Annotated in this window: 48 protein-coding genes (2 of these 48 cut by a window edge); 18 read left to right on the top strand and 30 right to left on the bottom strand. The window is 73.4% G+C overall.

From position 1 onward, the window contains the following. Nucleotides 1-751: the end of a TerD family protein gene (locus tag AB0C73_RS16490; protein WP_362529942.1), read on the top strand. Its footprint begins 1,097 nt before the window's first position; only the last 751 of its 1,848 coding nucleotides appear in the window; the start codon falls outside the window, past its left edge; it ends in the stop codon at nt 749-751. A 268-nt stretch (nt 752-1,019) separates the two neighbouring features. Here the strand turns inward: AB0C73_RS16490 and AB0C73_RS16485 are convergent, their stop codons facing one another. Further along, nucleotides 1,020-2,399, bottom strand: a complete 1,380-nt coding sequence (locus AB0C73_RS16485; RefSeq protein WP_362529939.1) for an FAD-dependent oxidoreductase — start codon at nt 2,397-2,399, stop codon at nt 1,020-1,022. Nucleotides 2,400-2,577: 178 nt separating this feature from the next. On the opposite strand from AB0C73_RS16485, the gene AB0C73_RS16480 reads away from it, so the two are divergent. Further along, nucleotides 2,578-2,940 carry a metalloregulator ArsR/SmtB family transcription factor gene (locus AB0C73_RS16480; RefSeq protein ID WP_362529936.1) on the top strand — a complete coding sequence of 121 codons (363 nt, stop codon included), beginning with the start codon at nt 2,578-2,580 and terminating at the stop codon, nt 2,938-2,940. Between the two features lie 5 nt (nt 2,941-2,945). Further along, entirely contained in the window at nt 2,946-3,437 is a 492-nt protein-coding gene (locus AB0C73_RS16475; protein WP_362530004.1) for an N-acetyltransferase family protein, read from the top strand. An 84-nt stretch (nt 3,438-3,521) separates the two neighbouring features. Here the strand turns inward: AB0C73_RS16475 and AB0C73_RS16470 are convergent, their stop codons facing one another. The 3 genes from AB0C73_RS16470 to AB0C73_RS16460 form a co-directional block, all read right to left on the bottom strand. Next, nucleotides 3,522-4,577 (bottom strand): ArsO family NAD(P)H-dependent flavin-containing monooxygenase, encoded by a 1,056-nt coding sequence (locus tag AB0C73_RS16470; protein ID WP_362529934.1) that lies wholly within the window; start codon nt 4,575-4,577, stop codon nt 3,522-3,524. Beyond that, nucleotides 4,574-5,386, bottom strand: coding sequence for an MIP/aquaporin family protein (locus AB0C73_RS16465; protein WP_362529931.1), 813 nt, complete (start codon nt 5,384-5,386; stop codon nt 4,574-4,576). Before AB0C73_RS16465 ends, AB0C73_RS16470 begins: the two co-directional genes overlap by 4 nt. Before the next feature lie 82 nt (nt 5,387-5,468). Continuing rightward, nucleotides 5,469-5,783, bottom strand: coding sequence for a metalloregulator ArsR/SmtB family transcription factor (locus AB0C73_RS16460; protein WP_030842180.1), 315 nt, complete (start codon nt 5,781-5,783; stop codon nt 5,469-5,471). A gap of 176 nt (nt 5,784-5,959) precedes the next feature. Between AB0C73_RS16460 and AB0C73_RS16455 the strand changes: the two genes are divergently transcribed. Continuing rightward, nucleotides 5,960-6,388 carry an arsenate reductase ArsC gene (locus AB0C73_RS16455; protein WP_362529928.1) on the top strand — a complete coding sequence of 143 codons (429 nt, stop codon included), beginning with the start codon at nt 5,960-5,962 and terminating at the stop codon, nt 6,386-6,388. Nucleotides 6,389-6,416: 28 nt separating this feature from the next. Here AB0C73_RS16455 and AB0C73_RS16450 read toward each other — a convergent pair whose 3' ends face one another. Next, a complete protein-coding gene (locus AB0C73_RS16450) occupies nt 6,417-7,127 on the bottom strand; it encodes a GNAT family N-acetyltransferase (RefSeq protein ID WP_362529925.1) in 711 nt (236 codons plus the stop codon). Between the two features lie 355 nt (nt 7,128-7,482). Here AB0C73_RS16450 and AB0C73_RS16445 point away from each other — a divergent pair, with 355 nt between their 5' ends. The 5 genes from AB0C73_RS16445 (at nt 7,483) to AB0C73_RS16425 (ending at nt 13,550) form a co-directional block, all read left to right on the top strand. Beyond that, entirely contained in the window at nt 7,483-7,959 is a 477-nt protein-coding gene (locus tag AB0C73_RS16445) for an Hsp20/alpha crystallin family protein (RefSeq protein ID WP_362529922.1), read from the top strand. A gap of 75 nt (nt 7,960-8,034) precedes the next feature. Next, on the top strand, nt 8,035-8,388 hold the full coding sequence (locus AB0C73_RS16440; RefSeq protein WP_362529920.1) for a PRC-barrel domain-containing protein: 354 nt from the start codon (nt 8,035-8,037) through the stop codon (nt 8,386-8,388). Between the two features lie 288 nt (nt 8,389-8,676). Then, nucleotides 8,677-10,662 (top strand): hypothetical protein, encoded by a 1,986-nt coding sequence (locus AB0C73_RS16435; protein WP_362529918.1) that lies wholly within the window; start codon nt 8,677-8,679, stop codon nt 10,660-10,662. A 139-nt stretch (nt 10,663-10,801) separates the two neighbouring features. Next, on the top strand, nt 10,802-12,643 hold the full coding sequence (locus tag AB0C73_RS16430; protein ID WP_362529917.1) for a choice-of-anchor A family protein: 1,842 nt from the start codon (nt 10,802-10,804) through the stop codon (nt 12,641-12,643). Between the two features lie 220 nt (nt 12,644-12,863). Beyond that, nucleotides 12,864-13,550 carry a L,D-transpeptidase family protein gene (locus tag AB0C73_RS16425; RefSeq protein WP_362530003.1) on the top strand — a complete coding sequence of 229 codons (687 nt, stop codon included), beginning with the start codon at nt 12,864-12,866 and terminating at the stop codon, nt 13,548-13,550. 22 nt (nt 13,551-13,572) lie between these two features. Here the strand turns inward: AB0C73_RS16425 and AB0C73_RS16420 are convergent, their stop codons facing one another. Both AB0C73_RS16420 and AB0C73_RS16415 read right to left on the bottom strand, forming a co-directional pair. Then, nucleotides 13,573-14,562, bottom strand: coding sequence for an MBL fold metallo-hydrolase (locus AB0C73_RS16420; protein ID WP_362529915.1), 990 nt, complete (start codon nt 14,560-14,562; stop codon nt 13,573-13,575). Between the two features lie 216 nt (nt 14,563-14,778). After that, on the bottom strand, nt 14,779-15,174 hold the full coding sequence (locus AB0C73_RS16415; RefSeq protein WP_362529913.1) for a metalloregulator ArsR/SmtB family transcription factor: 396 nt from the start codon (nt 15,172-15,174) through the stop codon (nt 14,779-14,781). A 295-nt stretch (nt 15,175-15,469) separates the two neighbouring features. On the opposite strand from AB0C73_RS16415, the gene AB0C73_RS16410 reads away from it, so the two are divergent. Both AB0C73_RS16410 and AB0C73_RS16405 read left to right on the top strand, forming a co-directional pair. After that, nucleotides 15,470-16,519 carry a serine hydrolase domain-containing protein gene (locus AB0C73_RS16410; protein WP_362529910.1) on the top strand — a complete coding sequence of 350 codons (1,050 nt, stop codon included), beginning with the start codon at nt 15,470-15,472 and terminating at the stop codon, nt 16,517-16,519. A gap of 112 nt (nt 16,520-16,631) precedes the next feature. Continuing rightward, complete coding sequence (locus AB0C73_RS16405; protein ID WP_362529908.1) at nt 16,632-17,441, top strand: hypothetical protein; 810 nt, start codon at nt 16,632-16,634, stop codon at nt 17,439-17,441. Here the strand turns inward: AB0C73_RS16405 and AB0C73_RS16400 are convergent. Further along, the gene (locus AB0C73_RS16400; protein ID WP_362529905.1) at nt 17,417-18,112 is read right to left on the bottom strand and encodes a TetR/AcrR family transcriptional regulator C-terminal domain-containing protein; all 696 of its coding nucleotides are present in this window, start codon (nt 18,110-18,112) and stop codon (nt 17,417-17,419) included. The two genes, AB0C73_RS16405 and AB0C73_RS16400, sit on opposite strands and share 25 nt — an antisense overlap. 127 nt (nt 18,113-18,239) lie before the next feature. Here AB0C73_RS16400 and AB0C73_RS16395 point away from each other — a divergent pair, with 127 nt between their 5' ends. Together AB0C73_RS16395 and AB0C73_RS16390 are read left to right on the top strand one after the other, a co-directional pair. Continuing rightward, nucleotides 18,240-18,881 (top strand): NAD(P)H-dependent oxidoreductase, encoded by a 642-nt coding sequence (locus AB0C73_RS16395; protein WP_362529903.1) that lies wholly within the window; start codon nt 18,240-18,242, stop codon nt 18,879-18,881. Nucleotides 18,882-18,895: 14 nt separating this feature from the next. Beyond that, nucleotides 18,896-20,761 carry a DHA2 family efflux MFS transporter permease subunit gene (locus tag AB0C73_RS16390; RefSeq protein WP_362529901.1) on the top strand — a complete coding sequence of 622 codons (1,866 nt, stop codon included), beginning with the start codon at nt 18,896-18,898 and terminating at the stop codon, nt 20,759-20,761. Here the strand turns inward: AB0C73_RS16390 and AB0C73_RS16385 are convergent. The 7 genes from AB0C73_RS16385 to AB0C73_RS16355 all read right to left on the bottom strand — a co-directional run bounded on the left by AB0C73_RS16385 (nt 20,700) and on the right by AB0C73_RS16355 (nt 30,668). After that, entirely contained in the window at nt 20,700-23,297 is a 2,598-nt protein-coding gene (locus AB0C73_RS16385) for a sensor histidine kinase KdpD (protein ID WP_362529898.1), read from the bottom strand. The genes AB0C73_RS16390 and AB0C73_RS16385 overlap by 62 nt on opposite strands. After that, nucleotides 23,290-24,000 carry a response regulator gene (locus tag AB0C73_RS16380; RefSeq protein WP_362529897.1) on the bottom strand — a complete coding sequence of 237 codons (711 nt, stop codon included), beginning with the start codon at nt 23,998-24,000 and terminating at the stop codon, nt 23,290-23,292. The genes AB0C73_RS16385 and AB0C73_RS16380 overlap by 8 nt, the downstream gene beginning before the upstream one ends. Nucleotides 24,001-24,089: 89 nt before the next feature. Further along, a complete protein-coding gene (gene kdpC, locus AB0C73_RS16375; protein WP_362529894.1) occupies nt 24,090-24,782 on the bottom strand; it encodes a K(+)-transporting ATPase subunit C in 693 nt (230 codons plus the stop codon). A gap of 1 nt (nt 24,783) precedes the next feature. Continuing rightward, nucleotides 24,784-26,973: a potassium-transporting ATPase subunit KdpB gene (kdpB, locus tag AB0C73_RS16370; protein WP_362529892.1), complete on the bottom strand. Its 2,190-nt coding sequence runs from the start codon at nt 26,971-26,973 to the stop codon at nt 24,784-24,786. Continuing rightward, nucleotides 26,970-28,634: a potassium-transporting ATPase subunit KdpA gene (gene kdpA, locus AB0C73_RS16365; RefSeq protein ID WP_362529889.1), complete on the bottom strand. Its 1,665-nt coding sequence runs from the start codon at nt 28,632-28,634 to the stop codon at nt 26,970-26,972. The genes kdpB (AB0C73_RS16370) and kdpA overlap by 4 nt, the downstream gene beginning before the upstream one ends. A gap of 8 nt (nt 28,635-28,642) precedes the next feature. Next, a complete protein-coding gene (gene kdpF / locus AB0C73_RS16360) occupies nt 28,643-28,732 on the bottom strand; it encodes a K(+)-transporting ATPase subunit F (RefSeq protein WP_018845955.1) in 90 nt (29 codons plus the stop codon). 280 nt (nt 28,733-29,012) lie between these two features. Beyond that, nucleotides 29,013-30,668 carry a hypothetical protein gene (locus AB0C73_RS16355; protein ID WP_362529886.1) on the bottom strand — a complete coding sequence of 552 codons (1,656 nt, stop codon included), beginning with the start codon at nt 30,666-30,668 and terminating at the stop codon, nt 29,013-29,015. A 435-nt stretch (nt 30,669-31,103) separates the two neighbouring features. Between AB0C73_RS16355 and kdpB (AB0C73_RS16350) the strand changes: the two genes are divergently transcribed. Next, complete coding sequence (gene kdpB / locus AB0C73_RS16350; protein ID WP_362529883.1) at nt 31,104-33,215, top strand: potassium-transporting ATPase subunit KdpB; 2,112 nt, start codon at nt 31,104-31,106, stop codon at nt 33,213-33,215. Nucleotides 33,216-33,555: 340 nt separating this feature from the next. On the opposite strand, the gene AB0C73_RS16345 is transcribed toward kdpB (AB0C73_RS16350), so the two are convergent. The 4 genes from AB0C73_RS16345 to crcB (AB0C73_RS16330) form a co-directional block, all read right to left on the bottom strand. Continuing rightward, nucleotides 33,556-35,268 (bottom strand): APC family permease, encoded by a 1,713-nt coding sequence (locus tag AB0C73_RS16345; RefSeq protein WP_362529880.1) that lies wholly within the window; start codon nt 35,266-35,268, stop codon nt 33,556-33,558. Between the two features lie 554 nt (nt 35,269-35,822). Next, a complete protein-coding gene (gene crcB / locus AB0C73_RS16340) occupies nt 35,823-36,176 on the bottom strand; it encodes a fluoride efflux transporter CrcB (RefSeq protein WP_362529878.1) in 354 nt (117 codons plus the stop codon). Continuing rightward, the gene (locus AB0C73_RS16335; protein ID WP_362529876.1) at nt 36,173-36,553 is read right to left on the bottom strand and encodes a DUF190 domain-containing protein; all 381 of its coding nucleotides are present in this window, start codon (nt 36,551-36,553) and stop codon (nt 36,173-36,175) included. Before AB0C73_RS16335 ends, crcB (AB0C73_RS16340) begins: the two co-directional genes overlap by 4 nt. Further along, nucleotides 36,550-36,963 carry a fluoride efflux transporter CrcB gene (crcB, locus tag AB0C73_RS16330; RefSeq protein ID WP_362529874.1) on the bottom strand — a complete coding sequence of 138 codons (414 nt, stop codon included), beginning with the start codon at nt 36,961-36,963 and terminating at the stop codon, nt 36,550-36,552. Before crcB (AB0C73_RS16330) ends, AB0C73_RS16335 begins: the two co-directional genes overlap by 4 nt. Nucleotides 36,964-37,301: 338 nt before the next feature. On the opposite strand from crcB (AB0C73_RS16330), the gene AB0C73_RS16325 reads away from it, so the two are divergent. Beyond that, a complete protein-coding gene (locus tag AB0C73_RS16325; protein WP_362529872.1) occupies nt 37,302-38,543 on the top strand; it encodes a transposase in 1,242 nt (413 codons plus the stop codon). Between the two features lie 176 nt (nt 38,544-38,719). Here the strand turns inward: AB0C73_RS16325 and AB0C73_RS16320 are convergent, their stop codons facing one another. The 5 genes from AB0C73_RS16320 to AB0C73_RS16300 all read right to left on the bottom strand — a co-directional run bounded on the left by AB0C73_RS16320 (nt 38,720) and on the right by AB0C73_RS16300 (nt 45,736). Beyond that, a complete protein-coding gene (locus AB0C73_RS16320) occupies nt 38,720-41,020 on the bottom strand; it encodes a helix-turn-helix domain-containing protein (protein WP_362529870.1) in 2,301 nt (766 codons plus the stop codon). Nucleotides 41,021-41,309: 289 nt separating this feature from the next. Further along, nucleotides 41,310-42,233 (bottom strand): AfsR/SARP family transcriptional regulator, encoded by a 924-nt coding sequence (locus AB0C73_RS16315; protein WP_362529867.1) that lies wholly within the window; start codon nt 42,231-42,233, stop codon nt 41,310-41,312. Between the two features lie 471 nt (nt 42,234-42,704). Next, complete coding sequence (locus tag AB0C73_RS16310) at nt 42,705-43,352, bottom strand: ScbR family autoregulator-binding transcription factor (RefSeq protein WP_362529865.1); 648 nt, start codon at nt 43,350-43,352, stop codon at nt 42,705-42,707. Nucleotides 43,353-43,687: 335 nt separating this feature from the next. Then, nucleotides 43,688-44,161 (bottom strand): anthrone oxygenase family protein, encoded by a 474-nt coding sequence (locus AB0C73_RS16305; protein WP_362529862.1) that lies wholly within the window; start codon nt 44,159-44,161, stop codon nt 43,688-43,690. An 18-nt stretch (nt 44,162-44,179) separates the two neighbouring features. Beyond that, complete coding sequence (locus AB0C73_RS16300) at nt 44,180-45,736, bottom strand: von Willebrand factor type A domain-containing protein (protein ID WP_362529859.1); 1,557 nt, start codon at nt 45,734-45,736, stop codon at nt 44,180-44,182. Between the two features lie 330 nt (nt 45,737-46,066). On the opposite strand from AB0C73_RS16300, the gene AB0C73_RS16295 reads away from it, so the two are divergent. Then, nucleotides 46,067-46,777, top strand: coding sequence for a DNA-binding response regulator (locus tag AB0C73_RS16295; protein WP_362529856.1), 711 nt, complete (start codon nt 46,067-46,069; stop codon nt 46,775-46,777). A gap of 67 nt (nt 46,778-46,844) precedes the next feature. On the opposite strand, the gene AB0C73_RS16290 is transcribed toward AB0C73_RS16295, so the two are convergent. Then, the gene (locus tag AB0C73_RS16290; protein ID WP_362529854.1) at nt 46,845-47,762 is read right to left on the bottom strand and encodes an ABC transporter permease; all 918 of its coding nucleotides are present in this window, start codon (nt 47,760-47,762) and stop codon (nt 46,845-46,847) included. Continuing rightward, nucleotides 47,759-50,659, bottom strand: coding sequence for an alpha/beta fold hydrolase (locus tag AB0C73_RS16285; RefSeq protein WP_362529851.1), 2,901 nt, complete (start codon nt 50,657-50,659; stop codon nt 47,759-47,761). Before AB0C73_RS16285 ends, AB0C73_RS16290 begins: the two co-directional genes overlap by 4 nt. Before the next feature lie 132 nt (nt 50,660-50,791). Here AB0C73_RS16285 and AB0C73_RS16280 point away from each other — a divergent pair, with 132 nt between their 5' ends. Next, nucleotides 50,792-51,211, top strand: a complete 420-nt coding sequence (locus tag AB0C73_RS16280) for a GNAT family N-acetyltransferase (RefSeq protein WP_362529849.1) — start codon at nt 50,792-50,794, stop codon at nt 51,209-51,211. Here AB0C73_RS16280 and AB0C73_RS16275 read toward each other — a convergent pair. Continuing rightward, the gene (locus tag AB0C73_RS16275) at nt 51,177-51,839 is read right to left on the bottom strand and encodes a DUF4291 domain-containing protein (protein WP_362529847.1); all 663 of its coding nucleotides are present in this window, start codon (nt 51,837-51,839) and stop codon (nt 51,177-51,179) included. The two genes, AB0C73_RS16280 and AB0C73_RS16275, sit on opposite strands and share 35 nt — an antisense overlap. Before the next feature lie 265 nt (nt 51,840-52,104). On the opposite strand from AB0C73_RS16275, the gene AB0C73_RS16270 reads away from it, so the two are divergent. Beyond that, on the top strand, nt 52,105-53,025 hold the full coding sequence (locus AB0C73_RS16270) for an NADP-dependent oxidoreductase (protein WP_362529844.1): 921 nt from the start codon (nt 52,105-52,107) through the stop codon (nt 53,023-53,025). 102 nt (nt 53,026-53,127) lie between these two features. Here AB0C73_RS16270 and mmsA read toward each other — a convergent pair whose 3' ends face one another. The 3 genes in view from mmsA to iolB are tightly spaced (at most 14 nt apart) and all read right to left on the bottom strand, a layout consistent with a single transcriptional unit that may run on beyond the window. Further along, on the bottom strand, nt 53,128-54,636 hold the full coding sequence (gene mmsA / locus AB0C73_RS16265; RefSeq protein ID WP_362529841.1) for a CoA-acylating methylmalonate-semialdehyde dehydrogenase: 1,509 nt from the start codon (nt 54,634-54,636) through the stop codon (nt 53,128-53,130). A gap of 14 nt (nt 54,637-54,650) precedes the next feature. Further along, the gene (iolD, locus tag AB0C73_RS16260) at nt 54,651-56,519 is read right to left on the bottom strand and encodes a 3D-(3,5/4)-trihydroxycyclohexane-1,2-dione acylhydrolase (decyclizing) (RefSeq protein WP_362529839.1); all 1,869 of its coding nucleotides are present in this window, start codon (nt 56,517-56,519) and stop codon (nt 54,651-54,653) included. Next, nucleotides 56,516-56,582: the 3' end of a 5-deoxy-glucuronate isomerase gene (iolB, locus tag AB0C73_RS16255; RefSeq protein WP_362529836.1), read on the bottom strand. 752 nt of this gene lie beyond the right edge of the window; only the last 67 of its 819 coding nucleotides appear in the window; the start codon falls outside the window, past its right edge; it ends in the stop codon at nt 56,516-56,518. Before iolB ends, iolD begins: the two co-directional genes overlap by 4 nt.

Below are 56,582 nucleotides of genomic sequence, written 5' to 3'. Positions count from 1 at the left end.
CCACGAGGAGGCGTCCGCTGCCCGGGCCAGGGTCGTCGAACTGGGCGGGGCCGCCGCGATCAACCTCTCGGCGAGCGTCACCGACGTCGTCCTCTTCCCCGGGGGCGAACTCGACCGCCGGATGACCCGCATCACCGCGTTGGGGCTTGCGGTCCACGCCCACGCCTGGCTCGGAGCCCCCGCCCCCGAGCCGGCCGGCGTCCCCGCCCAGGACGATGCGATGACCGACGTCCTGCCGCGCGGCGGAGTCATCGACCTTCCCCCACTTCCCACCCCCGGCCACTGGCATGTGAGTGCCTCCTGGGCGCAGCAGACGAACTGCGAGATCGACGTCGTCGCCTTCGTCCTCGACGAGGACGAGCAGGTCTCCTGCGACGGGGACTTCGTCTTCTACGGCGCGCCGGAAAGTCCCGACGGAGCCACCCGTCTCCTCTGCGACGGCCCGACCGAGCAGACCATCGCCGTCGACCTCGCGGCACTGCCTCCCGCCGCCCACAGGATCGCGATCGCCGCCGCCATCGACGGTGCCGCCACCTTCGGGGACATCGGAGCGGTCCAGATGACCCTCGCACCGGGTGTCGACGCGCCGGCCACGGCCCAGGCCACGCTGGACGCCGCCACCAGCGAACGCACCCTGCTCCTCGCCGAGATCTACCGCCGGGGCCCACGGTGGCGCTTCCGCGCCGTCGGCCAGGGCTACGACCACGGCCTGGAGACCCTCGTACGTGGATACGGCGTCGACGTGGAGTAACCCCCGTCGCCTGCCAGATGACGAGGGGTGCCCCGGTACATCGGGTCCGGGAGGGAGGGTTCGTCGGCCCGGCCACGGCCCGACGAACCCTGCGGGACACACAGCAGCCGGCGGAGGCGCTCCGCGTCGAACTGCCGTCCGGCCGCTACCGCGTCCAGTCGCTGATCATCGATCCCGACCCGAACACCCAGTTCAACAACGCGCCGACGGGGCCGCGACCGGTCCCCCGTTCCGGTCGCGGCCCCGTCCGAGCGGGTGGTCGGATCATTCACGAGCCACAGGACGGCACCTGAGTGTTGGTGCCGAGCTGGATCAGCGCCGGGGCCGGGGCGCAGCAACCGCCGGCGGCGGCGGAGTGGTTGTCGGTGTCCGGCTGGTCGAAGAGGCCGGATCCGCCGCAGACTCCGGTCTCGGGCAGGATGAGTTCGACGCGTTCGGCGGCTTCGTGGTCGCCTGCGATGGCGGCGACGACGGAGCGGACCTGCTCGTAGCCGGTGAGGGCGAGGAAGGTCGGGGCGCGGCCGTAGGACTTCATGCCGACCAGATAGATGCCCTGTTCGGGGTGCGAGAGCTCGTTGACGCCGTGCGGGTAGACGGTGCCGCAGGAGTGCTGGTTGGGGTCGATCAGCGGGGCGAGGGCGACCGGGGCCTGGAGACGCTCGTCGAGGCCGAGGCGGAGCTCGTCGAGGAAGGAGAGGTCGGGGCGGAAGCCGGTGAGGACGATGACCTCGTCGACCGGGTCGAGGCGACGGCCGTCCTCCGCCACCAGGACCAGGCGGGCGTCGCCGTCGCGCTCGATCGCCTCCGTACGGAATCCGGTGACGGCGTCGGCGTGGCCTTCGTCGACGGCGGCCTTCGCGGCGAGGCCGAGCGCGCCGCGGGCGGGCAGCTGGTCGGCGGCTCCGCCGCCGAAGGTGGAGCCGGAGATGCCGCGGCGCAGGATCCACACGGTCTTGGTCCCCTCGCCGTCCTCGGACCTGGCCAGGTCGGCGAGCGAGGTGAGGGCATTGAAGGCGGAGGCGCCGGAGCCGATCACGGCGGTGCGCCTGCCCGCGAAGCGGGCGCGTACGGCCGGGTCCGTGAGGTCGGGGACGCGGTAGGTGACGCGGTCGGCGGCGGCCTTCTCGCCCAGGGCCGGCAGGCCGGAGGCGCCGGCCGGGCTCGGGGTGAGCCAGGTGCCGGAGGCGTCGATGACCGCACGGGCGAGGATCCTCTCCTCACGTCCGTCGGCGTGGGTGACGTGGACGACGAAGGGCTGGGTCTCGCGGTCGGCATCGACGATCCGGTCGCGGCCGGCGCGGGAGACACCGGTCACGCGGGCGCCGAAGCGGACCTTGTCGCCGAGGACGTCGGCCAGCGGCTGGAGGTACCGCTCCGCCCAGTCACCGCCGGTCGGGTACGTCTTCGCGTCGGGCTTCACCCAGCCGGTGGGGGCCAGGAGCTTCTCGGCGGCCTGGTCCGTGATCTCGCCCCAGGTGGAGAACAGCCGCACGTGCGCCCACTCGCGCACCGCCGCGCCGGCGACGGGCCCGGCCTCCAGGACCAGCGGTTCGAGCCCGCGCTCGACGAGGTGAGCGGCGGCGGCCAGGCCGGCGGGCCCGGCGCCGATCACGAGGACGGGCAGCTGGTCGGTGGCGATGGCGTTCACGACGGTTCCCCTTGCTTCGATGCTTGCTTCGACGCATGTCGATCTCTTCGCGGCCCAGGATGGCACTCGACATCGACAAACGTCAACATAGACATTCATCGAATCTGCATGGTCAAGGCGCCCCTTTGGGCGACTCGACGACTTCCCGCCTTGGTTCGACGTGTGTCAACATAGATGCATGTCGAATGCTGCTGTGTTGCCGCTGCTGGAGCCCGAGGTCGAGCCGTGCTGCCCGCCCCTGGCCGAGCGCCCGCTGACGGCCGAGGAGGCCGAGCGGACGGCGAGGATGTTCAAGGCGCTCGGTGACCCGGTCCGGCTGCGGCTGTTCTCAGCGGTCGCCTCACACGAGGGCGGCGAGGCATGCGTGTGCGACATCTCGGACGTCGGCGTCTCCCAACCGACCGTCTCGCACCACCTGAAGAAGCTGAAGGAGGCCGGGCTGCTGTCCTCCGAGCGGCGCGGCACCTGGGTCTACTACCGCGTCGAGCCCGCCGTCCTTGCCGCCATGGGACAGCTGCTGACCAAGGCGGCGACCGCGTGAACCCCATGGTCACCGTCGCGCCGCTGACCGCCGAGCACGCCACCGAGGTCCTGGCGATCTACCAGGCCGGCATCGACGAGGGCAACGCGACCTTCGAGACCACCGCCCCCACCTGGGAGCAGTTCGACGCGGCCAAACTGCCCGCGCACCGCTTCGCCGCCCTCGACGAGACCGGGCGGGTCCTCGGCTGGGTCGCCGCCACGAAGGTCTCCGACCGTTGCGCGTACGCGGGCGTGGTCGAGCACTCCGTCTACGTCCACCCCGACGCGCGCGGACGCGGCATCGCCTCCACGCTGCTGAAGGCACTGGTCGACTCCACCGAGGCAGCCGGGATCTGGACCATCCAGTCCGGGATCTTCCCGGAGAACGCCGCCAGCCTCACCGTCCACGAGCGGGCCGGCTTCCGGGTCATCGGCACCCGTGAACGCATCGGGCTTCATCACGGCCGCTGGCGCGACACCGTCCTCGTCGAGCGCCGCAGCCCCGCCATCTCCTGACGCCTGCCATCTCCTGAGGCCCGCCGTGTCGGGCGGGTCGCTTGGTATCGATGCTCGTCGAGCCGGTCGCGGCGAGGGCGGGCCTCAGCGCAGCAGATCCGCGATCTGCCGGGCCGCTTCGCGCGCCGGGCGGCCGACGCCGATGAGGGTGGCGGAGGCGGGGCCGGTCCAGTCGCCGTAGCCGAGGAGGTGGAGGCGGGGTTCGGCGATCGCCTGGGTGCCGGTCGTGGGGATGTGGCCGCGGGGGCCGCGCAGGCCGAGTGGGGCGAGGTGGGACAGGGCCGGGCGGAAGCCGGTGCACCAGATGATCGCGTCCGCCTCCGCCGTCATGCCGTCGGCCCAGACGACTCCGCGAGTGGCGAGCCGGGCGAACATGGGCTGGGCCTTGAGCAGGCCGGCGTCGCGCGCGGCGCGGACGGGCGGGACGGCGACGATGTCACCGAGAGAGGCGACGCCGCCCGTGTCGGTGCGGCCTTCGTCCAGGGCGCGGCGGCGGGCGGTGGCGTGGTCGAAGAGGGCGCGGCCGTCGATGTCGTCTGCGAGATAGCGGGGTTCGCGCAGGGTGACCCAGGTCAGGTCCGAGTCGTGGACGAGGTCGGCGGCGATCTGGGCGCCGGAGTTGCCGCCGCCGACCACGATCACCTTCTGCCCGGAGAAGTCGGCCGGGTTCGAGTACTCGACGGTGTGGAGCTGGGTGCCCTGGAACTCCGTACGTCCGGGCACGGCCGGGACGAAGGGGCGTGACCACGTGCCGGTGGCGCTGATGACCGCCCGTGCCCGCCACGTACCGGAGTCGGTCTCCACGCGCAGGAGTTCGCCGTCCCGGTGCACGCCGGCCACGCGTACGGGGCGGTGGACCGGGAGCTCGTAACGCTGCTCGTAGTCGGTGAGGTACGAGACGACGTGGGCGGCGTCCGGGTACGTCTCGCCCGCCTGCGGGGGCATGAGGCGGCCGGGCAGGGAGGAGTACGCGGCGGGCGAGAAGAGGCGCAGGGAGTCCCAGGTGTGCTGCCATGCACCGCCCGGTGTCGGCTGCGCGTCGAGGACGGCGAAGTCCAGGCCGGCACGGCGCAGGTGGTAGCCGGCGGCGAGCCCGGACTGGCCGCCGCCGACCACCACCACGTCCACGGCCCGGGTCACTCCCCGTCCGTCCTGCCGCGCGCGAAGTCCGCCCTGCCGCGCATGAAGTCCGTCCTGCCGCGCATGAAGATGACCGCGACCAGGGCCAGGCCACCGGCCGTGCCGATGAGCTGCATGCCGATGAACGCGGGCACCGAGCCGGGGGCGATGCCGGCGAAGGTATTGGTGAAGGCGCGGCCGATCGTCACCGCCGGGTTGGCGAAGGAGGTGGAGGAGGTGAACCAGTACGCCGCGCCGATGTACGAGGCGACCGCGACGGGCGCGAAGCGAAGCTGGTCGGTACGGGCCAGGCCGAAGATCAGCAGGATCAGACCGGCGGTCGCCACGACCTCGCCGAGGAGCAGGTTCCCGGCCGAGCGCTCGTGCGTGGACCACTTCACCAGCGGCTCGCCGAACATCGCGTCGGCCAGGATCGCGCCGAGGATCCCGCCGACGATCTGGGCGGGGACGTAGATGGTGAGCTCGCGGGTGTTCACGCCGGCGCCGCCGCGGCGGGCGGTCCACCACTCGGCCAGGGTGACGGCCGGGTTGAAGTGGGCGCCGGACACCGGGCCGAGGAGGGCGATCAGGACGCCGAGCCCGAAGACCGTGGCGGTGGAGTTGGCAAGGAGTTGCAGCGCCACGTCGTCGGTGAGGTCGGTGGCCTGGATGCCGGACCCGACGACGATCGCCACCAGGGCGGCGGTGCCGACCAATTCGGCGGCGGCCCGGGCGACGAGCGGCGTACGGGGCGGGGTGGCGCCGGGTGCGGGCTGCGGCGACAGGTCGGCGGCCATGGTGTCGCTCGCGGCGGGCTCGGTGGCGGTCACGGGCGGGTTCTCCTCGGACGGGTGAGGCACACGGAGGTGAGGCACAGGGGGCGGGGGCAGGGGGCGGGGGCAGGGGGCGGGGTCACGGACAGGAACGCTTGAAGTTCGCCTCGGCGGTCAGACGTGCGGTCTGCGCGAGAGCGGCGAACTGGCCGGCGAGCTGCTCGATGACGTCCGGCTTGAGCCGGTAGTAGGTGAACCGGCCGCAGGGCTCCGTCTCCACGACCCCGGCCTCGCGCAGCACTCTCAGGTGGTTGGAGAGGTTGGTCTGCTTGGCGCCGGTCTCCTCCACCAGGTGGGTGGTGCACAGCGTCTCGCGGGCGAGCAGGGTGACGATCTGGAGGCGCAGGGGGTCTCCCAGCACCCGGATCAGATCAGTGTCGACTGACGTCATCATGGACTGATAATCTCACATCACTGTTGACTGATATCAAGTGCGACTGATTTTTTCAGAGGCTGCCGAGCCGTGTCACCGGCTGGGCCGTCGAGCCCGGTCCCGGCTCCACGGAGACCCGGCACCGCACCGCGCCCGTTGCCCTTCCCCCTCGCCCGCTCCCCTTCGAGGAAGAACCGATGCCCGAGACCCCGCTCGCCTCCGTGCTGTTCGTCTGCGTCCACAACGCCGGCCGCTCCCAGATGGGCGCCGGATTCCTGCGCCACCTCGCCGGAGACCGCGTCGAGGTCCGCTCCGCGGGCTCCCTCCCCGGCGACCAGGTCAACCCCGCCGCCGTGGCCGCCATGGCCGAGGTCGGCATCGACATCTCGGACCAGAGGCCCAAGGTCCTCACCCCCGAGGCCGCCCAGGCGTCCGACTACATCATCACCATGGGCTGCGGCGACGCCTGCCCGTACTTCCCCGGCAAGACCTACCTCGACTGGCAGCTGGAGGACCCGGCCGGCCAGGGCGTCGAGGCCGTCCGCCCCATCCGCGACGAGATCAGGACCCTCGTCGAGGGCCTGATCGCCGACATCGACGCCAAGACCGGCGCCAAGCAGGCATGACCGGCGACGCCCTTGCCGTACGACGGTGTCACCGGGTGGAGGCCCACCAGGTCGAGGGCGCTGCGGCGGTGTAGCCCAACGACTCGTACAACGGCCTGCCCAGCTTCGAGGCGGTGAGGGTGAGCGGCAGGTCCGCCAGGTGGGCGAGGGAGCCGAGCATGACGGCGCGGCCCACGCCACGCGAGCGGAAGGCCGGCGACGTGCCGACCCAGTAGTGGCTGCCGAAGCCGTCGGCCACGACGCTGACGCAGGCACCCGCGGGCACGCCGTCGTGCGAGGCGACGAACACCTCCACGCCCGGCTGCTCGATCAGCGCCGTCGGGAACAGCTCGCCGGGGCGGTAGGGCTCGAATCCGGCCAGCTCGAAGCCCTCGATCACGATCCGCTCGGCCGCCCGGAGGTCCTCGGGCCGCCGTACCCGGATCACGTCGAGCGCCGGCTCACCGACGGGCCCGGGCGGGCGCAGCATGACCGGCATCTGCCAGCTGCGCATGCCCAGATGGCTCAGGTCGGTCGAGCTGAACGGATCCTCCACGTTCGCCGGGCCCACGGCTCGGCGAGCCAGCTCGCTCAGCTCGGCCAGCTCGCCCGGGTCGAGGACGGGCTCCTGGATCAGGATCCGCAGGCCCGCGCGCGCGTCGCCGTCGACCGCGACGAATCCGCGGCGTCGGATGACCTCATGTCCCCGGCATCGGCCGGTCGCGGTCCAGAAGGCGGCGGAGTTACGAGCCTGCCGCATCGGCGCCTCGGCCAAGGCCGCGGAATCGGGTGTGGGCGAAGGCGCGGACGTGGGCGCGGGCGCGGACGTGGGCGCAGGCGCGGACGTGGGCGCAGGCGCGGGCGCGGACGTGGGCCGGCCGGCCGCAGTGGATCTGCTTGGCATTGCGCCCACGCTACTGCCCGGTTGCCTCATCATCCGGGCCAATTCCGAGCGAGTCGGCTGGGCCACCTCTGGCCTGCTGTCCGGGCCCGCTCGGGGCATGGCGCGCATGACAGGGCGTGGGGCGGGAAGGCGCAGAGTTGCCAGCGAGTGCGCAGACGACCGTACGCGCTCGGGCTGCGCACCGAGTGTGACGAGGGAAGTGGAGGGTGTCATGAACTTCCCTGTTCGACGGAGTTCCGGCGACACCATGTGGCGCCGCCACGGCTGGGGCGGATCGGACCCCTGGCACGACTTCGAGTCCATGTGGGACCAGATGGGCCGGTTCCTTGAGCAGGCCGCGACCCCGGCCATGGGCCTCGGTTGGACCCCCATGGCCGAGGAGGAGGAGACCGACGACGCCTATGTGATCAGGGCTGAGATGCCCGGCATTCCCCGCGAGAACATCGCAGTGGAGCTGGACGGCAACGATCTGTGCATCACCGGTGAGCTCGACGAGAAGTCGGAGGGCAAGGTGCTGACGCACCGCAAGGGCAGGTTCTCCTACCGCACCACCCTGTCCGGCGGCGTCGACAGCGAAAGGATCGAGGCCGGCCTGGACAGCGGCGTCCTGACGGTCACCATCCCCAAGTCGCGGGAGGCCAAGCCGCGCAGGATCGCCATCGCGGGCGGGGAGGAACCACCCGCCTGAGACTGCCGGAGTGACGGCGCACGGCGCGAGTGCGTCGCCCAGCGGGGACAGCAGCGGCCCACGAGGAGAGCGATCATGGCGAACGAAGGCATCTGGGGTTACCGCACCGGCTCCGGCTATGAGGCGGGAACCAGCCTGATCGGGTTCAAGGTCGAGGCGACCGACGGAAGCATCGGAAAGGTCGACGAGCACACGGACGAGGCCGGAGCCGGCTATCTCGTCGTCGACACCGGCGTGTGGATCTTCGGCAAGCACGTGCTGCTCCCCGCCAGCACGATTCGGCGCGTCGACCGGGACGACGAGACGGTCCACGTCGACCGCACGAAGGACCAGATCAAGGACGCGCCCGCGTTCGAGCGGGGAAGGGAGCCCCGCGATCCCGGCTACCTCGATCAGTTCGCCAAGTACTACGGCATGCCTCACATGTGATGCGCCCGCACATGTGAGGGGCCCACCGGAGGCGGACCGCTCCCCCGCCCTCCCCCGCGCGGGGCCCTCCCGTCACCGGGGAGGGTGACGCCCGCCTCATCCGCGCTACCTACCCCCGCCCTCCGGCGTTGACGTCCCGTGACGCCTTTTGCAGTGACGGTTCTGCACGCGGGACCTGCGGGTTCGAGGGCGGTACGACGCGAAGCGGATCGAGGCGACGGGGTAGTGCGCGTGTGGGCTGGGCAGGGCGGACGGGTCGGGGCCGGAGTCGGGGCCGGAGTCGGGGCAGTGACCGGGGCAGGGACCGAGGCCGGGGTCGGGGTCGGGGTCGGGTTGCTGGAGCGGGTGCGGGGGCCGCAGGGGCTGGTGGGGCGGGAGGCGGAGCTCGGGGCGGTGCGGGGCGCGTTGGAGGCGCATCGGCTGGTGAGCGTGACCGGGGCCGCCGGGGTCGGGAAGAGCCGGCTCGCGCTCGCCGCGGTCGCTCCGGGCGGGGCGGCGCCGTGGCAGGCCATGGTGCGGGTGCGGTGGCATGACGGGGTGCCGGTCGGGCGGCAGGCCCTCGCGGCGCGGATCGCGCAGGCGCTCGACGCGGCGGCCGGTCGCGGCGGGTACGGGCGGCCGGCGGCGCCCGATCTGGCCGCCGCCGTCAGGGCGTTGGGGGGCGCCGAGCTGCTACTGATCCTCGACGACGTCGACCCCGTGCACGCGCAGTGCGCCAGTCTGGTGCAGACGCTGCTGATGGCGCTGCCCGCGCTGCGCGTCCTGGTCACCGCGCGGCACCCGCTCGGGCTCGGCGACGAGCATGTCGTACGGCTCGCTCCGCTGGCCACCGAGGCGGCGGGCGAGCTGCTGCGCACCGCGGCGGAGGCGCACGGGGTGACGAGCGCGCCCGATCCGGCCGCCGTCGCCCGGGTGTGCCGGCTTCTGGAGGGCAATCCGCTGGCGATCGAACTGGCCGCCGCACAGCTGGCCGAGCTCCCGGCGGACGAGCTCGCCGACCGTCTCCAGGACGGGCAGTGCTGGCTGTCGGCACCCGGTCCGCTGCTGAAGCGGCACCGGTCCTGGCGCGCCTCGCTCGGCGCCGTGCACGCGCTGTGCGAGCCGGGCGTACGGAAGGCGTGGCGGCGGCTGAGCGTGTTCGCGGGCGAATTCACCGAGCGGGCCGCGGTGTTCGTCTGCGAGGGCGCCGACCTCTCCGCCGACCGGGTGCCGGGCGTGCTCGCCCGGCTGACCGCCATCGGCGCCCTGGAAGCGGGCTCGGAGCTCAGCTCGGTGCTCGAACCGCGCTACCGGATGACCCGCGCCGCCCGTGACTTCGGCGCCGAACGGCTCGCCGCGGCGGGCGAGTCGGCCGCCGCGCGCAGCCGGCACGCCCGGCACTGCCGCAGCACCGCCGCGGTCGCCGAGACCCTGTGGAACACCGGGCTCCAGCAGCAGGCGGTACGGCTCGTGCAGGACGAACTCACCGAGGTCACCGCCCTGGTGCGCCGCGGCGCCCGGGACGACGACAACGCCGAACTCGCCCTGGAGACAGTGCTTCACCTCTGGTTCTGGTGGGTGGCGCACGAGCGGGCCCGGGAGGGCGCGGGTCATGTGCTCGCCCTGCTGCCGAGGGTGCCCGCCGACGAGTCCCTGACCGCCCGCGCGCAGTGGCTCGCGGGCTGGCTCAGCACCGGCGCGGACCCGGCCACGGCGCACCGGCTGCTCGAACGGGCCTGGCCGGTCGCGGTGCTCACCGGCGACGACGCCCTGATCGGCCGGATCTCCCATGTCCACGGCACCCTCGCCTGGCAGCGCGGGGACCTCCCGGCCGCCGCGGCGCACTACCGGCACGCCGCCGACACCGTGCCCCCGTACGCGCCCGGCGGCCCGACCCCGGCGGTCAGCCTCGCCGCGCTCGCGGTCGTGCACTCCGCCGAGTCGCCCGCCCTCGGCGTACGGACGGCGCGCCGGGCCCTCGCCCAGCAGACCGGGCACCACGACACCTGGGCGACGGCGCTCGCGCAGTACGCACGGGCGCTCGCCGACCACCGGGCCGGGCACTCCGGCCGGGCCCTGCGCCGCGCCGAGCGGGCGCTCGCCCAGCTCGACGTACGCCTCGACGCGCCGCAGCCGCGCGCCGCCCTGCGCCGGCTGCTCGACACCCTCCGGGACGCCGAGCGCAGCGCCGCCGCCCGCCCGCCCCGCGGGGTGCACGTGCCCGCGCCGCGCCCGACCCCCACACCCACCCCCACACCCACGGCCGCGCACCGCACCACACGCACCACCACCTGACGCGCGCAACCCGGGCCACCGCTCCCGTACGCCAACCGGCCGAGCCGGTTCATGCAGGCCGGTGGGACTGCCCGTGGGCGGACCGGTTCGCCGCCGCCAATGCGGGGGTCGGAGCGGCCCCGGTTGTAAAACTCGCAAAGTGAATAAAGCCGATAAAAGCACCGAACGGCGCGCCGCGCAGAGCGCCCTCTGGCGCCACCAGAGGGTGCGCTCCACCGCGCTCGCCGCCGTCCTCGCCACGACGGCCGTTCCCGTCCTGCTCCTCGGCGTGGCGGCCGCGCCCGCCGCCGCGGCGCGGCTGCCCGACGGGCTCGGCCCCTGCGTGCCCGGCAGTTGCCCCTCGCCGTTCCCCGGCGTCGGCAACCACGGCATCGCCGGGCGCGACGACGCGATCAACCTCTTCGTCGGCGAGGACTTCCATGTGCGCGGCGGCGCCGCCGAGGCCGAGGGCCGCGTCGTCGTCCTCGACGACTTCGACATGGCGAAGAGCAGGCCGCCCGTCAGCCAGGTGTACAACATCGGCGAGGCGGGCGTCGGCTCGCGCGTCCCGCCGCCCGTCGGTGCGGACTGGCTGACCACCGGCGGCGACATCACGGTGGCCGCCCGCCAGCAGGTGCTCGCCGAGGACGGGGTCGTACGGCACGGGGGCGGCCTCACCGGCACGGTGAGCGCCGACAAGCTCGTCGAGGACCCGCACGCGGCCGACCCGTACACCGCGCTGCGCGACCGGCTGACCTCCGCGAGCCGCTGCTACGCCCGGGTCGACGGGCGGCCGCGGCCGGCCACGGGCACCGCGGTCAACAACGGCGGCGAGACCGTGTTCACCGGTGACAACAGCTCGCCGCTCCAGGTCTTCGACGTCGGCTTCGACCTCACCTCCGCCACCGGCGGGCAGCAGGGCGTCGTCTTCCGGAACATCCCCGCGGGCGCCACGATCCTGGTCAACCTCACGGGCGCCCACCGCACGATCAACACCTACAGCGGCGGCCTCGACGACAGGACCGACCCCCTCAACGCCTACCGCGACCGGCTCCTCTGGAACATCCCGGACGCCACCACGGTGAACCTCGCCGGCACGGGGCAGTTCCAGGGCAGCTTCCTCATCGGCGAGCAGACGTCGAGCACGACGGTGACCCTGCCGGGCATCAACGGGCGCTTCTTCACCACCGGTTCGCTGACCCACGCGAGCGCCGCCACGGGCGGCGGCGGGCAGGAGTTCCACGCGTACCCGTTCAACGGCGACGACCTGCCCGACTGCGGCTCCTCGCCGAACGCCACCGGCGTGGTCTCGGTGGTCAAGAAGGACGCCGACACCGGCGCGCTGCTCCCGGGCGCGGAGTTCCGGCTGTGGAAGGAGACCAACGGCAGGGCCGGGCTCCAGACCGACGGTGCGAACGCCGACACCGCCGTCGGTGACACGTGCACGACCGGCACCGAGGGCATCTGCTCCGACACCGTGGAGACCGGCACGTACTACTGGGAGGAGACGAAGGCCCCCGACGGGCACGAGCTGCCCGACCCGGCGGCGGTCTTCGGCCCGCTCGTCCTCACCGCGGAGAACGCCGACGACGGCGTCGAGGTCGTCGCCACCAACTCCCGTACGCCCGAGGCCAAGGGCTCACTGAAGCTGCTCAAGACCGACGCCAAGACCGACCGCCCGCTGGCGGGCGCGGTGTTCGAGGCGTGGCGCGAGACCAACGGCGTGGCGGGGCTGCAGACGGACGGCACCAAGCCCGACCAGCGGGTCGGCGCGGGCTGCGCCACCGACACGAAGGGCGTCTGCTCCTTCGATGACCTGCCGCTCGGCTGGTACTACCTGCGAGAGACGGCCGTGCCCGAGGGGTATGTGCTGCCGGGCGAAGGCGTCTTCGGACCGTTCGGGATCACGCAGGACCACGGCGGGCGGGCGGAGGTGTCCATCCCCAACGAGCGCGGCGAGCCGTGCCACGGGAAGGACTGCAAGAGCCGTCCGCGTCGTTGACGCGCTGAGCCGAGGGGCTCCGGGAGATCCGGGACGGGGCGGGGCGCGTTCACCGGTTCGGCCGCGCAGGGCGGGCCGGGGCGTGTCGGCACTGCTCGACTGGGAGCGTCCCCGCCCCCGTCCCCGCCCCGTCGCCGTCCCTGTCCCCGTCCCCGTCCCTGGAGGAGGTTCCGAGGTGCTCATCGTTCGGGCAAGGGCAACCGGTGCCGCGACCGTCGCCATGGCGGTCGCCGCACTGCTGTCCGCGGCCCCGGCCGCACCGGCTGCCCAGGCCGCCCCGGCCGCCCAGGCCGCACCCGCCGCTTCGTGCACGGCGCCGACCGGCCCGTACCAGCGCCCCCTGGAGCAGTATCTCGGCCGCCCGGTCGACGGCGTGCAGTCGGAGGCCGACTGCGCCGCGATCCGGACCTTCCAGCAGCGCGAGAGGCTCCCACGCACCGACGGGTACGCCGACCTCGCCACGTACCGGACGTCGGTCGCCGTCCAGGCCCGCCCGGACCCGAACGCGCAGGGCCGCTGCCCGGTCCGCGACGAGAAGGTCACCTGCGTCGACATGGACCGGCAACTGCTCTGGGTGCAGACCGGCAAAAAGGTCGGCTTCGGCCCGGTCCCGATCCGCACCGGCCGCGACACCATGGAGACCCGCCCCGGTTGGCACGCCGTCTACTGGCGCGACAAGAACCACGTGTCGAGCCTGTACGACAACGCCCCCATGCCGTACGCCCAGTTCTTCGACGGCGGCCAGGCGCTGCACGGGCACCCGGGCGACCTCTTCGACGGCGGCGGCTCGGCCGGCTGCGTCAACCTGTCGATGAAGGACGCGGAGGCGCTGTGGAGGCTCCTGAAGCTCGACGACCGCGTGTACGTGTGGGGCACGAAGCCCGGCACCGCCGACCGCCGGTCGTGATCAGGTCTTGGCCATGACCTGATCAGGTCCAGTCGCGCGGGTACGGCACCCGCAGGGTCTCCGGCGGTACGGGGGCGTGCTCGGCGGCGGCGTACAGCCGGCCGTCCCGCAGGGCGAGCGCGCCGCTGCGCACCATGCCGGTGACCAGCTCGTCCGCGAGCACCTCGGGCGTACGGCGCAGCAGCCGCGCGGCGTCGGTGAGCCAGGCGCGGGCGAGGAGGTACGGCTCGGCCTCGGCGCTCGGCAGGCCGCCGCGGATCATCAGCGCGAAGGCGAGGATCCGGCGCGCGCCGTACCAGACCGCCCCGTCGGGGTCGTCGACAAGCCGCTGGGCGCGGCGCTGCGCGGCGGCGAGGGCGGCGGCCGGGTCGGCGGGCACGGGGCCGTGGGACGGCAGGACGACCCGCGGGTCGAGGTCGGCGATCCGCTTGAGGGAGGCGAGCGCGGTACCGGCCGCCTCGGGGCCATCGAGCGCGAGGTTCACCCAGCCGACGTCGTAGTCGGAGAGCGCGTCGCCGACGACCAGCAGCCGCTCCTCCGGCTGCCAGAGGGCGAGATGCCCGGGCGTGTGGCCGGGGGTGCGGACGATCTGCCAGTCGGCGTCGCCGAGGCGCAGCGACTGCCCGTCGTCCAGGGCGAGATCGACGGAGTACGCGGGGACGGGCTGGTCCAGGTACTCGGCGGAGCAGCACCCGGGGTCGCGCCGGGCGAGCGCCGCGGCTTCGGGCGCACCGGCCGCGACGGCGGCGCCCCGGGCCTGGAGCAGGGCGTTGCCGCCGACGTGGTCGGAGTGCCAGTGGGTGTTGACGACCAGTTCGACCGGGCGGCCGCCGCTGCGGGCGCGGGCCCGGGCATCGGCCCAGTCGGCGGTCTCGGCGGCGTGCCCGACGAAACCGCTGTCGACGAGTGCGGGGCGGCGCCCGTGCAGCAACAGAGTGTTGGCGTCGGGGAACGGCCGCTGCCACCAGGTGGCCCAGGAGGGCAGGTCCGGGGGTGTCCGGGCGTCGTCCACGGCTCGCTCTCCTCGTGGTGTCGGGGGCGTACGGGGCGGTGCACCGTGTGGGCCGCCGCTGTCGATCATCGCCATCGGTCACCGCACCGGCAAGGCCGCCGGGTCCGCCGCCGAACCGGCCGGGCGGGGCAGCTGGTTGACCGGAGCTGTGGCGGCGGGGGCCGGGCGGGCGGAGGCGGCACGACCGTCGGCCCGTCGGGGGAGGCGGCAGGGCCGTCAGTCGTGCCAGGGCTCGCCCGTCACCTGGTGGTCGGCGTGGCTGATCGCCTCGACGACCAGGCGTTTCATATGCCCGTCGGGCAGCGAGTAGACCACCCGCCTGCCCTCCTTGCGGGACTCCACCAGCCCGCCGAGGCGCAGTTTGGCCAGATGCTGGCTCACGGCCGGGCGCGCGGCGCCGACCGCCTCCGCGAGCGCGCTGACGTCGGACTCGGCGCGCGAGAGCAGCCACACGAGATGGAGGCGCGTGGGGTCGGCGAGCAGCGCGAAGACACGGGCCGCCGCGTCGAGCTCGCGGACGCCGGGGGTGTGCTGGTGGTTGCGCGGGCGAGGCCGCCGGCCGGGGCTCGGGTCGGGGCCCGCCGGGTCGGGGGCGCCGTCGGGTGAGGGCATGAGGGCATCGTAGGCACGCGGGCGCCCACCGGGACCCCTCCCGTCCGCGGTCACCACCGGACCCCTCCGTCCGCGGGCCCCGCCAGGCCCTTCGCATCCACGCCGCCCACCGACCCCCTCCCGCCCCCGGTCACAGCCGGACCCCGTCGCGGGTCGCCACACCCCCGCCCGTCCGCAGCCGCCCACCGGGGCCCGCCCGTCCGCGGCCGTCCGCCGAAACCCTCCCACCCGCGGCCGCCCACCGGACCCTCACCGTCCGCGGTCGCAGCGCCCCCGCCCCGGGTACACATCCGGTGTGAACTCGAGCCTCGCCGTACCCCGTATCGAGCGACTCCTTCAGGACGGGGTCCGCGAACAGGTCTACCCCGGGGCCGTCTGGGCCGTCGGCGATGCCGGCGGGGCCCTGGCCGGCGGGGCCGTGGGTGCGCTCGTGCCCGGGGGCCGGCCGGCGGACACCGACGCGCTGTTCGACCTCGCGAGCCTCACCAAGATCATCGCCGTCTGGCCGGTCGTCGGGACCCTGGTCGAGAGCGGCAAGCTCCCACTCCACACGCCTTTGGGCGAGTTCTGGCCGGAGACCGCCGGACATCCGGTGGGTGACGTCACCCCGCTCCAGCTGCTCACCCACACCGCCGGACTGCCGCTGCGCGCCAACCTCCGCGCCCTGTACGGATCGGACCCGCAGGACGTACGGGACGGGGTGATCCGGGAGCGGCTGCGGCGGCGGCCGGGGGAGGCGGTGGAGTACACCGACCGGGCGGCGCTCGTGCTCGGCTATCTCGCCGAGTTCCTCACCGGCGGCCGGCCGCTGCGCGAACTCGCCGGGACCCGGATCTGGGCGCCGCTGGGCATGGCGGACACGTCGTACGGGCCGCTCCCGCCCGCCCTCGCCGCGCGCGCCGCGCCCACCGAGTACGACGAGGAGACCGGCGTCCATCTCCGGGGCACCGTGCACGACTTCTCGACCCGGCTGCTCGGCGGGGCGTGCGGGATCGCCGGCACCTTCGCCACCGCCGGGGACCTCGGGCGTTTTCTGCGGCAGGTGCTCGATCCCGTACGGCCTCCGGCTCCGTTCGGCACGGATTGGGTGACGGAGTCGCTGCGCGTACGGACCGGTGAACTCGTCCCACACCGCGGACTGTTCTGGCATCTCGCGCCCGGCACGACGCCCGCCGACGACATCTGGACGCACTACGGCTTCACCGGCACCGGGATGTGGGTCAGCCCGGCGCGCGGCCGTTGGGCGGTCCTGCTCACCAACAAGCTGTACTTCACGCGCGCCACGGTCCCCGTCACGCGCGTCCGGAACGCGTTCCGTGCGGCCGTGTTCCCTCTCCCCCGGTGACTCAACGTGACCGCGAGTGACCGGATCAGGCCGTCGTCGTTGCACGCCGTAAACCATCAGGCAGGCGACGAGCAGCGGAGGTACGACGGTGGGAGACGAGCGGACGGCGTTGATGACGGAGCCGGGGACGGAGCCGGGGACGCGAGGGACGGTCGCCGACCCGGGGGCCGTACGGGCCGCGGCCGACGAACTGGCCCTGGGCCGCGCGGTGATGCACTGCTTCGCCACCATCCACGCGCTGACCGCCCACCCCGACCGGGAGAGCATCGCCCTGGTAAACCGGCTGACCAGCCGTCCGGACGGCCATCCGGACGACTCCACCGGCAGCATCACCACCACACCCGACGCGCTGCCCGGGCTCTTCGACTGGACCCGGTTGCCCGCCGAACTCCCGCGCCGGCAGCTGCGCCTGTTGATGGAGGAGCTGTACGAGCTCGGGCCGTTCGGCTTCCGGGGCCCGGCCGCGGACGCGGTGCCGGACCATCTGACCGCCGTACATGACGGGGTGCGCACCGTCCGGGTCGTCGCGCCGGGCCGGCACTGCCCGTCGAACGCCTTCCTCGCCGCCGCGCTCGACCGCACCGGCACCGGGCTGCTGTTCACCCGGCTCACCGCCCGCGCCGACCGCTCGCGGGAGCTGTCCCACGTACCGGTCCTCACGCACGCCGACGAGGTGGCGGCGCGGAAGCGCCATCCGCATCACGCGCCGGTGCCGGTGACGGTCGTGTCCTTCCACCGGGCGGCGGGGTACGGCCGGGCGGGGCTGCCCGCGCTGACCCTGGAGCGGCCGGGCTCGCTGTCCGCCGAGCACCTGCGGTCGGTGGCCGCGAACCACGGCTTCGCGCTCGCGCTCGCGCCCGCGCAGGCGCAGCAGGCGCAGCAGGCGCAGGCGCGGGTCTACGCGCCGTCCGTGCGGCGGTAGGCGCGCAGGAAGGCGCCGACGCCGCCCCGCAGGAGGCGGTCGGCCTCGTCCTTTGGGAGTGGCAGCACGCCGTAGACGGAGCGCTGGAGGACGGCCGCCGAGGTGAGGGCCGGGAAGTGGACGGCGGCGAGGGCGGCGTCGCCGTGCAGGTCGAGCAGGCCGGCGTCCTCCAGGGCGGTGAGGGCGGCGGTGAAGGCGCGGGCGACGGGGGCCGGGCCGGCCTCCTGCCAGGCGCTCATGACCTCCTCGGGCATGTGTCCGGCCTCGGCGTGGATGTGCCGGACGAGGGCGAAGTGGTCCTGGTACTCGCCGATGAGGTCGGTGAACGCCCGGGCGAGGGCGACCAGGTCGCGTTCGAGGTCGTCGGGGTGGGGCGGGCGCGCGGGGTCGAGGAGCGCGTGGAGGCGGGCGAGCTGGGCGTCCCGCACCTCGTTGGCCGTCCAGGTGACGACGGTGCGGAACAGCAGGGCCTTGCCGCCGGGGAAGTGGTTGTAGAGCGTGCGGGTCGACACGTCGGCGGCGGCGGCGATGGCGTCGACCGAGGCGCGGGCGTAGCCGTCTCGGCCGAAGACCCCGCAGGCCGCGCGCACCACGGCGAGCTGTTTCTCCAGCTTGCGGGGCGGGACCTCGCGCTTGGCGCGCTCCATCCAGGCGTCGTTGGTGCTGCTCATGACGGCAGCGTACTCGCCCTCCCCCACTCAAGTACAACGGGCGTTGCACTTTTTACAACGAGCGTTGTACCTTTCTGGCGGGCCGGACGCACCGGGCGTCCCGGCCGTCCATCGAGGGGGAACAGTCATGTCCGCGACCGCCGTCGACACCACCGCCACCATCACTTCCGAGGACACGGACGAGACTCCGCTGCGCGTCGCCGTCCTCGTCGGCAGCGTCCGCGAGGGGCGCCGCGGGCCCGCCGTCACCGACTGGTTCACTGGCCTCGCCGCCCGGCACGGGGGCCTGGAGCTCGACGTGATCGACCTGGCCGAGGTCGACCTGCCGCTCGTCATGCCCGGCTGGGGCGGACAGGTCGACCCGCGGGCCGTCGCCGCGCTCGCCGGGGTCTCGCCGCGGCTCGCCGCCGCCGACGCCTTCGTGGTCGTCACGCCCGAGTACAACCACAGCTTCCCGGCCGTCCTGAAGAACCTCATCGACTGGCACCGCACCGAGTGGTACGCCAAGCCCGTCGGCTTCGTCTCGTACGGCGGCCTCGGCGGCGGCCTGCGCGCGGTCGAGCAGCTCCGGCTCGTCTTCGCCGAACTGCACGCCACCACCGTGCGCGACTCGGTCAGCCTGCACGGCCCCTGGTCCGGGCTCGGCGAGGACGGACAGCCGCTCGACCCGGCGGTCGCCGAAGGCGCCGCCAAGGGCATGCTCGGCCAGCTCACCTGGTGGGGCCGCGCCCTGCGCACGGCCCGGACCGCCCTGCCCTACCAGGGCTGAGGGGCGCGCCCGCCATGACCACGTCTCCGCCCCGTACCGGATCCGCGACCGAGCCGCCCGCGCCGCCCGATGTCGCCGCCCCCGGCCCCAACGCCGGCTCATCCGGCCCGGCGGCCACCGCCGGCCTGACCGCCCCGGCAGGCCCATCCGTCTCGGCCAACCCCGCCACCCCGCTCCGTACCGGGCCCGTGGCCGATCCCGGCGCCGGGTCCGGCTGCGGCTCATCCGGCCCGGCGGCCACCGCCGGCCTGACCGCCCCCGCCTCCGGCCCGGCGGCCCCGGCCGGCCTGCCCCAGCGGGCGGAACTGTCCCGCCCCACCGGCCCGTCCATCTCGTCCGACCCGGCCACCTCTCCCAGCCTGACCGGCCCGTATCAGCCGAACACCGCGGCAGACCCGACCGACCTGCCCGGCCCACCCGGCGTCGCCGGCCCGGCGGCCCGGCCGGCCCCGGTCGGCCGCTCCGGCCCTTCCGGCGCCCCCGCCTCCGCCGTCCCCTCCCCCACCGCCACCCCGCTCGGCCGGGTTCTCACCGTCACCGTGCTCGGGTCCGTCATGGCGGTGCTCGACATGACGATCGTCAATGTCGCGCTGCGCAGTCTCTCGGACGCCTTCCGGGCCCCGCTGACCACCATTCAGTGGGCCGCCACCGCCTACTCCCTGGCGCTCGCCGCCGTCATCCCGACCGCCGCCTGGGCGATAGGGCGAATCGGGGCGCGGCGCGCGTACCTCACGGCGCTCGCGCTCTTCACCCTCGGTTCGCTGCTCGCCGCGGGCGCCTGGGACGCGGGGAGTCTGATCGCGTTCCGTGCCGTGCAGGGGCTCGGCGGCGGGCTGTTGATGCCCGTGGGGATGACGATGGTGATGCGCGCGGCCGATCCGGAGCGGATGGGCCGCGCGATGGCGATCGGCGGACTGCCGATCCTGGTCGGGCCGGTGCTCGGACCGACGCTCGGCGGATGGCTGGTCGACGCCGCGTCCTGGCACTGGATCTTCCTGATCAACGTGCCGCTCGGCGCGCTCGCCCTCGCCCTCGCCGCCCGGCTGCTGCGCCCCGACGCGCCCCGCGCCGGCGACCCGGCGCCGCCCCGGCTCGACGTACCGGGTCTGCTGACGCTCTCCCCCGGGCTCGCGCTGCTGCTCTACGGGCTCGCGCGCGGCGGCGAGGCGGGGAACTTCACCGCCCTGGAGGCATGGCTCCCCGCGGCGGCGGGAGTGCTGCTCGTCGCCGGTTTCGTACGGCGGGCCCTGACGGCCCGTGAGCCGCTGCTCGACCTGCGGCTGCTCCGCGACCGCACCTTCGCGGCGGGCATCGGCACCCTCGCCCTGTTCACCTGCGGCTACTTCGGCTCGATGCTGCTCGGGCCGGTGTACTGGCAGGCGGCCCGCGGGTTCACGGCGAGCTCCACCGGGCTGCTCGCCATGCCCGTCGGGCTCACCGTCGGCCTCACCATGCAGATCGCCGCGCGGCGCATCGACTCGGTCGCGCCCCGGCGGCTGATCCCCGCGGGTGTCGCCGTCGCCGCGCTCGGCATGGGGATGAGCGCGCTGCAGACCGGCATCCCGGACGTGGCGGTCTGGCGGCCGGTCGCGGCGGCGATGCTGATGGGGGTCGGCGCGGGCATCGTGATGATGCCGACGATGACCACCGCGAGCCGCGATCTGCCCAGGCACCGGCTGGCCGCCGCGAGTACGGCGCTGAGCATCGACTCCCAGCTCGGCGCGGCGGTCGGCACGGCGCTCTGCTCGGTGCTCCTCGCGTCGGCGGGCACCGACCCGGCCGGGTTCCGGCTCACCTACGCCGTCGCCGCGGGGCTGCTCACCCTGGCTGTACTGCCCGCCCTGTTCCTGCCGGGGCGCCGGGCGGAACTCCCTCGCTGAAGGGAACCCGCGGGGTGCCCTCGCGCGCGGCACCCGCCTGGGGCACCGTGATCGCCATCGACAGGCCCCCGCCGGGGGTGTCCTCGGCGGTGACGGTGCCGCCCATCGCCTCGACGAAGCCGCGCGCCACCGCGAGGCCGAGGCCCACGCCGGCGCCGCGCGGCACGTCGCCGTACCGCTGGAAGGGCGCGAAGATGCGGTCCTTGGCGTCGTCCGGGACGCCGGGGCCCCGGTCGACGACCCGGATCTGCACCCCGCCCCCCAGGGCGCCGGCCGAGACGAGCACGGGGACGCCGTCCGGGCTGTACTTGACCGCGTTCTCCACGATGTTGGCGACGGCCCGCTCCAGCAGGCCCCGGTCGACCGCGACCATCGGCAGGGTCTCGGGGATGTCGAGTTCGACGCTCCCCTCGGGGACCCCGCCGAGGGCCATCGGCACCACCTCGTCGAGGTCGGTCTCGCGGATCACCGGGGTGACCGTGCCCGTCTCCAGGCGTGACATGTCGAGCAGGTTCCCCACCAGGTGGTCGAGCCGGTCGGCGCCCTCCTCGATGCCTTCGAGCAGCAGGGCCCGGTCGTCCTCGCTCCACTCCACGTCGTCCGAACGCAGGGACGTCACCGAGGCCTTGATGCCCGCGAGCGGCGTACGCAGGTCGTGGCTGACGGCGGCGAGCAGCGAGGTGCGGATCTTGTTGCCCTCGGCGAGCCGGCGGGCCTCCTCGGCCTCGTCGACCAGCCGCTGCCGGTCGAGGACCACGGCGGCCTGGGCGGCGAAGGCGCCGAGGACGCGCCGGTCCTCGGCGGGCAGGACACGTCCGGTCAGGGCGAGCGCGAGCCGGTCGCTCACCGGCATGTCGACGTCCGCGTCCTCGGGCCGGGCCACCGGGGCGGCGACGCCGACGCTCGCCGTGCAGCTCCAGGGTTCCAGGTCCCCGGCCCGTTCGAGGAGCGCCACGGAGTCCATCGAGAAGGTCTCGCGGACCCGTTCGAGCAGGGCCTCCAGGCTGGTCTCTCCGCGCAGCACGCTGCCCGCGAGGAAGGACAGGGTCTCCGCCTCGGCGCGCAGCCGGGCCGCCTGGTGGGTGCGGCGGGCCGCCAGGTCCACGACGGAGGCGACCGATATGGCCACCCCGACGAAGATGAGCAGCGCGACGATGTTCTCGGGGTCGGCGATCGTCAGTTTCCCGACCGGCGGGGTGAAGTAGTAGTTGAGTACGAGGGAGCCGACGGCCGCCGAGACGAGCGCGGGCAGCAGTCCGCCGAGGAGGGCCGCCGCGACCGTCAGCGACAGGAAGAGCAGCATGTCGTTGGCGAGGCCCATGTCGGGCGCCAGCCGGCTGATCAGCAGCGCCAGCGGGACCGGGCCGAGCACGCCGACCAGCCAGCCCCAGACGATCCGGGCCCGGCCGAGCAGCCGGCCCGCGCGGGCGACCGGCAGGCCGCGGCCCTTCGCCATCGCGTCGTGCGTGACGATGTGGACGTCCAGGTCGGGGCCGGACTCGCGGGCGACGGTGGCGCTGACGCCGGGGCTGAGCACGGACTGCCAGGTGCGGCGGCGGCTGACGCCGAGGACGATCTGGGTGGCGTTGACGCCGCGGGCGAAGGACAGCAGGCCGGTGGGGATGTCGTCGCCGACGACATGGTGGAAGGTGCCGCCGAGGTCCTCGACGAGGGTGCGCTGGACGGCCAGTTCCTTCGGCGAGGCCGCGGTGAGGCCGTCGCTGCGGGAGATGTAGACGGCGAGGACCTCGCCGCCCGCGCCCTTCTCGGCGAGCCGGGCGGCGCGCCGTATCAGGGTGCGGCCCTCGGGGCCGCCGGTGAGGCCGACGACGATCCGCTCCCGGGAGGCCCAGATCTTCGAGACCTGGTGTTCGGTCCGGTACTCCTGGAGGTATTCGTCGACCCGGTCCGCCGTCCACAGCAGCGCGAGCTCGCGCAGGGCGGTGAGGTTGCCGGGGCGGAAGTAGTTGGAGAGGGCCGCGTCGACCTTGTCGGCCTTGTAGACGTTGCCGTGCGCCATGCGCCGCCGCAGGGCCTGCGGCGACATGTCGACCAGCTCTATCTGGTCGGCGCGCCGTACCACCTCGTCGGGGACGGTCTCCCGCTGCCGTACGCCGGTGATCGACTCGACGACGTCGCCGAGCGACTCCAGATGCTGGATGTTGACGGTCGAGACGACGTCGATGCCGGCGGCGAGCAGTTCCTCGACGTCCTGCCAGCGCTTGGAGTTGCGCGAGCCCGGCACGTTGGTGTGCGGGAGCTCGTCGACGAGGGCGACGGCCGGCCGGCGGGCGAGCACGGCGTCGAGGTCCATCTCGGGGAAGGTGGTGCCCCGGTACTCGATGTCCGTGCGCGGTACGACCTCCAGGCCGTGCAGCATGACCTCGGTACGCGGCCGGCTGTGGTGCTCGACGTACGCGACGACCACGTCGGTGCCGCGCTCGACGCGCCGGTGGCCCTCGGAGAGCATCGCGTACGTCTTGCCGACGCCGGGCGCCGAGCCCAGATAGATCCGGAGTCTTCCGCGTCTAGGCATGTGCCGGTCCGTCCTTCTCGGCTCCCGGCTCGAAGCGGTAACCCATGCCGGACTCGGTGATCAGATAGCGGGGGTGGGAGGGGTCGGGTTCCAGTTTGCGCCGCAACTGCGCCATGTAGACGCGCAGATAGTTGGTGTTGCCGCGGTGGCTCGCGCCCCAGACCTCCTCCAGGAGCAGGCGCTGCGCGACCAGGCGGCCCGGGTTGCGGACCAGGATGTCGAGCAGGTGCCACTCGGTGGGGGTGAGCCGGACGTCCCGCTCGCCGCGGCGGACCTTGCGGGCGACGAGGTCGACGGTGAAGTCGGCGGTCTCGACGGTGGTGACCTCGGTCGTGGGGACGGCCTCGCGGCGCCGGGCGGCGGCCCGCAGCCGGGCGAGCAGCTCGTCCATGCTGAACGGCTTGGTCATGTAGTCGTCGGCGCCGGCGTCCAGGGCGTACACCTTCTCCTCGGAGGCGGTACGGGCGGACAGCACCAGGATCGGTACCCGGGTCCAGCCGCGCAGCCCCGCGATGACGTCGATGCCGTCCATGTCGGGCAGCCCGAGGTCGAGGACGACGACGTCCGGGCGGCGGTCGGCGGCGAGGCGCAGGGCCGTGGCCCCGTCGGGCGCGGCGTCGACCTCGTACGCCCGTGCCTGGAGGTTGATGACCAGCGCCCGCGCGAGTTGGGGGTCGTCCTCCACGACCAGTACCCGGGTCATCCGTGGGGGCCTTCCTGTTCAGGGGTTTCACGGCCGAAGGGCCCGGGAGGTCTCCCGGGCCCGTGGGCCTGCTGCATAGTGACGGACTGTCAGCCCTTGGCGGCCACGAGCGCCTTCAGCGCGATGTTGAGCTGGAGGACGTTGACCCGGGGCTCGCCGACGAAGCCGAGGATCCGGCCGTCGGTGTGGTCGGCGACCAGCTTGGCGACCTGGGCCACGGTGAGGTGGTTCAGCTCGGCGACCCGGTGCACCTGGAGCTCGGCGTACTCCGGGGAGATGTGCGGGTCGAGGCCGGAGCCGGAGGAGGTGACGGCGTCGGCCGGCACGTCCTCGGGCTTCACCGTGTAGCCGGCGACGGAGTTGTCCTTGACGACGGCCGCCTTGGCGTCCATGACCTGGGCGCAGAGCGTGCCCTCCTCGGGCTTCTCCGGGCAGTAGGCCTTGCCGTTCTTGTCGGTCAGCGCGCCGTTGTCGCCGGAGCGGTTGGTGGCACCCGAGAGGATGATCTTGTACTGGGTGTTGACGGAGTTGGTTCCGAGGCCGTTCGACGGGCGCGGCTGGAACCACTTGAGGTCCTTGTAGGCCTGGCCGATCAGCTCGGATCCGACGACCCGGCCGCTCGCGTCCTTGATCTCGGAGCCGTTGGCCTTGCCAGGGAAGGCGAGTTGCGCGATACCGGTGACGACGAGCGGGTAGATCACGCCCAGCACGACCGTGAGGACCAGGAGGGCGCGCAGGCCCGCCCAGAGCAACCGCCCCGCGTTTCCTACGGAGTTATTCATGTCAGCCGATTCCGGGGATGAGGGAGATGAGCAGGTCGATGATCTTGATGCCGATGAACGGGGCGATCAGGCCGCCGAGTCCGTAGAGACCCAGGTTGCGGCGCAGCATCGAGTCGGCGCTGGAGGGCCGGTAGCGCACGCCCTTCAGGGCGAGCGGCACCAGCGCGATGATGATCAGCGCGTTGAAGATGACCGCCGACAGGATCGCGGACTCCGGCGAGGCGAGCTGCATGATGTTGAGCTTGTCCAGGCCCGGGTAGGCGACCGCGAACATCGCGGGGATGATCGCGAAGTACTTCGCGACGTCGTTGGCGATGGAGAAGGTGGTCAGCGCGCCTCGCGTGATGAGGAGCTGCTTGCCGATCTCGACGATCTCGATGAGCTTGGTCGGGTTCGAGTCGAGGTCGACCATGTTGCCGGCCTCCTTCGCGGCCGACGTACCCGTGTTCATCGCCACGCCGACATCCGCCTGCGCGAGCGCCGGGGCGTCGTTCGTACCGTCACCGGTCATCGCGACCAGCTTGCCGCCCGCCTGCTCGCGCTTGATCAGCGCCATCTTGTCCTCGGGCGTGGCCTCGGCGAGGAAGTCGTCGACACCGGCCTCCTCGGCGATGGCCCTGGCGGTCAGCGGGTTGTCACCCGTGATCATGATCGTCTTGATGCCCATGCGGCGCAGCTCGTCGAACCGCTCGCGCATGCCCTCCTTGACGACGTCCTTCAGGTGGATGACGCCGAGGACGCGCGCGCCCTTGTCGTCCGCCACGGCCACGAGCAGCGGCGTGCCGCCGGCCTGCGAGATCGCGTCGGTGAGCTGCTGCGCGTCCTTGGCGACATCGCCGCCCTGCTCCTCCACCCAGGCCACGACCGAACCGGCCGCGCCCTTCCTGACCTTGCGGCCGTCCACGTCCACACCCGACATACGGGTCTGGGCGGTGAACTCGATCCAGGTGGCGTGCGCCAGTTCGCCCTGGTGGCGCTCGCGCAGCCCGTACTTCTCCTTGGCGAGGACGACGATCGAGCGGCCCTCGGGCGTCTCGTCCGCGAGGGAGGAGAGCTGGGCGGCGTCGGCGACCTCGGCCTCCGTCGTCCCGCGGACGGGCACGAACTCGGCGGCCTGGCGGTTGCCGAGGGTGATGGTGCCGGTCTTGTCGAGCAGCAGCGTGGACACGTCGCCGGCGGCCTCGACCGCGCGGCCCGACATCGCGAGCACGTTGCGCTGGACGAGCCGGTCCATGCCGGCGATGCCGATCGCGGAGAGCAGCGCGCCGATCGTCGTCGGGATGAGGCAGACGAGCAGCGCGGTGAGGACGATCATCGACGTCTGCTTGTCGGCACCGGCGTAGATCGCGAAGGGCTTGAGGGTGACGACGGCGAGCAGGAAGACGATGGTGAGGGACGCCAGCAGGATGTTGAGGGCGATCTCGTTGGGGGTCTTCTGCCGGGCGGCGCCCTCGACCAGGTTGATCATGCGGTCGATGAAGGTCTCGCCGGGCTTCGTCGTGATCTTGATGACGATGCGGTCGGACAGCACCTTCGTACCGCCGGTGACGGCCGAGCGGTCGCCGCCGGACTCGCGGATGACCGGGGCGGACTCGCCCGTGATCGCCGACTCGTCCACGGACGCGACGCCCTCGACGACGTCACCGTCGCCGGGGATGATGTCGCCGGCCTCGCAGACCACGAGGTCGCCGATCCGCAGCTCGGTGCCGGGGACCTGCTCCTCGCTCCGGCCGTCCTTGCCGCCCTGTCCGCCCTGTCCGCCCTTGCCGTCCTTGCCGTCCTTGCTGCCCTTGCCGTCCTTGCCGTCCTTGAGGAGACGGCGGGCGACGGTCTCGGTCTTGGCCTTGCGCAGGGTGTCGGCCTGCGCCTTGCCGCGGCCCTCTGCGACCGCCTCCGCCAGGTTGGCGAAGATCGTCGTCAGCCACAGCCAGGCGGCGATCGCCCAGCCGAACCAGTCGCCCGGGTGCATGACGGCGAGGACGGTGGTGACGACCGAGCCGACCAGGACCACGAACATGACCGGGGACTTGACCATCACGCGCGGGTCGAGCTTGCGCACCGCGTCCGGCAGCGACTTGACCAGCTGCTTCGGGTCGAACAGGCCCCCGCCGACCCGTCCTGCGTCGGCCTCCTTGCGCGAAGGCCGGGGCGCGTCGTCGTGCGGCGCGCGGGTGGGTGTGAGGGTGCTCATGCTGCGAGTCCTTCGGCGAGCGGGCCAAGGGCCAGGGCCGGGAAGTAGGTGAGACCGGTGATGATCATGATGGTGCCGACGAGCAGGCCGGTGAACAGCGGCTTCTCGGTGCGCAGGGTGCCCGCGGTCTCGGGTACGGGCTTCTGCTCGGCGAGCGAGCCGGCCAGGGCGAGCACGAACACCATAGGCAGGAACCGGCCGAGCAGCATCGCGATGCCGATGGTCGAGTTGAACCACTGGGTGTCGGCGTTGAGGCCGGCGAAGGCGGAGCCGTTGTTGTTGGCGCCGGAGGTGTAGGCGTACAGGATCTCGGAGAAGCCGTGCGCGCCCGAGTTCGTCATCGAGTGCGCCGGGGTGTCCAGCGCCATCGCCGCGGCGGTGAAGCACAGGACGAGGGCCGGGGTGACGAGGATGTAGAGCGCCGCGAACTTGATCTCGCGGGTGCCGATCTTCTTGCCCAGGTACTCGGGGGTGCGGCCGACCATCAGACCGGCGATGAAGACGGCGATGATCGCCATGATCAGCATGCCGTAGAGGCCGGAGCCCACACCACCGGGCGCGATCTCGCCGAGCTGCATGCCCAGCATCGTGATGCCGCCGCCGAAGCCGGTGAAGGACGAGTGGAAGGAGTCCACCGCACCGGTCGAGGTCAGCGTGGTGGTGACCGCGAAGATCGACGAGGCGCCGACGCCGAAGCGGGTCTCCTTGCCCTCCGTGGCGCCGCCCGCGATGTCGAAGGCGGGGCCCGGGTGGGCGAACTCGGTCCACATCATCAGGCCGACGAAGGCCAGCCAGATGACGCCCATGGTCGCCAGGATCGCGTAGCCCTGCTTGATCGAGCCGACCATGCGGCCGAAGGTGCGGGTCAGCGCGAAGGGGATGACCAGGATCAGGTAGATCTCGAAGAGGTTGGAGAGCCCGTTGGGGTTCTCGAAGGGGTGGGCCGAGTTGGCGTTGAAGTAACCGCCGCCGTTGGTGCCCAGCTCCTTGATGACCTCCTGGGAGGCGACGGCGCCGCCGTTCCACTGCTGCGTACCGCCCGTGAACTGCCCGACCTCGTGGATGCCGGAGAAGTTCTGGATGGCGCCGGTGGCGACCAGGACGATCGCGCCGATCACCGAGATCGGCAGCAGGACGCGGACACAGCCGCGGACCAGGTCGGCCCAGAAGTTGCCGAGCTCGCCGGTACGGGACCGGGCGAAGCCGCGGACCAGGGCGACCGCCACGGCGATGCCCACGGCCGCCGAGACGAAGTTCTGCACCGCGAGGCCGCCGGTCTGCACGACGTGGCCCATGGCCTGCTCGCCGTAGTACGACTGCCAGTTGGTGTTCGCGACGAAGGACGCGGCCGTGTTGAAGGCCTGGTCCGGGTCGATGGAGACGAAGCCGAGCGAGCCGGGCAGGGAACCCTGGAGACGCTGCAGCAGGTAGAGGAAGAGGACGCTCACCGCGGAGAAGGCGAGCACGCCGCGCAGGTAGGCGGGCCACCGCATCTCGGTGTCGGGATTGGCTCCGATGGCCTTGTAGATCCACTTCTCGGGCTTGTAGTGCTTCTCCGAGGAGTAGACCTTCGCCATGTAGTCACCGAGCGGCCGGTAGGACAGGCCGAGGGCGACGACGAGGGCGAGGAGCTGGAGAACGCCGGCAAGGACAGGACTCATGTCGGGGCTCAGAACCTCTCCGGCTTGACGAGGGCGAGGACGAGATACCCGAGCAGGGCGACGGCGACGACGAGGCCGACGATGTTCTCGGCGGTCACAGCTTCGCCACCCCCTTGGCGATGAAGGCCACCAGCGCGAAGATCGCGATCGTGGTGACCACGAAGGCCACGTCGGCCATCGTGAGCTCCTGACGGAGAGAGCGGATTTTCTGACGTGAAGAGGAAACCGCTTTTCAGCCAGGTCGCGGCCTCCGTTGATGGGCCCCTAACGCCCTTGGCGGACGTCTTGACGCATCTCCTACGCGGCTTTCGGTCAGGGACGGACGGAGTCGGCCAGTGGTACTCACTGTGACCATAGGCGCACCCACCGTAGACCCGCTCAGCGGTACTCGGCGAGCCGGGGCCGCAGACCCAGGACGGTCAGCAGGGCGGCGAGGAGCAGGGCCGCGCCGGCGGCCGGGAGGAGGCCGGCGAGGTCGGCCCGGCCCTCGGCGGCGGAGCTCGTGAAGGAGGACCGGTTGAGGTCGGTGAGCTTCTGGAGCTCGGTCATCCAGACGCCGAAGTGGGCGTTGGACTGGTCCGGCTGCCAGCCGAGGCAGAAGACGACGGCCTCGCGCTCCTTGCCCTGCCCGACCAGATCGCGGAAGGTGCGGTCGTCGTGCTGGTAGACGGCATAGGCGTCGATGGTGCGCTCGGCGGCCTCGCGCTCGCCGGGGAAGGTGATGTTGTCGAGTTCGCGGCGGAACTCGCCGGTGAACCGCAGGACGCTGTGGTCGCCGCGGTAGGCCGCCCAGGTGACGTCGAGCCGGTCGGCGTACGTGTCGAGCGTGGCGCCCTGGACGCCGTACAGCTTCTGGGACCTCTCCAGGTACGTGGACTCGTAGGAGCTCCGCAGGCTGGGGAAGAGCAGGAAGTGGCTCTCGTCGGCGTTGGCCTGGTAGGAGAGCGCGCGGGCCTTGGAGAGGGCCACGACCGAGTCGTACGAGTCGTGGCGGGCGACCCGCATCTGCTCGGCGGTGCCGGAGAGGGCCTGGCCGGCCAGGACGAGGGCCGTGACCGCACACAGGGTGGCCGCGACGAGCCCGGGATTGAGGATCCGCCGGAAGCGGACGGCCAGGAACCACTGGAGGGCGCCGAGCAGCAGCAGGAGCAGCCCGCCGAGGGCGAGCAGGGTGAGCTCCTCGGCGTCGAGCGCGTCACGGGCGTCGGTGTAGTCGGCCAGATAGGTGGTGTCGTTGGTCCGGACGAGGGCCTCGGCCTCGGGGAGCAGCTCGTCGCCGAGGAGTTGGTTGGCCGACTGGTAGTCGCTCCGGGCGTCGGCCTTGCCGCCGGGGCGGGCGTCGTTCTCCAGGGCGCGGCCGATGCGCTCCTGGTAGATCGCGAAGTTCTCGGTGAGCCGGTCGACGGTCTCCTCGGCGGCCGGGTCGCCCTCGGCGGCGACGGCGAGGACGCGCAGCTCGTGGCTGACGGTGCGGCGGGCGTCGTCGTAGAAGCCGGTGGCCTTGGTGTACGCCTCGTCGAGCCGGCCCCGGCCGGCCTCGCCGCTGGACAGCAGGATGTTGGCGGCCTGGGCGTCCATGTCGTTGAGGGCCAGGTCCACGCCCGCGGCGCTGGTGATGCTCGGCGCGTGGGCCTGCTCTGCGGTGTCCCAGGCACCGTCGGCGGCGAGGCCGGAGCGCAGCAGCAGGACGGCGAGCGCGGCGAGCAGGACGAGCGTGGCGGTACGGGCCAGGCGCAGGCGGGCCGGGACGGTCGCGGCCAGGGCGCGGATCCGTCCGCGGACCCGTACCCCGGCGCGGTGGACCGCCCGGCGGGGGAACGGCTCCTCGGAACCCTCGGAACCCTCGGAACCGTTCCCCGCCGGGCGGGCGGGCCGCGACCCCCCTCGTGATCGCGGACCCCGGGGGTCCAGGTCCGGGTCCGGGCCCAGAGGGTCCGGGTCCGGCGGCCGCACGACCGTCGCATGGCTGATTGCGGCTGCCGGCCGGGCCCCCTCGCCCGGATCCTGCTGCGCTCGACCAGTGGTGAGCGTCATACGCCCTCCCCCTCACGCGGCGGACGGGCGTCCGCTCCCCCGTACCGGTCAGTCTTGGCGGGTACGGACACCCGATCGACCGCCCTTGACGCTCTCCTGACGCTCCGTCGGCCCATCCATACGCCGCCCATACGCCACCGGGACGGTCCTCGTCAGAGGGGCGTCAACAGCGGTCGTTCCGGCCGCGGTTGGCCCCTTTCAGGGCCTAGATTCCTTCTCGGCCGCTCCGCTTCGAGCACGGACGTCAGTGGCCTGGCCCCCGCTCGAAGACGGCTGATGCGACGCAGCGCCTCCTCGCTCGTCGCGCCCCGCCCCGCGGCCCGCCGGTCCCGCAGGACACCCATCCCTGGACCGGCGGGCCGCGACCGCGTGAAGACCCGCCGCCGCCCGCCGTCCCGGGCGGCGGCTCTTTCATGACGTCACGAAGGTGCCTCCATGACCTCCGCCACCTCCGCCACCTCAGCCGCCTCCCACCGGGCCGTCCCGGGCGGGCTGCTCGAACCCGTACAGCTGCTCACCTCGTTCCCCGAGGCGCTGCGCAAGCTCCATCCACGGGCCCTGGTCCGCAATCCGGTGCTGTTCGTGGTGGCCGCGGGCTCGGTCCTCACCACCCTCTCCGCGCTCGTCCACCCGTCCGTCTTCACCTGGGTGATCAGCGTCTGGCTGTGGCTCACGGTGGTCTTCGCCAATCTGGCGGAGGCGGTGGCGGAGGGCCGGGGCCGGGCGCAGGCCGAGTCGCTGCGCCGGGCCCGTACGGACACGGTGGCGCTCCGGCTCAAGCGCTGGCGGTACGGCACGAACGCGCGCACCGCCGAGACGGAGGCGGTCGCGGCCACCGAGCTCCGGCAGTTCGACTTCGTCATCGTCGAGGCCGGGGAGCTGATCCCGGCGGACGGCGACGTCGTGGACGGGGCGGCCGCGGTCGACGAGTCGGCGGTGACCGGCGAGTCCGCCCCGGTGATCCGCGAGGCGGGCGGCGACCGCTCCGGCGTCACCGGCGGTACGACCGTGCTCTCCGACCGGATCGTCATCCGGGTCACCTCCCGCCCCGGGCACTCGTTCCTGGACCGGATGATCGCCCTGGTCGAGGGCGCGCAGCGGCAGAAGACCCCCAACGAGATAGCGCTCAACATCCTCCTCGCCGCGCTCACCGTGGTCTTCCTGCTCGTCGTCCTCACCCTCCAGCCGATGGCCGGACACGCCCACGCCGCCCAGTCGACCACCGTGCTCGTCGCCCTCCTGGTGACCCTGATCCCGACGACGATCGGCGCGCTGCTCTCCGCGATCGGCATCGCCGGCATGGACCGGCTCGTCCAGCGCAATGTGATCGCCATGTCGGGCCGCGCCGTCGAGGCCGCCGGCGACGTCGACACCCTCCTCCTCGACAAGACCGGCACCATCACCCACGGCAACCGGCAGGCCGCCGGCTTCGTGCCGCTGCCGGGCGTGGCCCCGGCCCTCCTGGCCGACGCCGCGCAGCTGTCGTCCCTGGCCGACGAGACACCCGAGGGGCGCTCGATCGTCGCCCTCGCCAGGGAGCAGTACGGACTGCTGCCGCCCGAGCCGGGCGAGCTCGCCGAGACGCACTACGAGCCGTTCAGCGCCCGGACCCGGATGAGCGGGATCAACCTGCGCTGGCCCAACGGCGACGGGTGCGCCGTGCGCAAGGGCGCCGCCGCCCAGGTCCTCGACTGGGTGCGGCTGCGCGGCGGCCCGGTCTCCGAGGAGGCCCGCACCTGGGCGGACGCGATCGCGGCCGGTGGCGGCACGCCGCTGCTCGTCGCCGTGCACGACGCGGACGGGCCACGGGTGCTCGGCATCGTGCACCTCAAGGACGTGGTGAAGGACGGCATCCGGGAACGGTTCGCGGAGCTGCGCCGGATGGGCATCCGTACGGTGATGATCACGGGTGACAACCCGCTGACCGCCAGGGCCATCGCCGAGGAGGCCGGTGTCGACGACTTCCTCGCCGAGGCCACGCCCGAGGACAAGCTCGCCCTCATCCGGCGCGAGCAGGCGGGCGGCAAGCTGGTCGCGATGACCGGTGACGGCACGAACGACGCCCCGGCGCTCGCGCAGGCGGACGTCGGCGTGGCGATGAACACGGGCACGTCGGCCGCGAAGGAGGCCGGCAACATGGTCGACCTCGACTCCAACCCCACCAAGCTCATCGACATCGTCGAGATCGGCAAGCAGCTCCTCATCACCCGGGGCGCGCTGACCACCTTCTCCATCACCAACGACGTCGCCAAGTACTTCGCGATCATCCCGGCCATGTTCGCCGGCGCCTACCCCGGTCTCGGCGCGCTCAACATCATGGGCCTGCACAGCCCGACCTCGGCGATCACCTCGGCCATCATCTTCAACGCCCTGATCATCGTCGCCCTGATCCCGCTCGCCCTGCGCGGCGTGCGGTGGACCCCGGCGTCCGCGCACGACCTGCTGAAGCGGAACCTGATGATGTACGGGGTGGGTGGCCTGGTCCTGCCGTTCGTCGGCATCAAGCTGATCGACCTGGTCGTGTCGACCGTGCCGGGCATCGGATGACACCCGCGCCCGCAGGCGTGAATCCTCATCAGGGCGGCGTCAGGGAAAGCCGGTTCGCCTTGTCGGGGGATCCGGCCCGGGGTTCGATGAAGAACGTGAACAGCGCGTGGCTCCTGCTCGACCGGCCGCCTCATCAGGCGTCGCCGTGTCGCACGCCCCGCTGCCGTCCGGGCGCGTCCGCCCTGCGCTGACGCCTGCCCGCAGCTCTTTCACGTCACCCGGGGCGCCGTGACCGTACGAGGTCCGGCGCCCCTTTCTCGTATCCGGTACGGGTACGGGTACGGGAAGGGCGCCCCCCCCGCAACGGGATCGGCGCCCTCTTCGTACCCCCGTACCCCCGTCAGATCCGGAAGCGCAGGCGGCACACCGCCGCGTCCGTGTCCCGGCGGACCGCGTGGGCGACCACGGCGCCGCGCTGGTTCTGCAGCAGCCGCTGCCACAGGCGTTCCGGCTCGGCCTCCGGGATGAGGACGGTGATCCGGGTGCCGGGGCGGGCCTTGGTCAGCTCCCGTACGTAGGAGGTGATCGGGCGGCCGAGGGTGCGCCACTCGGAGGCCAGGAGGACCAGCGGGACACCCGGGTTCCACAGCGCCCAGTCGCGCTCCAGGGCCTCGGTGAGGGTCCGGTCCTCCGGGTCGGAGTGGCAGACGGTGAGCGCGCGGACCTCGTCGCCGAGCGAGACGGCGGCGGTCAGGGCCTCGCTGGTGACGCGGGTGAGCGACGAGACCGGGACGAGGACCAGCGAGTGGGCGCGGTGCGGGGCCGCGGGGATCCGGCCGACGCCGAGGCGGTCGCCGATCCGCCCGTACGCGCGGTGCACGCCCTCGAAGAGGAGGACGAGGAGCGGCAGGGCGATCACGATCAGCCACGCGCCGTCGTGGAACTTGGTGGCGGTGACGACGACCGCCGAGACGCCGGTGAGCAGCGCGCCGAGCCCGTTGAGCGCGGCCCTGCCCCACTGCCGGGTGGCCCGCCAGTGCAGGACCATGCCGGTCTGGGCGAGGGTGAAGCCGACGAAGACGCCGATCGCGAAGAGCGGGACGAGGGTGTTGGTGTCGCCGCCGGAGAAGACGAGCAGCCCGGCGGAGACGACCGCGAGCCAGACGACGCCGTGCCGGTGCACCTGGCGGTCGGCCTTGAGCCCGAAGACATGCGGGACGAAGTCGTCGCGTGCGAGCAGTTTGAGGAGGACGGGCAGGCCGCCGAAGGAGGTGTTCGCGGACAGCGCGAGCAGCACCATGGTGGCGAACTGGACGACGTAGAAGACCCAGTTGTGCCCGAAGGAGGCGTCGGCGAGCTGGGCGAGCACGGTGACGCCCTCGACCGGCTGGAGACCGAAGCGGGAGATGAGGACGGACAGGCCGATCAGCATCACGCCGAGCAGCGCGCCGAGCGCGACCTCCGCGCGCTGCGCGCGGCGGGCGGCCGGGGCGCGGAAGGACGGTACGGCGTTGGCGATGGCCTCGACACCGGTGAGCGCGGAGCAGCCAGAGGCGAAGGCCTTGAGCAGGAGCAGCGCGCCGACGGCCGTCGCGTCGTCGGCGAGGACGGAGGCGTGTCCGGCGGAGGCGGCGGTGGAGACCGGGGCGTCGCGGAACAGTCCGACCACCACCATGGCGAGGATCGCGCCGACGAAGACGGCGGTGGGGAGGATGAAGGCGCGGGCCGAGTCGACGATGCCGCGCAGGTTCACGGCCGTGATGAGGACGAGGACGCCGAGGCAGATGGGCAGCCGGTCGTCGTAGAGCGCCGGGAAGGCGGAGGTGAGCGCGGCGACGCTGGCGGTGACGGCCACGGCCACGTTGAGCACGTAGTCCAGGACGAGCGAGGCGGCGGCCACCAGGCTGGTACGGCGGCCGAGGTGGGTCTTGGCGACCGCGTAGGAGCCGCCGCCGTCCGGGAACGCGGCGATGACCTGGCGGTACGAGGCGACGAGCACGGCCAGCAGGCCCGCGATGGCGAGGGTGACGGGGAGCGTGAAGCCGAGCCCGTGGGCGCCGGCCGCGGCGAGGACCAGGACGATGGCCTCGGGCCCGTACGCCACGGACGCCATCGCGTCGAGCGAGAGGGCGGCGAGTCCCTGGAGCGCGGTGAGCCGGTGCCGGGAGCCGGGATCGGAGGTCTCGGGACCGGGGATTCCGCGATCGGAGGTCTCGGGACCGGGGATTCCGCGATCGGAGGTCCCGGTACCGGGGATCCCGGAAGCGGTGGTCCCGGGACCGGGGATCCCGGAAGCGGAGGTCCCGGAAGCGGGAGACCCGGGACCGGGGGTCCGGGAAGCGGGGGTCCCGAGACCGGGGGTCCGGGTGTCGGCGGGCCCGGGACGGAGGGTCCGCGTGTCGGCGGGCCCGGGACGGGCAGTCCGCGTGTCGGCGGGCCCGGTATCCGGGGGCTCCTCGGGGACGGGCGCGGGCGCGCTCACGGCGTTCTTGTCGCTCTGGACGGCCATCGTTCCGATGCCTTTCGCTGCGGGCTCTTGAGGACTGCCCCAGCGTGAAGTGCGTTTCGGCCAGGTCCGGACTCTCCTCCCGCGCCCTTGACGCCCACGGCGCGGGTCTTGACGCGGTTCTGACGCCGGGAGGTCCGCATCGCCCTGAGGTCTCTGCGTCAGAAGGACTGCGCGAGCTCGACGCCCAGCCAGACCGCGGTGAGACCGGCCGCGGTGGTGCCCGCGAGGTTGGCGGCGGCGAAGGCCCGCGCGCCCGACTCGTACAGCTTCAGGGTCTCGTAGGAGAAGGTCGAGTACGTGGTGAGCGCCCCGCACAGGCCGGTGCCGAGCAGCAGGCCGACGTGCGCCGAGGACACGCCGGTGAGCAGGCCGAGGACGAAGGAGCCGACGACGTTGACCACGAAGGTGCCCCAGGGGAAGACCGAGTCGTGGCGGGCCTGGACGGCCCGGTCGGTGAGATAGCGCAGAGGGGCGCCGACGACGGCGCCGGCGACGACGAGCAGCCAGTTCACGCGGGCGGCTCCGGGGCCCCGGCCGACTCCCCGGGCGACGCGGCCGGCCCGTACCGTACGACCTCGCAGGCGTCGAGCAGCACGAGCCCGCCGTCCCGCATCAGCTCCTCCAGCTCGGGCAGGAAGGCCCGCACCCGCTCCTCGGTGTCGACGATGACGACCGCCATCGGCAGGTCCTCGCCGAGCGAGAGCAGCCGGGCGGTGTGCACGAGGGCGGAGGAGCCGAAGCCCTCGACGCCGTGGAACACGGACGCGCCGGCCAGGCCGGCGGCGTGCGCCCGGTGCACGATCTCGGTGGACAGCGGGCGGTGGTGCCAGGTGTCGGTCTCGCCGACGAGGGCGGTCAGCCGCAGCGCGGGGCCCGAGAGCCGGGTCATGTCGGCCTCCTTCGTACGGTGGCGGCCCGGGCGGCCACGATGCCCACCCAGGCGGCGGCGAGGGCGGTCACGGCCGTCCCGGCCAGATAGGACAGGGCACGCGGGACCTCGCCGTGGGCGAGCAGCCGCTGGGTGTCGAGCGCGTAGGTCGAGAAGGTGGTGAAGCCGCCGCAGACGCCGGTGCCGAGGAAGGGGCGGACGAGCGGGTGCGGCGGGTTGGCGGTCTCGGTGGCGACCACCATGAGCGCGCCGAGCACCGCGCAGCCGACCGCGTTCACGGTCAGGACCGTCCAGGGGAAGGCGCCGGCCGGGGTGGGCCAGAGCAGGATCCCCGCATAGCGCGCCGTGGCCCCGAGGGCGCCGCCCGCGGCGACCACCCCGACGACCGGTAGCTGCGCGCGGAATCCCATGGGACCAGCGTAGGCGTAACGGAAGTCCTGCCCGCGTGCGGGGGAACGAGGCGCACAGGCGCGGGTTCCGGCCTGGGGCATTAACCGGAGCCCGGCCCGTGCTGCCTCGCCCCGATGTTCCGGGCGGGGCCGCGCGGCGGTCAAAGCCCGGCTCCCGAATCTGTCAGATCCCCCCACGGGGTATCGCGACGGGTATCGGCCACTCCACGGGGGTGTGGTCCGGCCACCATCGGGCGGCCCATTCGGGTGCCGCCTCCACCTCGTCCCGGCGGGGTCCGGGGCGGGAACGTGGAGGGGCAGCGGGAGGGAGCTGCACCACCCCCCATGGCAGGAGTCTCGTGAGTACATCCGTCGCAACCAGGTTGAGGACCGTCCCCGCGCAAGGGGCGCACCGGACGCACGGGGACGCGGCCGGCGGGGACGCCGCCGAGGACGTGTACGGCGAACTCTGCGCCGCGCTGTTCTCCGGTTTCCCGCGGCGCGACCAGCGCATGAAGGCCGAGCAGTATCTGCGCGGCCTGCTGACCGCGCAGGGCCGCAAGTCCATCCGCAACATCGCCGCGCAGATCGGCGGCCCGGCCGCCGAGCAGAGCCTGCACCACTTCATCTCCAGCTCCACCTGGGACTGGCGGCCGATGCGCGCCGAGCTGGCGCGGCATCTGCAGCGCACCGTCGCGCCGCAGGCCTGGGTCGTGCGGCCGATGCCGATACCGAAGGCCGGGCAGCACTCGGTCGGTGTCGACCGGCGCTTCGACCCGGAGCGCGGTCAGGTGTTCCGGGGGCAGCAGGCGTTCGGGCTGTGGTTCGCGTCGGACGAGGTCAGTGTTCCCGTCAACTGGCGCCTGTTCCTGCCCGACCCGTGGGTGAAGGACCGCACCCGGCGCGACCGGGCCGAGGTGCCCGAGGGCGCCGGGGCGGAGACCCTGGAGGAGTGCGCGGTCAACGCGGCGCTCGACACCGCGCGCTGGCCCGATGTCGCCCGCAAGCCGCTGCTGCTCGACATCCGCGGCGGCGCGGGCCGCGCGGCCCTGCACCGGCTCGCCCTCGCGGGCGTCCCGGTGGTGGCCCGGATCGGCACCGGCTGCCGGCTGACCGTCGCGGACCGCTCGCTGCCCGGCTTCGGGTCGGGGCCGCTCACCGCGCTGCAGATCCTGGAGTCCCTCAAGAGCCTGCGCCGCCCGGTGAGCTGGGTGGACTCGGCGGCCGGCATCCGCACCTCGCGCACCTCCCTCGCCACCGCGGTCCGGGTCACCCTCCCGGTCCCGGCGGGTGAACGGCAGCGCCCCCTGCTCCTCCTCGGCGAGTGGGACGAGCCGCGCCACGCCCCGGCCCGCCTCTGGATCACCGACCTGACCGGTTCGGCGGTCGGCCCCCTGCTCCGCCTGACCAAGCTGTCCCGGCGGGTGGAGCGTGACTTCCGCGCCGTCGGCGAGGGCGCGGGCCTCCGCGACTTCGTGGGCCGCTCCTTCCGCGGCTGGCACCGCCACATCACCCTCGCGTCGGCAGCCCACGCGGCAACGGTGCTCGCGGCGGACCGCGCGGCCCCGTTCGGGGTGGGGCAGGCACGGTCGGCGGGCTGAGGAGCGGGGCGGGAGGACGGGGCTGGGGCCTGGATCGGGGCGGGCCCCGCCGTACGGGCCACGGTCCGGCCCGGCGTGCGGGCCGACCGACGACCGGCCCAGCGTGCGGGCCGGCGGGCCGGCATCGAGCCGGGGTCCGGGAGTTGGGGCTCCCGGGCCCCGTAACCTGCCCTCGGCTACTCCTCGCCGCGGGACGGGCGCGGGCCCGTCGGGAGCGCGGTGCGGCGGCCGGCGAGGATGTCGCGGGTGCGCTGGAGGCGGAGGGCGAGCTGGACTTCGAGGACCTGGCCGGGCTTCTGCCATTCCGGGCCCAGGAGTTCGCCGATGCGCTCCAGGCGGCGGGAGACCGTGTTGGGGTGCACGTGGAGGGCCTCGGCCGCGTTGGTGGGGCTGGCGCCGGAGGCGAAGTAGGCCTCCAGGGTGCGGGTGAGTTCGGTGAACCGCTCGGCGTCGTAGTCCAGTACGGGTCCGATCGCCGACTCGATGAAGCCGTCCACGTCGTGGTCGTCGGAGAGCAGCAGGCCCAGGAAGCCCAGGTCCTCCACGGACGCCGCCGCGCCCGCCCCGCCGAGCGCGCTCATCGCGTCCAGGCAGCGCATGGCCTCCTGGTAGAGCCGCGCGACGCCGTCGGGGCTCCACCCGGGGCCGGCCGCGCCGACCGAGACCGGGTGGCCGAGCAGCGGGGCCAGCTCGGCGGAGACCGCCTTCGCGGCGGCGGACGCGTCGGCGCCCGGAAGCAGCAGCACGATGCAGCCGCCCTGCACCGTCTTCAGACCCGCCATCCGGTACGCGTACGAGGACGCCCACACCACCGCGCGGCCCTGCTCACCGCCCTCCGGCCGGGCCACCACCAGGACGTGCGGCTCGCGCAGGTCGATGCCGAGGCGGCGGGCGCGCTGGGCGATCTGCAGCGGGGCGTGCTGCGGCTCGGCGAGCAGGTCGTCGAGAAGCTCGTCGCGGACGGGCCCCTCGGCCACGGCGGTGGAACGCTGCATGAGGAGCAGGAAGGCGACGGACTGGGCGGCGAGTTCGAGCAGGCGCTCGTCCTCGCCGGTGAGCGGGGTGACGGCGCGGACGACGAGGACGCCGAGGTCCTCGGAACCGGCGATGACGGGTGCGACCCAGGTCAGTTCGGAGTCCCAGGCGTTCGGGACAGGCCCAGCGACTGACCCGAAGGCACCGTCGGCGCCGGCGTTCGCGGCAGGCCCGAAGGCACCGTCGGCGCCGGCGATCCCGGCGGCTGACCCGAAGGCGCCGAAGGCGCCGTCGGCGGTCCCGGCGATCCCGGTGGCCCCCAGGGAGACCGCGCCCCCGGCCTCCCACACGTCCCCGGCGGTCCTGGTGACCCCAGTAACCCCCATGACCCCCGTGGCCCCTACGCTCCCGGCCGCCCCCGCGGCCCCCGCGGCCCCCGCCTCCCCGACGACGGCGACCCGCACCTTCCCCGGGCACGCCGGAGCCCGCACCGGGCGCCTGCCCGCATGCGCGTCCAGCGAGGCCTTCGCCACCGCCGCCTCGTCGAGGCCCGGGAGTTCGCCGGTCGCGGCGAGCGTCCGGCCGCCCGGGTCGCGGACCAGGACGCACGCGTCGAGGGCGTCGCCCGCGGCCTTGGCGACGCCGAGCAGGTCGCCGCCGGACAGCACCAGGTTCATGATCCGGCTGTGCGCCTCGCCGATGTAGCGCATACGGGTGAGCGCGGTCCGGGCGCGGGAGCTGTCCTGCTCCAGTTCGGTGACCTCGGCGCGGGTCTGGTCGAGCAGGCCCGCCTTCTCGGTGGCCACGGCGGCCAGGTCGGCGAGCGGGGCGAGCAGGCCGAGCTCGCCCTCGGCGAACCGGCGGGCCCGGCGGTCCCCGCCGTACAGCAGCCCGAGGACGGTGTCGCCGACCCGCAGCGGCACGGCGAGCACCGCGCGCAGCCCCTCGTCGCGGACGACCCGGTCGACGGCGGGCAGATGAGGGAAGCGGTCGTCGGTCAGGTAGTCCTCGGTCCAGGCCGGTCCGCCAAGCCCGTGGACGAGTCCGGCGAGCCCTTCGCGGTCGAGCGCGGCGGGGCAGCCGGCCGGGTCGAAGGCGGTGAGCCCGCCCTCGCTGCTGTGCAGCACGCGCAGGCCATGGGCGTCGCGCAGGGTGACGCAGGCCAGGTCGAGGTCGAGCAGCCGGCGGGCCCGGCGGACGATCAGCCGCAGCAGCCCGTCCAGGTCGTAGGGGTGGGTGAGGTCACGGGCGGTGTCGGCGAGCGCGTCGAGCGCGGACTCGCGCTGCTCGCGGCGGGCGAGCGACTGGGCGACCCCGGTGGCGAGGTGTACGGCCCGCTCCAGATGCGCGAGTTCGGCCGGGGGCCGGCCGGCCGCGCGGGCTCCGTCGAGCAGCTCGGCGAACCGCCCCGGCGGCGCCTGCTGGGCGAGCAGCTCCAGCACGGAGAGCGCGTCGACGCTGCCGCCCCCGCTTGCGCCCCCGTCCGTGCCGTGGTGGGACATGCCTCAACTCCCGCTGTCGAGCGGAACCGTGGGTCTCGCCGGACCCCCGTACCGCTGGCCGAAACCGGACCGCCTTGACCGGGTTGACCGGGTCGATCGAGCCGATCGAGCCGATCGGCCTGGTCCGCCGGATCCACCAGATCCGCCAGATCCGCCAAATCCGCCAAATCGCTCGTACACGCCGGTCAACAGTCGGATCCACCCCTTCGTTCCCGTTCGTTCCTCTTCCGCCCCATTCCGCCATTCTCCACCCCGACGGAGCGTCAGAAACGCTCGGGGTACGGGCGGATCAGACCGCCGCGCCCGCGACGGCCGGGGCGAGCCGGGGGGTACGGGCCCACACGCCGGGGGCCTGCGCGGGCACCCGGGGCCGGACCGCGTCCCGCGCGGTCAGCAGCGAACGATGCAGCCGTCGCAACCGCGCGGACGGCTCCCGGCCGCCGTCGGCGGCGAGCGCTCCGCTCAGCCGGCGGTAGACGTCGAGGGCGTCCTCGGTGCGGCCGGAGCGCAGCAGGGCGACCATGAACTGGGCGTGCAGCGCCTCGTTGACGGGCTGCCGGGCGACGAGGGTGGCGAGTTCGGGGACCATCTCGGCGTGGCGCCCGAGGCCCAACTGGGCCTCCACCCACTGGTCGAGGACGCTCAGGCGGGAGGCCGTGAGGCGCACGGTCTCCGCGCGAAGGCGCGGGCCCGCGGCCACGCCCGCGTACGGTTCGCCGCGCCAGAGGGCGAGGGCCTCGCCGAGCCGGAGGGCGGCGCGGGACAGATCGCCGGCCTCCATGGCGCGGTAGCCGGCACCGGCGGCGCGCTCGAACTGCCAGACGTCGTGGGAGCCGCCGCCGGTGTCGAGGCGGTAGCCGCCGGACTGGGCGGCGAGCACGGTCTCCGCGGTGCGCCCGCCGTCCGCGCCGCCCCGGCCGGTATCCGCACCCCGCCCCCCGCCCGTACCCCCGCCGGCGGCACCGCGCGGACGGCCCTCGTGCAGCGCGTCCGCGACGAGCGCGCGCAACCCGGCGACATGGGAGTGGAGTTCGGCGCGTGCGCCGCGCGGGGCGCCGGACGGCCAGAGTTCGGCCATGAGGACGGAGACCGGCACTGTCTGGTCGGCGGACGCGGCGAGCACGGCGAGCACTTGTCGCGGCGCGGCGGCGGTCGGGGTGATCGACACCCCGTTCTCGCGCACCGAAAGTCCCCCCAGGATCCGGACGTCCACCTTGCCCCCTCAGTGTCTGCGCACGGGATGACCCTGGACGATTAGAAAAGAGACCGCGCGGCATGTCAATAAGAAACCGGGCGGTATGGAATAACTGGACTCCGCGGACGGAAAATTTGCCCGCTTTGGTCCGACTTAGACCCATCAACAGCGCGTCAACGTGTGAGGAAACGTACTCACGGATCCAGTTACTGGACCCACGGGTATGCTTTGCCGGTCGTTTTCAGGCAGGCGTGCGGGCACCTTCCGGCCAGCCCTTCGAGGAAACCGGCATGCCGGTTTTGTTTCAGATCATGATGGCGCGCCACCCGGGGCAGGGGGAAGCCCCACGAGGCAGTGACACATGAGGAAGTGACGTACGGGTGAAGTCCCGGCCAGGAAGCCCCGGGCGGGAGGACCCGGAAAGCGGGGAGTCCCGTAAACCCGGCAACCCGGCAACCCGGAACCCCGGAACCCCGGGAGTGCCGGTCCCTAGGATGCCTCGTCCGCGAGGCCGAGCGCGCGGGCGCCGCGGCCCGGCTCCAGGTCCAGCATGGTGAGCACGGCCGGCACCACGATGCTGGGCAGTAAGTGCTGATAGAGCGCCGAGGCCCAGCGCTCCATGGAGGAGCGGTCGCCCTCCAGCGCATGCGTCATCAGATTGAGCCCGGCGTAGGCGCCGACGACCAGCGGGGCCACCTCCTCGGGATCGGCGTGCGGCAGCAGTTCGCCCTGCGCCTTCGCCTCCCGCAGCAGGCTCAGATTGATGTCGGTCCACTCGCGGTAGGGGCCGCTGCGGTTGAGGTCGTGGCCGCCCTGGTCGAGGGTGAGCCGGACGCTTCCGCTCAGCACCCGGTCGACGGTCAGCCGGTGCGCGAAGACCATGCCGACGTCCACGAACTCCTGGATCTTGCAGGTCTGCGGCGGCGCCGTGGGCACCACCGACACCTGGGCGTCGATCACCGCGTGCGCGAGGTCTTCCTTGGAGTCGAAGTGGAAGTAGAGCGCGCCCTTGGTCACTTGGGCGAGGGCGAGGATGTCGGACAGCTTGGCCGCCTCGTAGCCCCGCTCGTCGAAGACGGCGGCCGCCGCCTCCAGGATCGCCCTGCGGGTACGGATCGCCCGATCCTGCTTCGCCATGGGAGTCACGTCCCTCTCATCGCGCCCGAACCGGCATCCCGGTGGCCCGAGAAAACAAACCTTGGGGTACCAATTTTCCGGCAGCTGGAACATACCCGAAGCCCTGTTCGCCGTGAACCCGCAAGCTCGGCCATCGCCGTACGAACGCCTCTGACCAGGGAACTTGCCGATCGACTTCGGTACGAGAACGTCAGGTCGGCGCGATCGGCACCGACCTGACGGGAGGCCGGACACTCTCGTACGTCACTCAGGGCGACCGGAAAACCGACCCTCCGGTCCCGTCTTCGGTATACCGGCCACCGGGCAGGGGCCGGTGACGCAGGACCGGCGCGTGGTCAGCCGCCGACCACCGCCGAGGCGGTCAGCAGCCCGAACGCCGCCAGGATCAGCAGCGTCCGGATCAGATGGAAGCCGTTCCAGCGCCGCTCGAACGCGGCGCGCACCGCGCCCGCCGGCTCGCCGGCCGATTCGGAGGCGGCGAGCGCCGTGTTGAGCGGGATGTTCCCGGCCACCGTCACCAGGTGGTTGGCGAGCGCGGCCACCAGACCGGCCACCACCAGCCACTTCTGGGTGTCGGTCCGGCCGTCGACCGGCACGAACAGGGTGGCCGCCGGGAGGACCGCGACGCCCAGGAAGATCACCAGGAACACCGGCCTCGGCACGTACTCGTTGATCCGCCGCATCGCGTGGACGAACTCCTCGTCCGACAGGCGGGCCAGGGCGGGCATCACTCCCGTCCGGAAGATCAGCAGGATTCCGGCGTAGAGGCCTGTGGACACGACGGCGAGGGCGAGCAGCAGGGCGGCCATGGCGTTCATCATGGCCGATCAGCCCGCGTACGGGTCGGTGTCGGTGTGGGTGTCGGCGTCGGCGTCACTGCCACCGCCGAGCCCGTCGGCCTGCCGGATCGCCTCGGCCAGCTCCCGTACGGACGCCGAGCGCGCCCGGTCGGCGAGCGCGCCCGCGCGGGCCGCCAGGCCGGAGAGCGGCGGCGCGCCGGGGACGTGGCCGCCGCGCAGCCGGTCGGCGAAGTAGGCTGCGATAGCGGTCAGTTGGAGGCTGTCGTGGCCGCCGCCCCAGATCGGCGCGGTGAGCGCGGCGGCGTCCACGGTGCCGGAGCGCTCGTGCGGGGCGCGGGTGGCGGGGTCGAGCCAGCGGACGGTGGCGGTGGCGACCCGGCCGGACTGCCCGGGCCGCAGCTTCACGGCGTACAGCGCGGTCACGGTGTGCCCGGCGCCGACCTCTCCGCCGTCCACCCGGTCGTCGCGGAAGTCCTCGTCGGCGACCTTGCGGTTGTCGTAGCCGATCAGCTGGAAGCTCTCCACGGTCTTCGGGTCGAAGGCGACCTGCGCCTTGGCGTCGCGGGCGCGCAGTTCGACGTGGCCCGGGAGCTGGTCGACGAAGACCTTGCGGGCCTGCTCGGGGGTGCCCACGTAGGTGGTGTGGCCGTCGCCCTTGTCGGCGAGCTGCTCCATGAACGCGTCGCCGTAGTCGCTGCCGACGCCGACGCCGAACAGCGTGATGCCGTACGTGCGCCGCTCCTTGTCGATGCGCTCCAGGATGCCGGCGGCCTCGGTGTCGCCGGTGTTGGCGAGGGCGTCGGAGAGCAGCACGACCCGGTTGGTGGCGCCCTTGCGGTGGCCCTCGACGGCGACGTCGTAGCCGGTGCGGACGCCCGCCTCCACGTTGGTGGAGGAGGTGACCTCCAGGGAGTCGACGACCTCGTGGATCCGGCCGCGGTGGTCGCCGACGCGGGTCATGGGGAGCCTGGTCTCGGCCTCGTCGCTGAAGGTGACGAGGGCGACGGAGTCGTCGTCGCGGAGCTTGTCGGTGAGCAGTCCGAGGGACTCCTTGACCAGGTCGAGGCGGCCGGGTTCGCCCATGGAGCCGGAGATGTCGACGACGAAGGTGAGGGCGGCGGGCGGGCGTTCGCCGTCGCTGGGCTTCGTGGCGAGCCCGACGCGCAGCAGCGACCAGCCGGGCGCGTCGGAGCGGGCGCCGTCGACGGTGACGCTGAAGCCGTTGTCCTGGGGGCGCGCGTAGTCGGGCTTGAAGCTGTTGACGAACTCCTCGGGGCGGATGCTCTCCCGGTCGGGCAGCCGGCCCTCGGCGAGCGTGCGTCGGGCGTAGCCGTACGAGGCGGTGTCGACGTCGAGCGCGAAGGTGGACAGCCGGTCCGGGGCGGGCGCGGGCTTCCCGTCGGGGCCCTTGCCGCGCGGCGCCTGCTCTCCCGCCGCCTTGCCGCCGTCGGGGACGGCCGGGCGGTTGGGCGCGGCGGCGCCCCGGTCGGCGCTGGTGTGCGAACCGCCCTCGCCGGCGCAGCCCGCGAGCAACAGGACTCCGGTGAGCGTGCCGGCGAGCACGCCGGCCGCCCTTCGCCTCATGCTCCGCTTCACACCCCGCGTCGCACTCCCCGTCGCAGTCCCAGTCGCAGTCCCCGTCACAGTCCGCATCACAGTCCGCGTCATGGACATCTCCCCCATCTCCTCGTCTCCCCCCTGATCTCCCCTTAGGAGCCAGGCACTTGTGAATGTGACGTCCGAGAGGGCCGGAAGGAGCAGACGAAGGAGTTGCGGAAGGATCTCAATGCGGCAACGGCGGCGGGGGCGCGCCGTGGTGGCAGGGACTCGCCATCCTTGTCAACAGGGGTTGTCACCGTGTGCAGTCGCGTGCGTACATGGAGTGGCACACCGATCGGGCGGGGGTGGTCACCGGTGGCAGAGACTGCGGGCTCCGTGTTGCTCGCCCGTTCGGCGATGGGCCGTGCCGGTCCGGAGCCGCAGCGTCCGCCGGGGCGTCCGGTGCGCGGCACGCGCCGGGTCAGCGCCGCGCTCGCGGGCCTCGCGGCCTCGGCGCGGCATGAGTTGCTGACCTTCGACGACCCGGCGGCCTCGGCGTCGCGCGCGATCCCCGAGCCGTTCCTGGAGCTGGCGGGAGCGTGCATGCGTGCGGCGGCGGAGCGGGCCGGGGAGGTGCGCCGGATCGTCCCCCGTCACGCCCTCCCCCACGTGGCGGGGGCGGTCCGGATGCCCGGCCGGGCCCGGGTCGCCGAGGCCATCCCGTTCAAGATGATCCTCGTCGACCGCACGGTCGCCGCCGTCCCCCTCGACCTGGAGCTGCACTACAACGGGCTGCTCCTGATCCGCGACCCGGTGGTGGTCCAGGCCCTGGTCCGCGCCCACCACGCCGCCTGGGACACCGGCCAGGAGCTCGCGGGTCTGACCGCCCCCGCCCGCGACCTCCCCTCCCAGCTCCGCCCGGTCCTCGAAGCCCTCCTCGCCGGTCTGACGGACGAGACGGCGGCGACGCGCCTGGGCATGTCGCCGCGCACGTACAGCCGAAGGGTCGGCGAGCTGATGGCGGCACTCGGCACGACGAGCCGCTTCCGTGCGGGGGCGGAAGCGGCTCGAAGGGGGTGGATCTGAGGGAGGTCGATCAGGATGTATGGAGTTGTTCTGGACGGGTTACGGGTCACGGGTCACGGGTCACGGGTCAGGAGACGATGTCCTTGCGGGCGAAGCCGCGGAAGGCGAGGGCGAAGAGGACCAGGGCGTAGGTCACGGAGACCGCCGCGCCCTTGGCCATGCCCGTCCACTCCAGCTGGGGCTGGAGCGCGTCGATCCAGGAGAACTGCCAGTGCGCCGGGAGGAAGGCGCGCCAGTCGCCGAGGGCGGTGACCGCGTCGAGGACGTTGCCGATGATGGTCAGGCCGACGGCGCCGCCGACCGCGCCGAGCGGCGCGTCGGTGCGGGTGGAGAGCCAGAAGGCGAGGCCCGCGGTGACGAGCTGGGACACGAAGAGGAAGGCGACGGCGATGCCGATCCGCAGCAGCGCCTCGCCGGCCGGGAGCGCGCCGCCGGTGGGGAGCTTCAGCGGGCCCCAGCCGTAGGCGACGCTGCCGGCGGCCAGGGCGACCAGCGGGAGCAGCAGCATCGCGGCGGCGCTGAAGCCGAGGGCCACGGCGAGCTTGGACCACAGCAGCCGGGCCCGCGGCACGGGCGCGGCGAGCAGATAGCGCAGCGAGGACCAGCCGGCCTCGGAGGCCACGGTGTCGCCGCAGAAGAGGGCGATCGGGATCACCAGGAGGAAACCCGCGGAGACGAAGAGACAGGTGGCGACGAAGTTGGAGCCGGAGGCCGTCGCCGTGTCCATCAGGTTGATCCGGCCGTTCGCGTCGCCGCGCCCCGGGGAGCCGCCGATGGCGAAGGCGGTGATCAGGACGAACGGGAGCAGGGCCAGGATCAGGCCCATGACCAGGGTCCGGCGGCGCTTGAGCTGGCGCAGCGCCTCGACCCGCAGCGGCAGGGTGCGGCCCGGGGCGTAGCCGGGGGCGGTGGCGGGCGCGGACCCGGTCCCGGGCGTGGACCCGGGCGCGGACCCCTTGGGGGTGGCGTCGGTGGCGGTGGTCATGCCGTCTCTCCTCCGATCAGGGTCAGGAACGCGTCCTCGAGCCGCCGGTGCGGGCCGACGCCGGTCACCGGCAGGTCGAGCCGGACGAGTTCGCCGATGAGGTCGGTGGCGGTCCGGCCGTCGAGCGGTACGAGCAGGCCCGCGTCGGTCCGTACGGCGGCGAGCTTCTCGACCACCGGGTCCGGCACCGGGCCGGACAGGGTGACGAGCACGGTGTCGCCGTTGCCGGTGATCTCGCCGACCGGGCCGGCCTGGACGAGGCCGCCGCGGTCCATCACCACGAGATGGGTGCAGGACTGTTCGACCTCGGCGAGGAGGTGGCTGGAGACGATGACGGTGCGGCCGGCCGCCGCGTAACGGATCATCACCTCCCGCATCTCCCGGATCTGCGGCGGGTCGAGCCCGTTGGTCGGCTCGTCCAGGATCAGCAGGTCGGGCAGGCCGAGCATGGCCTGGGCGATGGCGAGCCGCTGCCGCATGCCCTGCGAGTAGGTGCGGACGGCGCGTTCCAGGGCGCCGCCGAGGTTGGCGATGCGCAGCGCCTCGTCGAGGTGGGCGTCCTCGGCGGGGCGGCCGGTGGAGGCCCAGTACAGCTCCAGGTTCTCCCGCCCGGACAGATGCGGCAGGAAGCCCGCGCCCTCGACGAAGGCCCCGACCCGGGAGAGCACCGGGGCGCCGGGCCGGATCGCGTGCCCGAAGACCCTGATCTCGCCCTCGTCCGGGGTGATCAGGCCCATCAGCATGCGCAGGGTGGTGGTCTTGCCGGCTCCGTTGGGGCCGAGCAGGCCGAGGACCTGGCCCTGTTCGACCCGGAAGGACAGCTCGCGGACGCTGTACCGGTCGCCGCCCGCGTACTTCTTGGACAGGCCGGTGATCTGGAGGGGTACGTCGGCGAGTTCGGGGTCCGGGGCGGGCGCCGTGGTACGGCGCCGGGCGGTCAGCAGGAGGCCCGCGGCGACGCCGAGCCCGAGCAGCGGCAGGCCCCACACCCACCACGGAAGCCCGGCAGCCTGGGTGGCGACGGCCGGAGCGGTCGGCACGGTCAGCGCGCCCTCGACGGCGGCGGTGTACGTGGCGGGCGCGGCCGGCGAGGCATAGCCGAGGTCCGTGGCCGCGAGCACCAGGCGCAGCCGGTGGCCGGCCGGCACCTCGTGGTCGACGGCCGGGAGGGTGAGGTCGACGGTACGGCCGTGGGCGGCGCCGTCGATCCGGACCGGGGCGACGAGCTGGGCGGGCAGCACCTGCTGCCGGCCGTCCGGCCCCACGTCGTACACCTTGGCGAAGAGCACCGCCGAGCCGTCGGGCGCGGTCGAGGTGACCCGGACCCGGACGGCGGGCGTGCCGGTGATGCGCAGCGGCTCGGTCTGCGGCCGGGCGTCGAAGGCGGCGAACTGGCCGGGGAAGTCGAGCGAGAGCCCGGCGCCGAGGGAGGACAGCTGGGTGAGTCCGCCGCCGAGGCCGGGCACGGCGGAGAGGGCGGGCGGGTTGGCGCCGGCCGGGTTGGCGAAGGGGCGCGGGGCGGTGGGGCCGGCGGGGGTGCCCGCCGGGGCGGCGGGGCCGCCGGCCGGGGCGGACAGGGCGACCTTCACCGTGCCCGCGGCGAGGCCGGGGTAGCGGGCGGCGGTCGCGCCGCGCAGGGTGGAACGGCCGTCGGTGGAGTCCACGCCGCCGGTGCGGCTCACCCGGAAGGCCGGGCCGGTGTCGGCGGTGGCGTCCTTCTTCAGATAGCGGTCGAACCAGGCACCGATCCGGCCCTCGATGCGGTCGGTCTCGCGGTCGCCGCCGTCGTGGCCGCCGGCGGTCCAGTCGACGGCGACGGGCGCGCCGTTGGCGGTGATCGTCCGGGCCATGGCGTCGGCCTGGTCGAGGGTGAAGAGCGAGTCGGCCTGCCCCTGGACGATCAGTGCGGGCACCTTGATGCGCGCGCCGACGGCGGAGGGGCTGCGGGCCTCGAGCAGGGCCCGGGCGGCGGCGTCGGGCCGGCCGGAGACGGCGACGCGCTGGTAGAGGGCGCAGACCTCGGGGCTGAAGCGGCCGCAGGCGGCGGGGGCGGCCGGGGTGGCCGGCGTCGCGCCGGGTGTGTCGGCACCGGTGGCAGCCGCGCCGCCCGGGAGCGAGCCGTCCCGGGATGTGCCCGGCCGGCCGGCCGGGGCCGTCGTGGCCCCCGGAGTCGGCGCCGCGCCCGGCGTGTCGGCGCCCTTCGGGGCCGCCGGGGCGGTCGGGGCGGTCGGGCCCGCGTCCTGCGAGGTGCCCTGGGGCGGGCCGCCGAGCGGCGAGGCCGCGCCCGCCGAGAAGAAGATGCCCGACCACAGCTTCTTGAAGACGCCGTTCGGGAACAGCGCGTCGGCGAGGTTCCAGTACGTGATCTGTGGCGCGATGGCGTCGACGCGCGGGTCGTAGCCGGCGGCGAGCAGCGAGACCGCGCCGCCGTAGGAGGCGCCGGTGACGCCGACCCGTGGGTCGCCCGCCTTGTCGAGCAGCACCTCGGGGCGGCCGGCGAGCCAGTCGACGAGGCCGCGCACGTCCTTGACCTCGCGCTCCGGGGCGTTGAGGCCGATCTGCCCGGTGGAGGCGCCGAAGCCGCGCGCGGACCAGGTGAGGACGGCGTAACCGTCGCGGGCCAGCCGTTCGGCCTGGGCGCGGACGTCGTCCTTGGAGCCGCCGAAGCCGTGGCCGAGGAGCACGGCGGGCCGGCGGCCGGTGCCGCCGCCCGCCGTGAAGTACGAGGTGTCGAGCCTCACGCCGTCGAGATCGAGCATCCGGTCCGCGCGGTGCACGGGCGCGGGCTCGTCCACGGCGACGGCGCTCCAGGTACCGGCGCCGCCCACGAGCACGGCGAGCGCGGCACCGGCCGCGGCCCACCGCGGAAGGCCCTTGCGGGGAAGTCGCAGCTGCATGGCATCGAGCCTAGGCGGCCGGGGAGCCATACCCCGGGTGCCCTGGGCGGAACTCGGCGGCCTCCTCCGGTCGTACGCGCTACCGTCCCGTACACCAGACGCGGTACGCGCATCGGTCATGAGAGGTCCTGGATGGAGATCCGGCGGGCGACCACGGTGGCGGAACTGCTCGCGGCGGCGCACCTGTACGACGCGCCGCCCCGCGAGAAGTGGGCGGCGGCCTTCCTCGCCGCGCCCGGCCATGTGCTGCTCATCGCCTACGCGCCCGACGGCACGCCGGCCGGTTTCGTCTCCGGCATCGAGATGCGCCACCCCGACAAGGGCGTGGAGCTGTGTCTGTACGAGCTCTCGGTCGACGAGCCCCACCGCCGCCGGGGCATCGGCCGCGCCCTCACCGAGGCGCTGGCGGCGGAGGCCCGGGCGCGCGGCTGTTACGGCATGTGGGTCGGCGTGGACACGGACAACGAGGCCGCGCTGCGGACGTACGCGTCGGCGGGGGCGGCGGACGAGGGCGTGTTCACGATGCGCGGCTGGTCGTTCCCTCGGTCCTGACCTCGGTCTTGACCTCGGTCCTGATGGGGAGCACCCGGTCGAGGAGCCCGTCCGGCACGGGGTACGGGCGTTCCGCCGGAAGCAGCCGCTCGGCCTCCGCGAGCCGCCGCTCCCGTACGAGCGCGTGGATCTCGTGGGCGAGCGGCGTCACGTCCCGTATCCCGGTCGTCCACTCGTCGGCGTACCGCCGCGACGCCTCCCCGGCCAGGCCGAGCTGGAGCGAGCGGTGGTCGAGCGCCCTCAGATGCAGGTCGCGCTCGGGGTCCCACTGCACCCGGGCCGGGGCGCGCTTCAACTCCCGCTGCCAGCCCGCCCGGTCGGGGTGGAACCCGCGCACGTAGTGGGAGAGGGCGGCGTTCCGCAGGGCCCACTCGAAGCCCTCCCGGCTGATCTCGACGGCGAGCACGACCTCCTGCCCCTCCTTCAGCCCCCACCCGCAGCGATACATCATCCACAGGAAGGAGGGCTTGATCCAGGTCATCCGCTCCCGCTTCCAGGCCGCGGGGAACCGCCCGTCCCGGGCGGCCGGGAGCCCGATCACCGGGCTGTACGCCTGATACACGGTCACGGTGGTGTCGCCGTACACGGCGCGGATCTGCTGCTTCGGAGGCTGAACGGGAACGGACATGGTCTCAAGGGTGCGCGGCGAACACGCCTGAGGGCCACTGGTTTACCTCCCGGGAGTAATGGCCCATCGAAGCGACGTGCGAATGGCCCCATGGTGTGGGCCGCTGGCCTCCTAGCGTGGAGAGGTGACCCCGACAGCACCTGTCAGCCGCCATCCGTCAGCCGCGGTCTGCGGTGGCGGACAGCGGCTGACGGCGCTGGGATGGGCCTGGCGGGCGGTCGGCCCGCCCCCGCCATGAACGTCCCCTCACTCAGAGGAACTCCTCATGCAAGCCATCACCGTCAAGGACCGCGACGCCGGTGTCAGCGGCCTGGCCCTCTCCGAGCTGCCCCACCCGCACGCCGCCGAGAACGACGTGATCGTGAAGGTCCACGCCGCCGGATTCACCCCGGGTGAGCTGACCTGGCCCGCCACCTGGACCGACCGGGCCGGCCGTGACCGGACCCCGAGCGTGCCCGGCCACGAGCTGTCCGGCGTGGTCACCGAGCTCGGCTACGGCACCACCGGCCTGACGGTCGGGCAGCGGGTGTTCGGTCTCGCCGACTGGGCCCGCGACGGCTCGCTGGCCGAGTACGTCGCGGTCGAGGCCCGCAACCTGGCCCCGCTCCCCGCCGATGTCGACCATGTCACGGCCGCCGCGCTGCCGATCTCCGGGCTCACCGCCTGGCAGGCCCTGTTCGACCACGCCCACCTGCTCACCGGCCAGAGCGTGCTCGTCCACGGCGCGGCGGGCGGTGTCGGTTCACTCGCGGTGCAGCTGGCCCGCGAGGTCGGCGCCCGGGTGATCGGCACCGGCCGGGCCGCCGACCGCGACACCGCCCTCGGCCTGGGCGCGGACACCTTCGTCGACCTCCAGGCCGAAAGGCTGGAGGACATCGGGGAGGTGGACGTGGTGTTCGACGTGATCGGCGGCGAGATCCTCGAACGTTCCGCCGCGCTGGTCCGCCCCGGCGGCACCCTGGTCACCATCGCCGAGCCGGTCACCGTCCGCCCCCGCGACGCGCACGCCGTCTTCTTCGTCGTCGAACCCGACCGGACCCGCCTGGCCCACCTCGCCCAGCGGCTGCGGGACGGCCGCCTCAAGCCGATCATCGGCGCCGTCCACCCGCTCACCGAGGCGACCTCCGCCTTCACCCCGGCCAAGCGCACCCCCGGCAGGACGATCATCCGCGTCACCGAGGACTGACCCCGTCCCGGGCCAAGTCCTTGCGCGCAGACGGCGGGAACCCCCGGCCGGTGGGGACCGGCCGGGGGTTCTGCCGCGGGACGGCCCGGGGCCGGGGGGGCGTCAGTGGTTGCGCGGGAAGCCCAGGTCGACGCCCGTCGGGGCCTCGGAGGGGTCCGGCCAGCGGGTGGTGACGACCTTGCCGCGGGTGTAGAAGTGCACGCCGTCGTTGCCGTAGATGTGGTGGTCGCCGAAGAGGGAGTCCTTCCAGCCGCCGAAGGAGTGGTAGCCCACCGGGACCGGGATCGGGACGTTGACGCCGACCATGCCGGCCTCGACCTCCAGCTGGAAGCGGCGGGCGGCGCCGCCGTCGCGGGTGAAGATGGCGACGCCGTTGCCGAACGGCGAGGCGTTGATGAGGGCGACGCCCTCCTCGTAGGTGTCGGCGCGCAGGACGCAGAGGACGGGGCCGAAGATCTCGTCCTGGTAGGCCTTGGCCGTGGTGGGGACGCGGTCGAGGAGGGAGAGGCCGATCCAGTGGCCGTTCTCGTAGTCCGCGCCCTCGACCGTGTAGCCGGTGCCGTCGAGGACGACCTCGCAGCCCTCGGCCGCCGCGCCGTGCACGTAGGAGGCGACCTTGTCGCGGTGGACGGCGGTGATCAGCGGGCCCATCTCGGAGGTCGGGTCGTTGCCGGGGCCGATCTTGATCTTCTCGGCGCGCTCGCGGATCTTCTCGACCAGCTCGTCGCCGATGGAGCCGACCGCCACGACCGCGGAGATCGCCATGCAGCGCTCGCCGGCGGAGCCGTACGCCGCGGAGACGGCCGCGTCGGCGGCGGCGTCGAGGTCGGCGTCGGGCAGCACCAGCATGTGGTTCTTGGCGCCGCCGAGCGCCTGGACGCGCTTGCCGTTGGCGGAGGCGGTGGTGTGGATGTGGCGGGCGATCGGGGTGGAGCCGACGAAGGAGACCGCGGAGACGTCCGGGTGCTCCAGGAGGCGGTCGACGGCCACCTTGTCACCGTGCACGACGTTGAAGACGCCGTCCGGCAGACCCGCCTCGGCGAGCAGCTCGGCGATCTTCAGGGACGGCGACGGGTCCTTCTCGCTCGGCTTGAGGACGAAGGTGTTGCCGCAGGCGATGGCCAGCGGGAACATCCACATCGGCACCATCGCCGGGAAGTTGAACGGGGTGATGCCGGCGACGACGCCGACCGGCTGGCGGATGGCGGCCACGTCGACCCGGCTGGAGACCTGGGTGGACAGCTCGCCCTTGAGCTGGGTGGTGATGCCGCAGGCCAGGTCGACGATCTCCAGGCCGCGGGCGACCTCGCCGAGCGCGTCGGAGTGCACCTTGCCGTGCTCGGCGACGATCAGCTCGGCGATGGCGTCGCGGTTGGCGTCGAGCAGCGCGCGGAAGCGGAAGAGGATCGTGGTGCGCTGGGCCAGCGAGGAGGTGCCCCAGGTCTCGAAGGCGGCCTTGGCGGCGGCGACCGCCGCGTCGACCTCGTCGGCGGAGGCGAGCGCCACCCGCGTGGTGACGGCGCCGGTGGCCGGGTCGGTGACCGGGCCCCAGTTGCCCGACGTGCCCTCGACGGTCTTGCCACCGATCCAGTGGTGGACGGTCTTCGTCATGACTCGTTGCTCCTTCAGAGATGGCGGCGTCGGGCGGTGACGTGCCGGGCGTACTCCTCGCGGGCCTTGACCGCGTCCGGGCGGGTCGCGGTCTCGGCCACGGGCACATCCCACCACGCCTGGGCGGGGGGCGCGCCCGACACACTGTCGTCCGTTTCGGTCTCCACGTAGACACATGTAGGAACCGTGGCCTCCCTCGCGTCGGCGAGGGCTTCCCGCAGGTCACGTACGGTGCGGGCGCGCAGCACCCGCATGCCGAGGGAGGCGGCGTTGGCGGCGAGGTCGACGGGCAGCGGCGGGCCGGTGAAGCCGCCCCGCTCGTCGCGGAAGCGGTAGTCGGTGCCGAAGCGCTCGGCGCCGACGGCCTCGGACAGACCGCCGATGGAGGCGTAGCCGTGGTTGTCGAGGACGACCAGCCTGATGGGCAGCTCCTCCTGCACGGCGGTGACGATTTCGGTGGGGTTCATCAGATACGTACCGTCGCCGACGAGCGCCCAGACGGGCCGGCCGGGTGCGGCGAGGGCGACACCGATGGCCGCGGGGATCTCGTAGCCCATGCACGAGTAGCCGTACTCGACGTGGTACTGGTCCTCGGAACGCGTCCGCCACAGCTTGTGGAGGTCGCCGGGGAGCGAGCCGGCCGCGTTGATCAGGATGTCGTCGCCGGTGACCAGGGTGTCGAGTGCGCCGAGCACCTGCGTCTGGGTGGGGCGGGCGGTCTCGTCGGGGGCGGCGTAGGCGGCGTCGGTACGGGCCTCCCAGCGCAGCTTCTCCTCCGCGTACTCGTGCGCGTAGTGCGCGCTGACATGGTGCTGCTCAAGGAGTGTGTGGAGCTGTTCCAAGCCCTCGCGGGCGTCCGCGACCAGCGGGAGCGCCGCCAGGCGGTGGCTGTCGACGGCGGCGATGTTGAGGTTGACGAACCGCACGGCGGGGTGGCCGAACAGGGTCGAGGACGCGGTGGTGAAGTCGCTCCAGCGGGTGCCGACGCCGATCACCACGTCGGCGGTGCGGGCCAGGTGGTCGGCGACGGCGGTGCCGGTGTGGCCGATGCCGCCCACGTCCTGGGGGTGGCCGTGGGGCAGCGCGCCCTTGCCGGCCTGGGTGGCGGCGACCGGGATGCCGGTCCGTGCGGCGAAGTCGGAGAGCGACTCCTCGGCCCCGCTGTACTTGACGCCTCCGCCGGCGACGATCAGGGGGCGGGCGGCCCTGCCGATCGCCTCGGCCGCCGCGTCCAGTTCGTCCTCGTCGGGTGACAAGCGGCGCACCCGCCAGGTCCGCTCGGCGAAGAACTCCTCGGGCCAGTCGTACGCCTCGGCCTGCACGTCCTGCGGGAGGGCGAGGGTGACGGCGCCGGTCTCCGCCGGGTCGGTGAGGACCCGCATCGCTTCGAGGGCGGCCGGGATCAGCGCCTCGGGGCGGACGATGCGGTCGAAGTACCGGGAGACGGGCCGCAGACAGTCGTTGACGGACACGTCACCGGCGTACGGGACCTGGAGCTGCTGGAGTACGGGGTCGGCGGGGCGGGCGGCGAAGGTGTCGCCGGGCAGGAGGAGGACCGGGAGCCGGTTGATCGTGGCGAGCGCGGCGCCGGTGACGAGGTTGGTGGCGCCGGGGCCGATAGAGGTCGTGACGGCGTGCGCCCGGAGCCGGCGGGACTGGCGGGCGTAGCCGACGGCCGCGTGCACCATGGCCTGTTCGTTGCGTCCCTGGTGGTACGGCATGAGGTCGGCGTGCTCGACGAGCGCCTGGCCGATCCCGGCGACGTTGCCGTGCCCGAAGATGCCCCAGGTCGCGGTGAGGAACCGCTGCCGCTCGCCGTCGCGCTCGGTGTACTGCGCGGCGAGGAAGCGGATCAGGGCCTGGGCGACGGTGGAGCGGCTCACTGGTATCCCTCCGTGTGGTCGGGGTGGAAGCTGATCCGCCACTCCCGCTCGGGGCCTGGGCCG

It is taken from the genome of Streptomyces sp. NPDC048623 (assembly GCF_040650755.1).
Classification (GTDB): domain Bacteria; phylum Actinomycetota; class Actinomycetes; order Streptomycetales; family Streptomycetaceae; genus Streptomyces.
This window is presented reverse-complemented; position numbering and strand designations above follow the sequence as displayed.

Bases quoted from the DNA above. Each gene is read 5' to 3' on its own strand.
- kdpB (WP_362529892.1), bottom strand. From the start codon at position 26,973: ATGAGCACCCTCACACCCACCCGCGCGCCGCACGACGACGCGCCCCGG.
- AB0C73_RS16275 (WP_362529847.1), bottom strand. From the start codon at position 51,839: ATGTCCGTTCCCGTTCAGCCTCCGAAGCAGCAGATCCGCGCCGTGTAC.
- crcB (WP_362529874.1), bottom strand. From the start codon at position 36,963: ATGGGATTCCGCGCGCAGCTACCGGTCGTCGGGGTGGTCGCCGCGGGC.
- AB0C73_RS16450 (WP_362529925.1), bottom strand. From the start codon at position 7,127: ATGCGGCAGGCTCGTAACTCCGCCGCCTTCTGGACCGCGACCGGCCGA.
- AB0C73_RS16335 (WP_362529876.1), bottom strand. From the start codon at position 36,553: ATGACCCGGCTCTCGGGCCCCGCGCTGCGGCTGACCGCCCTCGTCGGC.
- AB0C73_RS16445 (WP_362529922.1), top strand. From the start codon at position 7,483: ATGAACTTCCCTGTTCGACGGAGTTCCGGCGACACCATGTGGCGCCGC.
- AB0C73_RS16380 (WP_362529897.1), bottom strand. From the start codon at position 24,000: ATGACCCGGGTACTGGTCGTGGAGGACGACCCCCAACTCGCGCGGGCG.
- AB0C73_RS16415 (WP_362529913.1), bottom strand. From the start codon at position 15,174: ATGCCCTCACCCGACGGCGCCCCCGACCCGGCGGGCCCCGACCCGAGC.
- AB0C73_RS16285 (WP_362529851.1), bottom strand. From the start codon at position 50,659: ATGCAGCTGCGACTTCCCCGCAAGGGCCTTCCGCGGTGGGCCGCGGCC.
- AB0C73_RS16440 (WP_362529920.1), top strand. From the start codon at position 8,035: ATGGCGAACGAAGGCATCTGGGGTTACCGCACCGGCTCCGGCTATGAG.
- AB0C73_RS16400 (WP_362529905.1), bottom strand. From the start codon at position 18,112: ATGAGCAGCACCAACGACGCCTGGATGGAGCGCGCCAAGCGCGAGGTC.
- AB0C73_RS16480 (WP_362529936.1), top strand. From the start codon at position 2,578: ATGTCGAATGCTGCTGTGTTGCCGCTGCTGGAGCCCGAGGTCGAGCCG.
- AB0C73_RS16395 (WP_362529903.1), top strand. From the start codon at position 18,240: ATGTCCGCGACCGCCGTCGACACCACCGCCACCATCACTTCCGAGGAC.
- AB0C73_RS16270 (WP_362529844.1), top strand. From the start codon at position 52,105: ATGCAAGCCATCACCGTCAAGGACCGCGACGCCGGTGTCAGCGGCCTG.
- kdpA (WP_362529889.1), bottom strand. From the start codon at position 28,634: ATGAGTCCTGTCCTTGCCGGCGTTCTCCAGCTCCTCGCCCTCGTCGTC.
- mmsA (WP_362529841.1), bottom strand. From the start codon at position 54,636: ATGACGAAGACCGTCCACCACTGGATCGGTGGCAAGACCGTCGAGGGC.
- AB0C73_RS16320 (WP_362529870.1), bottom strand. From the start codon at position 41,020: ATGTCCCACCACGGCACGGACGGGGGCGCAAGCGGGGGCGGCAGCGTC.
- AB0C73_RS16290 (WP_362529854.1), bottom strand. From the start codon at position 47,762: ATGACCACCGCCACCGACGCCACCCCCAAGGGGTCCGCGCCCGGGTCC.
- AB0C73_RS16355 (WP_362529886.1), bottom strand. From the start codon at position 30,668: ATGACGCTCACCACTGGTCGAGCGCAGCAGGATCCGGGCGAGGGGGCC.
- AB0C73_RS16390 (WP_362529901.1), top strand. From the start codon at position 18,896: ATGACCACGTCTCCGCCCCGTACCGGATCCGCGACCGAGCCGCCCGCG.
- AB0C73_RS16310 (WP_362529865.1), bottom strand. From the start codon at position 43,352: ATGGCGAAGCAGGATCGGGCGATCCGTACCCGCAGGGCGATCCTGGAG.
- AB0C73_RS16405 (WP_362529908.1), top strand. From the start codon at position 16,632: ATGACGGAGCCGGGGACGGAGCCGGGGACGCGAGGGACGGTCGCCGAC.
- AB0C73_RS16300 (WP_362529859.1), bottom strand. From the start codon at position 45,736: ATGAGGCGAAGGGCGGCCGGCGTGCTCGCCGGCACGCTCACCGGAGTC.
- AB0C73_RS16280 (WP_362529849.1), top strand. From the start codon at position 50,792: ATGGAGATCCGGCGGGCGACCACGGTGGCGGAACTGCTCGCGGCGGCG.
- AB0C73_RS16455 (WP_362529928.1), top strand. From the start codon at position 5,960: ATGCCCGAGACCCCGCTCGCCTCCGTGCTGTTCGTCTGCGTCCACAAC.
- AB0C73_RS16385 (WP_362529898.1), bottom strand. From the start codon at position 23,297: ATGCCTAGACGCGGAAGACTCCGGATCTATCTGGGCTCGGCGCCCGGC.
- AB0C73_RS16425 (WP_362530003.1), top strand. From the start codon at position 12,864: ATGGCGGTCGCCGCACTGCTGTCCGCGGCCCCGGCCGCACCGGCTGCC.
- AB0C73_RS16460 (WP_030842180.1), bottom strand. From the start codon at position 5,783: ATGATGACGTCAGTCGACACTGATCTGATCCGGGTGCTGGGAGACCCC.
- AB0C73_RS16345 (WP_362529880.1), bottom strand. From the start codon at position 35,268: ATGGCGTCCGTGGCGTACGGGCCCGAGGCCATCGTCCTGGTCCTCGCC.
- kdpB (WP_362529883.1), top strand. From the start codon at position 31,104: ATGACCTCCGCCACCTCCGCCACCTCAGCCGCCTCCCACCGGGCCGTC.
- AB0C73_RS16305 (WP_362529862.1), bottom strand. From the start codon at position 44,161: ATGGCCGCCCTGCTGCTCGCCCTCGCCGTCGTGTCCACAGGCCTCTAC.
- AB0C73_RS16475 (WP_362530004.1), top strand. From the start codon at position 2,946: ATGGTCACCGTCGCGCCGCTGACCGCCGAGCACGCCACCGAGGTCCTG.
- kdpC (WP_362529894.1), bottom strand. From the start codon at position 24,782: ATGAATAACTCCGTAGGAAACGCGGGGCGGTTGCTCTGGGCGGGCCTG.